Raw genomic sequence first — 57671 nt, 5'->3', positions numbered from 1 at the left:
GATAAATCACCTTGGATACGAGTCATATTTTCTTTATGATTACGGATTTCTTGCTTAAGCTGAGCAACGGTTACACGCCATTCAGTTACTTGTTCATTCGCTTCCGCTTTGGCATCTACTTCTTGTTTACGAAGCTCTTCTAACTCTTTTCGCTTCTCACTGAGAGACTTCTTTTTCTCTTCTAGTACAACTAATTCTTGCTCAATCTCTTCTGTGCGCTCCTCCAGCTCCATCGTTTTCTCATCCACGATGTGCTGTTGTTGCTCGCCTTGCTCAATCGTTTTCTCTAAGTTTCTCAGCTGTGTTTGGCTTTCACGAAGAGTGCTCTCCATTTGCTGTTCTTGCAAACGAAGTTGCTCGCCTTCTGTACGGAGCTCTTCCCAGTCTTTCTCTAACTGGGTTCGTTGTTCGGTTGTCGTCTGTAAGTCAGCTTGAACTGAGTCCCACTCTTGCTTCTGTTCGTGAAGTTCCCCTTCTAGCTCTTCCAGCTGGCGGGTCCGTCCAAGTAGATTGCTTTTATTATTTTGACGACTGCCCCCTGTCATGCCTCCACCTGGATTTACGACATCTCCATCCAATGTAACGATTCGATATCGATACTGAAGTGTCCGTGCTAGCTGGTTGGCATCCTCCAGACTTTGTGCGACGACTACCAGCCCAAGCAGATTCTCCACAAGCCCTTGATATTCAGGCTCGCAGGAAACCAAGTCTTTGGCAATCCCTATAAAACCATTCAACTTTTGTATTCGTTCCACATCACGGCTCGGTAAGACTCGTGGTTGAATCACATCAAGCGGTAGAAATGTAGCTCGTCCCAAACGGCGATCCTTTAAAAATTGAATCGCATGTCTCCCTGTTTGCTCATCTTGCACCACCACATTTTGCAAGGCCCCACCTAATGCCGTTTCCATCGCAACCTCGTATTTCTCAGAGACGTGAACCAATTGAGCAACCGCACCTCGAACACCTGACAAGGTTTCATGTCCTCGATCGGAGGCGAGCAAGATCTCTTTTACGCCTTGGAAAAAGCCCGCATGCTCTGCTTCCATATCCTTCAACACATCATACTGAGAACGGGTCCGATGATACTTTTGCTCTAACACTCGATTTTGGTGACTAAGACTCTTTTCTTCTTCTTGAAGAGTGTTGCGTTTCTCCACCACTTTCCCCACTTCTTCTCGTTTTTGCTCTAAAGTGGATTTTACTTCTTGCAATTGTTTGTGTGAGCTTTCTTCCTTCTCCTCAATATCCTCACGTTGTTCATAGCTCTCGGATAGATGATCCATCAACGAAGATAAACGCTCCGCTAATTCAATCCGTTGTTGTTCCACAAACTGCCGTTCACTTTTTAATGTGATCACTTCATTGTTACATTCCTGAATTTGTTGCACGACTTCTTGAAGAGGGGTAGACGCTTCCTGCACTGTTAACTTCATCTGTTCTAGAATTGCCTGTAACTCTGCCTCGGCTGCTTGCGATTCGGCTTCTTTCACAGAGAGTCTTTCTTGAAGCTCCGACATTTCCTGCTTTAGGCGAGCTTCTTCTTCTTGTAGCGCAGCCTGACGCTCCTGTAATTGTTGCTTTGTTACCTCTCTGTTACGGCCACGCTCTAACCATACTTCCCGTTGCCCTTCTGCTTTCTCAAGATCCTCACTCGCTTTGAGAAGTTCGCCTTGTACCTGCTCTAAACGAACCTCACACTCATCCACTTGCATTTTTATCTCTTGCAGATAGACTTCTCGTTTGTTTAGTTCAGCTGACAAAATCGCTTGCTCTTCTTTTCGCCGTTTTACCTCTTGAGCAGATGACTGCCACTTACCATGAATATCTTCAATTTTATGTACATACAAGCCAATTTCAACTTGTTCCAATTCCGATTTTAACTCTTTATAAGTGATCGCTTTTTCCGATTGCTCAGCGAGTGGGCCTACTTGACCATCTAATTCATGAATCAAATCATGAATGCGCGCTAAATTTTGCTCCGTCGTCTCTAGCTTCTTCTCTGCTTCCTTTTTCCGAGACTTATACTTTACAATCCCTGCCGCTTCTTCAAAGATAGCCCTTCGGTCCTCGGACTTGCTACTCATAATCTCTTCGATTTTTCCTTGTCCGATCATGGAGTATGCTTCTTTTCCAATTCCCGTATCCATAAATAGTTCATTAATATCTTTCAACCTACAAGTTTGCTTATTTAACAAATATTCGCTTTCACCCGAACGGTATACCCGTCTGGCCACCGTTACCTCTGTATAATCAAGAGGCAGTTTCCGCTCTGTATTATCAAATGTAATCGCTACTTCACAAAAGCCTACTGGTTTACGGGTATCGCTCCCAGCAAAGATGACATCTTCCATCTTACTACCGCGTAATGACTTTGCACTTTGTTCGCCAAGCACCCAACGAATTCCATCGGTAACATTACTTTTCCCGCTACCATTGGGACCCACCACAGCCGTAATACCGGGAACAAACTCAAGCTCTGTCCGGTTTGCAAATGATTTAAATCCGGACATCTCTAATCTCTTTAAATACATAGCCATCCTCCCCTCTCTCGCGGGCGTAATCCATTTATTTTATCATAGCCAAACTATGTATGAAAATTCCGCCTATCACTTTTGTTTTCTTCTTTCTACACGATCGTTCTGATTCCTTTTTGGCACTTGTGAAAACTGAAACAAAATGTTCACAAACTCATGGTCGTCCATGTATTTACTACCCTCATGCAATCCTTTATGATGAATTACATTATGGAAAATGAACATTAAAATATAGGGACACATGTGGAAACGAAATAGGAGGTGAAGCAGATGCTTTGGGACATATTAAACATTATTGGCATTCCAGCATTCGCCATTAGTGGAGCGATTGTAGCGCTCGAGGAAAAATACGACTTATTTGGCTTATATGTACTCGGATTCGTCACTGCCTTTGGTGGAGGAGTCATTCGAAATGTACTGATTGGGATACCCGTAACAGATCTATGGAAACAAGGAAATTTAATGTTGGCTGCGCTTATCGCTATGTCCATCGTTGCTCTATTCCCATACGTGTGGGGAAATCGCTGGCGCAAATGGATTCTGTTCTTTGACGCAGTTGGTTTATCTTCTTTTGCGATTCAAGGAGCACTCTTTGCTCACAAGATCGGGCACCCTCTATACGTCGTAATCGTTGCTACTGTGTTAACTGGAATCGGAGGTGGAGTAATCCGTGACCTCCTAGCAGGTAGAAAACCAGCCATTTTGCGAGAAGAGATCTACGCTATTTGGTGCATTATGATTGGTGTATGCGTGGGCTCTGGCTGGATTGCATCTGAAATTGGCCTTTATACATTACTTGTTACTATCGTTATTCTTCGGATGCTGTCTGTCCACTATCATTGGAATCTATCCATTTATCGCAAATATCCATCCGTATAATCATAAATAACAAACAAACCCCCAACTCTGATGAATTGGGGGTTTTCGTACCTATTTGTAGGAAACCTTTTGAACCAAACGAGCCGTTTCTTTTTCATCAATTTCTCTTAATTTCGCATCTAAGATTTCTAAAAACTCAGCCGCATCTTCTTCACGCGTAATATCGATGCGATCGGCATCAATAATGAGTACATCACTTTCTTTATAGTGATTAAATACCCAGTCATCATAACGCGAATGAAGGCGACGGAAGTAGTTAACATGACTTGGATCTTGCTCATAGTCACGCCCTCGCTTCTCAATCCGTTCCATAATCGTTTCAAAAGAAGCACGTAGATAGATAAATAAATCAGGTCGCTTCTTCGGCCCTGTTGGACAAGTGCAGTGATCTAGTTCTTGAATTTCCTCTAACATATTATGTAAAAGGTCCAAATAACAATCAAACTCTGCTTCTTTCATCATGCCATCTTCAAAGTTAATTTTGGCAAACAAAGCATCTTCGTAAATGGAACGATCCAACACATTATTTTTATGACGCATTGCTTTTTTGATTGAACGGAACCGTGTATTTAAAAAATAAATTTGCAACGGGAAGGCAAAACGCTCCCGATCGTTGTAAAATAAATCGAGTAGTCGATTATCATCAACAGACTCATAAAATGCTTCACTATTTAAATGCTGTGCAATCAATGTTGTATAGGAAGTCTTTCCGACTCCGATCATACCGCCAAGACAAATCACATAACCCATCTCCCTCAAAAGCCTCCTGGACACATTCCCATTATGGTATGGACAAGCATAGGTCCGGAACCCGCGACATATCAAGCTCGAACCATATATGTAAGTCAATAGTGTAACATTAAACAGATTGGAGTGGTATTCTTGATTTTTACTAAAAAACAAATTTTAGGATCTGCACAAGACTTTGCTTATCAAGTTCATCACAATGATACAAGTGGTCATGATTTCCTACATATTGAACGAGTCGTAAATAATGCAAAGACGATTGCCAAGCACGCTGGTGCGGACTCATTTATCTGCCAAATGGCGGCTTATTTGCACGATATAGCGGATGAGAAAATTAGCTCGGATCCTGAGAAGAGTACACAGCAAATTATTCAGTTTCTCATCGAACAGGGCTTATCTACAGAAGACCGAGAACATATTATGGAAATCATTACTACTATGTCATTCCGTGGAGGGGCAAATAAACAACCACCTCGTACGTTAGAAGGAAAGGTTGTTCAAGATGCTGACCGTCTAGATGCACTAGGTGCTATTGGCATTGCCCGAGTGATGGCGTATTCAGGTCACACTGCTCGTCCTATTCATGACCCTTCTATCCTAGTACGTGATCAGATGACAGTAGCAGAATATCGTAGTAATCGCGGGACAGCTGTGACTCATTTCTACGAGAAACTACTGAAGCTAAAGGATTTGATGAATACGGACTATGGAAGACATATGGCCGAAGGAAGACATAGGGTAATGGAAGAGTATTTAGAACAGTTTTATGCTGAGTGGGATGGGGAGCGGTAAGACTATTAGCTTAGGAATACTGGATTTTTTCTAGACTCAAGGTCCCGGGGCATGTATCTGACCATAGCTCAAATAGTGAGCCTACAAGGATGTGGAAAAGCAAGTCCGCTCCTTCCTTCTTAGCTTCGGGCAAGTGGGAAAACTCGCAAAAAGCGCTCAGACATTGCCACAAAACGCCCTAGCTTCGAAGGACTTCGCTAAGTAGGCTCACAAACATCGCTGTAGTCAGATACATTACCCCTATTCCCATTTAATCTGCTAGATATCAGCAAACTTGTTCAAAATTCCTAAATTCAAATGCCTACATCCCTAACTCACGATAGGTCAGAACATGCCCCTACGTCTAACGCTAGCCAGCTATAACTAAGCTAATGGTTGCTTTAGCTATAGGCCAATCATCCTTATCATTTCCCTTTTCTCTGTCTAGCACCCACAATCAACGTCATCGTAATGAGTAGCAATGCCGTTCCCACCACTAGCCATGCAGAAGTCCCTCTTTCTTTTTGATCTGCTGTTTCTTTCGAATCGGGAGTACTATTCGTAGGCGTGTCTGATGGTTGATTGTTTTCAGCACCATCCATCATCCACATGCGTTTATTAAGTACATCCAAATCTGCCTGAGCCTCGGATAATAGCTTGGTACGGCTACAAATCGTCGTGGTAAGATGGCCATTTTCCTTAGTGGCGTAGACTAGATACTCTTTCTCCATTTCAAAGTCAAACCCACACGCTGCTCCGGATAGAGCTGTATACACTGTCAATTCGGGGTCAAGGTCCCCCTTCCAGCGTTTGGATACATGTAGGGTGGCGATTTGTTGATTCGCATCCCCTTCTAATTTGACAACTTTACCCACAAAGACCGCACTACTTTTATCCGCTTCTTTAATTGGATCCCCTGATGGAACACAAGAACATGCCTGTACATCTAACCTCCACCACCCACTCACGGCCAATATGAAGCCCATGATAACTCCTAGCATGATACAAGCTCGTTTCATACGTAGAAAGCCTCCTTATGAGAATGGTTGGTTAATTCAGATAATTATAACCCTATCATAGCATGTTAAGAGCTTTTCCTCTATCTAAAACTCTCTCTCCATATGAATTAATTCCTGCATTCCCTGACAAGTCTTTACATATTCAGAGGAGATGGTTTGAAACCCTTGTTGCTTCCAAAACTTCATCGCAGGTGTATTTATGGCCAGTACATGGATACCGACTCGTTTCCATTCCATATAGTTAATAAATAGATACAAAATTTTTTGACCATAACCATGCCCATGATACCTTGCATGAATGGTTAAAAGAGAAATATGAGGAACACCGTACTTAGGATGGTTAGGAATCGTATCGATCATTCCGATTCGGAATCCATCTGACTTTCGCGTTACCCCTATCATCACCGATCTATACTCTCGCCACGTTCGCAAGAAACGATGTGTATTAAATTGCGCGTCATCATTAAAAAATGACCAATAATAATGGTTGCTCCGTTGCACCTCGATAAAATGGACCCATGTCTGCTCATTTAATTGGTCAAATATGAAATTAGGCGATTCAAACAGTCTCTCCATCCTGTCTCCCCCAAAAGTTCGGTTTCATGTGCATTACCCCGAACATATAGGAAAACAAATAATAATACAATAATTTATTTGTTATTCGCATAGAAAACCACCTAGCATAAAATCTAGGTGGCTCCTTCTGTTCGTCTCGCTTGCCAAAGTTTTAAAGCCTTGGTGGCAGCTTGTTGCTCGGCTTCTTTTTTAGAGCGACCAGAGCCCCTGCCTAGACATTGGTTCTCCAGATATACTTCAGATACGAAGTATCGATCATGAGCAGGACCTTGTGTATCGATAATTCGATAGTCTAAGGGGCCCACTCGTTCTTGTTGCACTAATTCTTGAAGCTGACTCTTTGCGTCTGTCATCCGTGCTAGCCACTCATCATTGATCTTTGGAAACACCACACGTTGTAAAAAAATCCGTGCTGGTTCTAATCCTTGATCGAGGTACACGGCTCCTATGAATGCTTCAAACACATCAGCCAACAGAGAAGGCCTAGTCCTTCCTCCTGTCAATTCCTCTCCTTTACCAAGTCGTACAAAGCTACCAAAATTTAATTCCTTGGCAAACGAAGCCAGCGAAGGTTCACAAACAATTCGAGCACGACGACGAGTTAGTTCTCCTTCACTCATCTTCTGATCATAATGAAAAAGAAACTCGGATACGGCTAGCTCCAAGACCGCATCCCCTAGATATTCTAGTCGTTCGTTATCTGGAATGTGCCCTGAATTTTTCCGCTCGTGTGCATACGAGGTATGGGTGAATGCTTGTTGGAACAATTCTCTGTTACGAAAGCGAATTCCAGTCGCTTGTTCCAAGCTTGTAAAATTCATGTTAATATCACCACCCTAAGAATTACACATCCTCATATACTTTAAACGCGATGGTTGCATTGTGCCCACCAAAGCCAAATGAATTGGAAATCGCAGTACGAAGCGATGCTTTTCGCATTTCATTTGGTACATAATCCAAATCGCATTCTGGATCAGGATGTTCTAAATTGGTTGTTGGTGGGAGAGTTTGGTGATATAAAGCTAAGACTGAAGTAATCGCTTCAATTCCACCTGCCGCACCCAGCAAATGACCAACCATGGATTTAATAGAACTTACGGCTAATTTATAAGCATGATCACCAAAAGCACGTTTAATTGCAATGGTCTCATATAAGTCATTTAGCGGTGTAGAAGTACCATGAGCATTGATATAATCAACTTCCGTCAGCTCTAGACCCGCATTGCTGACAGCCGCTAACATACTTCTCGCTGCTCCATTTCCATCTGGAGCAGGGCTGGTAAGATGAAATGCATCTGCACTCATCCCGTAACCAATCATCTCCGCATAGATCCTAGCACCTCTTGCCTCCGCACGCTCTAGGGATTCAAGAACGATAACTCCAGATCCCTCTCCCATGACAAAGCCATCTCGTTCCTTATCAAAAGGCCTACTCGCACGTTCTGGATCATCATTATTCCGGGAAAGTGCTCCCATCGAGGAGAATCCCGCAAACGCCATTGGAGTAATAGTGGATTCAGTTCCTCCGCAAAGCATTACATCGGCATCTCCATGTTGAATTAAACGGAATGCCTCCCCAATACTGTTTGTTCCGCTCGCACAAGCGGTTACAGAAGAACTATTGGGTCCTTTTGCACCTGTATGTATCGATACTAAGCCAGACGCCATATTTCCAATCATCATCGGAATGAAGAAGGGGCTTACGCGTTTAGGGCCTTTTTCCATTAAAACAGAGTGTTGACTTTCTAGCGTTGGTAGCCCGCCGATACCTGATCCAATGTAGACCCCAATGCGTTCTGCATTTTGATCATCGATCTGAATGTCTGCATCTTGTAGCGCCATCTTAGCCGCCGCAATCGCATACTGTACAAACAAGTCTGTTCGTCTTACTTCTTTCTTATCTATATATTGAAGCGAGTCAAAATCCTTGACTTCCGCAGCAATTCTCGTAGGATAATCAGTAGCATCAAAACGAGTTATATATCCTAATCCAGATTTACCAGCAATCAAATTGTTCCAGAAGGTAACGACTTCATTTCCGATGGGCGTGAGCGCTCCTAATCCTGTGACAACAACCCGACGTTTCATCTGGTGCACCGCCTTTCTGAATGCTGTACGAATGAATGATTCATTTAGGAGAGAGCCCTGTAGTCAGACAGGACTCTCTCCAGTTAGGTATAAATGCATATTCAACCTTAAGTATTAAGCTTTTTGTCCATCTACAAAGGTTACGATATCTTTTACAATCGTAATTTTCTCAGCAGCTTCTTCGCTGATTGAAAGACCAAACTCATCTTCCAAGTCCATGATCAAATCCACTACATCAAGGGAATCTGCATCAAGGTCTTCACGAATGGAAGCTTCTAGTGTCACTTCTTCAATTGCTACATCCAATTTCTCAGAAATAATTTTTTGTACACGCTCTAGTGTAGTTGCCATCCTTATCACCTCCTTACGTATTATACGAAAACAACATTTGACAAGCAATGAAGCATTTTCCTATGAGGTAACCATTCCGCCATCTACATGGATCGTTTGACCTGTAATGTAGCTTGCAGCAGGGCTGGCTAGGAATTTCACTAACTCTGCTACATCGGCAGCCGCTCCAAATCGTCCGAGTGGAATAGATCCAAGCATCGATTTTTGCGTCTGCTCGTCTAGTTTAGCAGTCATATCGGTCTCAATAAAGCCGGGTGCAATTGCATTCACGGTAATATTCCGGCTGGCGATTTCTTTTGCCGTTGACTTCGTTAATCCAATTACGCCAGCTTTTGCCGCCACGTAGTTAGCTTGTCCCGGATTCCCTATTACACCCACTACGGAACTGATATTAATAATTCTGCCAGAGCGTTGCTTCATCATCGGACGAATGACTGCTTTGGTACAGAAAAATACACCTTTTAAGTTGGTATCAAGCACTTGATCCCAATCATCTTCTTTTATGCGCATAATTAAATTATCTCGAGTAATTCCCGCATTATTCACTAGGACATCAATTCTACCAAATCGTTCTAAAACCTGCTTACATGCCGCATCCACCTGCTCTTGATTTGACACATCTACTTGAAGAGCCAAACCTTGTCTTCCTGTAGCTTGAATAGCAGCAAGTGTTTCTTCAGCCGCCACTTGGTTCCCGGCATAGAAGATCACTACATCTGCTCCTGCTTCTGCCAAAGTACAAGCAATCGAACGACCGATTCCTCTAGAACCACCTGTTACGATGGCTACTTGGTTTGTTAGCATCATTTCCTCTCCTTTTCTGGATAGTCTTTAACGAAGTTGTTCAAGAGCTTTTTCAAGCGTTGCTGGATCTTGGATCGAAAGCATCGTAATCCGGCGATTTACTTTCTTTACAAGCGCTGATAAAACATTTCCTGAGCCGATCTCAATAAACGTATCAACTCCTTGATCTAATAAAGTACGAACCGTGTCCTCCCATAAAACGGGCGAAGCTACCTGCTGAATCAACGCTTCACGAATTTCAGATGGTTGTGTCACAGGTAATGCGCTGACATTCGCGATAACAGGCACTTCCGCTTCTCGGAACAGGGCCGTTTGCAAAGTGTCAGCAAGCTGCTTTGATGCTGGAGCCATTAAAGAAGAATGAAACGGGCCACTCACGGTCAACGGAACAACTTTTCTTGCCCCTGCTTCGAGTGCCTTCTCGCCTGCTACTCTGACAGCGTCAGCGTGTCCTGAAATCACAATCTGCCCTGGACAATTATAATTGGCTGGCTCGACGATATTTCCCTCCACACTTACCGAACGGCATATCTCATCCAACACATCTCGTTCACAGCCAAGTACAGCAGACATAGCTCCCACGCCAGCAGGAACCGCTTCTTCCATAAACGTTCCCCGTTTGTGAACCGTTGCAACCGCATCACGAAGAGAAAGAACACCTGCTACAACCAAGGCCGAGTACTCACCTAAACTATGTCCGGCTACGAAATCAGGCCGAATTCCCGACTGACGGAACACTTCATACAATGCCAAGCTAGTGGTTAATAAAGCCGGCTGTGTATGTTCTGTTAAGCGCAACGTATCCTCTGGCCCCTCAAAACAAAGCTCTGATAAGGAATATCCTAAAACCTCGTCCGCTTCACGATACACTTCTTTCGCTTCCGCAAATGACTCTGCAATCTCTTTTCCCATACCCACTTTTTGTGATCCTTGCCCCGGGAAAAGGCATGCTATTTTCCCCATGTCGTGGCCTCCTATTCTGGTTTGTCTTGTGACCAACGTAAAACAGTAGCTCCCCACGTTAATCCACCACCAAAGCCACAAAGAACAATTGTATCTCCTTCATGAATTCGACCTTGCTCCCATGCTTCATTTAACGCGACTGGTATAGAGGCGGAAGACATATTTCCGCAGCGGTCCAAATTCACAATAACCTTTTCCTCATCCAGTCCCAGACGCTCTACTGCAGCATCGATAATGCGCATATTCGCTTGATGTGGAACCAACAAACTGATGTCTTCTTTGGTTAATCCTGCCTTTTTAAGCGCCTCATCCGCCGCACTAATCAACACACGAACCGCAAACTTGAAGACTTCACGACCATTCATATATAGATAATGACCGCCTTCTTTGATCGTCTGTTCGCTAGCAGGAAATCTAGAGCCACCTGCTTTTAAATTTAAATGAGTAGCTCCTGTGCCGTCGCCTCCTAGTTCAAACGACTGAAAGCCATAACCTTCTTTTGCAGGACCTAGAACTGCTGCACCCGCACCATCTCCGAACAAAACACACGTATTACGATCAGACCAGTCTACAATTCGGGAGAGAACTTCTACACCCACGACCAACACATACCGATAAACGCCCGTTGCGATAAATTGAGCACCTGTCGTGATCCCGTAGATAAATCCTGTACATGCCGCTGACAAATCAAACGTCGCCGCATTTTTGGCACCTAATTGCTCTTGTACGAGACAAGCAGTTGCTGGAAATGACATATCAGGTGTAACGGTCGCCACAATGATGAGATCAAGCTGATCTGCCGTGATATTTGCACGCTCAAGCGCTTGTCTGGCAGCCCTCACAGCTAGATCGGAAGCAGCTTGATCTGGAGCAGCTATATGACGTTCACGGATCCCTGTACGAGAGACAATCCATTCATCATTCGTATCTACCATCTTCTCCAGATCGGCATTGGTAAGTACTTTTTCTGGCAAGTAGGCACCTGTTCCTAAGATTCCTGCTGATCGCACCTCTCCTCATCTCCCTCTGTTTTCACTAACCCCTGTTGAATCTGTTCGATCACATTTTGCTCCACGATCTTCTTCGCTTGCATCGCCGCTTGATAAAAAGCACGAGCATCTGAAGAACCGTGTGCTTTAATAATGGGACCTGCCAGTCCTAAAAGAGGAGCCCCGCCATGTTCTTTATAATCCATGCTCTCTTTAAATCGTTTAAGGCCAGGAGCAAGGATGCCCGCCGCCACCTTCGTTCGAATGCTTCTAGTAAATTCCTCTTTTAACTTACTAAAAATGGCTTTGGCCACACCTTCCGTATTTTTTAGAAGAATGTTCCCTGAGAATCCATCGGTAACCAGTACATCACATGTACCGTCTAACACGTCTCGCGCCTCCACGTTTCCAATAAAGTGGATCGAAGACTCGTTCGAGAGTAAATCAAATGTATCTTTCGTGAGAGACGTTCCCTTGCCATCTTCAGTACCGATATTAAGCAAACCAATTCGTGGTCGCTCGATCCCCATTGCATGTTGAGCATAAATACTTCCCATCACTGCATACTGGCGCAAATGTTCTGGTTTCGCCTCCGGGTTCGCTCCTACATCCAGCACGAGCGTTCCGCCACCCCTCAGGCTCGGAAAAATCGGCGCAAGGGCAGGACGATCCATCCCTTTCAGACGACCTGTGACAAATAATCCAGCCGCCACTAAAGCACCTGTATTACCTGCACATACAAACGCATCAACGGCTTTTTCTTTCACCAAACGACAGCCAACAACTAGGGATGAATCTTTTTTCCTTCGAATCGCTTTTACTGGTTCATCTTCTGCTGTGATGGTTTCCGTTACCTTGATCATTTCAATATTAGACAGTACAGATGACACCAGAGTTTTCTCCGTACCAATCAATACAAATGTTATCTCAGGGTAATCTTTTGCTGCCTGTAGGACACCTTCGATCACCGCATTGGGTGCATAGTCTCCTCCATGGACATCAAATGCAATTCTCATGGATCATTTCCTCCTAGTTGCCTTTATCGTCACCGACACGATACACTTCAAAATCACCTTGAAACACAATTTCTTCTTGAACCTTTGTCTGCACTCCAACATGCAAACGACTATCATGAGCTTCTGCGACATTGGCAAAAGCAATACATTTCTCTCCTAACCGAACCGGGCGAACAAAGCGAATGGATGCGTTCCCCGTTAAAGCCACCTTCCAATCCGCTAAGGCAATCGCTAGAGAGTTCGCCTGAGCAAACAAAATGTGCCCGCGAGCAATTTGGTTTCGCTCAAAGACATGCTCTGTACTGATTTCGAGTAAGGAGATTCCACTTTTATGTAATTGTAGATCAATCACATCACCAATCACTTCATTTGGAGATAATGACTGTACATGATCAAACTTCTTCTCTGCCATGTGCTTCATTCTCTCACGCAATTCGGGTATCCCTAGTTCTAATCGATCCAATCGAATTGTCTGGATACTAACATGAAACTTTTTCGCCACTTCTTCATCTGTAAGAAATGGGTTTTGTTCAAATGCTTGGGATAAATAAGATTGACGTTCTTTCTTTGTTAAGCGCAAAGCGGAGATCACCACCTTGAATTATGACCTCATTTTAATACCTAGTCCTAAATGCTAGTATAGAAAAAAAGAATGAGTTTGACAACACCTAATCTTTTTCCGTAATAACTCTTTGTTAGTTTGCACAACACTACCGATATACATGTTTACAAAAAATACATCCGGGAAATCAGTCAACATACGAATTAAAAATCATCAGCAGGAGGTTTTGATCCATGGACTCACAGTCATCTGGATTAAAAATATTGGTTCACGCTAGTACTTGGTTTGCACCTGTACTGCTCCCCCTTATCGTCTATTTTCTTTCGTCTAATTCGGATGTGAAACGCATTTCTCTTCAAGCGCTCATATTCCATTTTCTAATGGGCATCCTCATCGGAATCTCTGTTTTCTTTTCCTTTATCCTCGTTGGACTTCCGTTTTTAATTGTATTTGGTGTGATCTATCTAGTAGCGCCGATCATAGGAATTATCCGCGCAACACAAAATCGCCACTTCCAATACCCATTCTTAGGTTTCATCAAATAGTAGAAATCTATTTATATAACAAGATCAAACACAAAAAAACGAGCTACCCTCTTGATCTCTCAAGTTGGTAGCTCGTTTTTGTTTCTAGTACTAGAAACTAGCTAGTCATATCAATTACTCGTTTACTACGCCTTCTACTTTTTCACCTTTATAATAACCACACGATTTACATACACGGTGGGACATCTTAGGTGCACTGCATTGTGGGCAGCTTACAACGCCAGGAGCGCTCAATTTGAAATGAGTGCGACGCATGCGTTTGCGAGTTTTAGAAGTACGACGAAATGGTACTGCCATGTCATTCACCCCCTGTGCCGTTCTTAAAACACAACTTCGTTGATTATACTACAGTTCCCTTCGATTGAGAAGGTTTTCATTCCTTAAATAAGTCCTGAAGTGCCGCTAGACGTGGATCAATCCGTTCGACTACACAACTACACTCTCGGACATTTTTATTCGCTCCACACACTGGACATAATCCTTTGCAATCCTCCTTACAGAGGGGTACAAAGGGAATAGTGAGTACGAGCGACTCGCGTATATAAGGATCAAGATCTATCGTCTGTGCCTCGACGAGATGAACAATCTCTTCTTCTGAATCAATTGCTCGGCTCTCTTCATCCGTAAATCTCTCAGACCATTCTGCCTGTAAGGGCATGGTATACCCAGCTAGACAACGCGAACATGTCAATACCGCTTGAGTGGATTCCATCACTTCCCCATGGTACAAACGAGAACCCACGTTCTGAAAAACCGCTTCTACCTGTACGGGTTCGATCTGTTCCAGACCTAGAACTTCATCTACCAACCCATCCAACTGAACGCTTTCCTTCACAATCAGCCGTTGATTTGGTTGTTGATTGATCTTTTGTAGAGAGATCTGCATTCATTCCACTCCTCGCGTGAAAACAGGCTTATTATATGACATCCGTATAATTGTGTCAATGTTAGCTCGCCTTTTGTGATGATTTTTCTTGGCTTTGTAAATACTGAAGCGCTTCTTGAAAGGTAGCTACTGGTACAATTTTCATCTTCGTTTTAATTTCTTTGGCTGCTTGAAGGGCTATTTTTTCATTTTCATCCGTGGGCTGTGTATCTTTAGGAGCAAAGAAAATCTCAGCCCCTTTCTTATCCGCAGCCCTCACCTTATACTGAATACCACCAATTTGACCTACTTTTCCTTCACTATTCATCGTGCCTGTCCCGGCAATTTTCATACTATGCGTCAGATCACCTTCTGTCAGCTGATCATATACCGTAAGTGTAAACATCAATCCAGCAGATGGCCCCCCGATCTCGCCAGCTTCTATCTTAATCGAAGGGGTAGTACTCACTTTTTCCCTTGTCAATGGGTAGATGCCTAGTCCCGCCCGCTTCTGTCCTTCTTGCGGCTCAGCCACATCCGCTAACACAATTTCTTTTTCGATCGGATCTTTTGTATTCGTTCGTTGGAACTTCACTTTTACTCGATCCCCGATCTTCTTCTTCTCGAGATAAGCAAACAAATCTTCTTTACGCAAAATTGGCTGTCCATCGATTGCCGTAATGAGATCCCCTACCTGAAACCCATTTTCCTTGCGAACAGAAAACACTTCCACACCCAAATACTCAACTTTCATCGGCTTTTTTGCCTCTTTAAAAGCAGCAATTAAGGCAGCATTTTGTGATTCCAACATATTTTCTTTTTGTTGACGTTGATACTCTTCATCATTTTTAACATTGATCAACATCTCTTTCTCCGGAATTAACTCTAGTTCATGTGAATACTGGGCCCAAACCCAATCTAATACCGTTGCTTTCCCTACTCCAACCGTTGTTAGATAAAAAGTTCCCTCTCCGTGCTTAGCAGGTTTCTCATCCACCTTTACAAAGGGTGCAACGTCTTCTGCGGAACCTGGCTCCATCACATAATAGGGAAGCGAGGCAATCGGAGTACCCAAAATCCCGATCAAGATCAGAAATGCTAAAATACCAAAAAAGATACGACCTTTATAGTTTCGTTTAAACATCTTTCTTGTCTCCTCGCCATTCTGCAATCAATTTTTTTACCAACGGAATCTGCTCTCGGGCAGCTTCCTCCCCATAACGAATGCACTCTTCTACTTTTGTAAATGCAGTCGAACTGATATCTTGCACCTTAGGCCGAATCGTAACGTCAGCCTGATATGTATACCTTCGCAACAATTCTCTCTCCATAATATCAAGAGTTTGTGCGATCACATCAATAATATTTCTTATTTTCACCTGTTCAACCTTCGCAAACACATCTACCGCAATTACCAGATCGGCTCCCATCTCTTGTACCACACTAACAGGCACCCGATCTACCACTCCTCCATCTACTAAAAGGCGATTTTCTATATTTACAGGATCAAAAACACCCGGGATTGAAATGCTTGCTCGAATCGCATCAGCGGCAGGGCCCTCACGAAACACAACCTTTTCTCCTGAAGCCAAATCCGTTGCGACGACAGCTAGTGGAATCGGAAATTCTTCAATCCGCTTCCGATGAGTTAGCAAGCGAATCACTTCATGCGCCCGTCGACCACTTATAAAACCCATGCCAGGAATCTTATAATCCAGCCAAATCTTACGTTTAAAGTGAACTGCTAACCCTTCCATCAACGATAATCTGCATCCATTTGCATAACAAGCCCCTACAAAGCTGCCCATGCTACTTCCTGCGATCAAATCGATTGGAATTCTCTCTTCCTCTAACACTTTCAGCACACCAATATGTGCAAATCCCCTTGCTCCACCAGCACCTAACGCCAAGCCTATAACGGGGCGTCCAGACATATTGGATCGCTCCTTCCACTCTATGATAAAAGGAAAATTTGCATTCTTACTCGGACAAACCGGTCTAAACAAAGGAAGACATCCATACATATTTAGGGACCGAAGTGTCGATGAGGAGAGAATGACCAATGATTCGAACCCTTCTCCCCCGGAAGCAACTACAATCTATCCTTCTTGCTTCTGGTGTGTGTATCTTTGCGATTGTCTTGATGAAATACCCTGATGAGTCCTTTCAGGCGTCTCTCCGCGGACTGAAAATATGGTGGGAAGTCGTATTTCCTGCTTTATTACCTTTTTTTATCACAGCCGAGATTTTAATGGGATTCGGTGTCGTTCATCTGCTTGGCGTACTACTCGAACCCCTTATGAGACCTTTGTTTCGAGTACCAGGAGCGGGAGCTTTTGTCATGGCAGTAGGTCTCATCTCTGGAAACCCGATGGGAGCCAAGCTAACCACTCGCTTACGTGAAGATAAACTGATCAGCAAAGCAGAAGCAGAAAGACTCGTTTCCTTTACCACCACAGCAGGACCTCTTTTTATCTTTGGCGCAGTCTCTGTAGGGTTCTTTGAAAATAGCTCGCTCGGTGTCCTACTCGCCATCGCTCACTATGGATCTGCTATCATCGTAGGAATCTGTATGCGTTTCTATCAGAAAAATGCACCTATGACCCCACGACTAGATAGACGTCGTGCTAATATCCTCATCCGAGCTCTTAGAGCCATGCATCATGCCAGGCTAAACGATGGAAGGCCTATTGGTCAGCTATTAGGAGAAGCGGTCACCAGCGCCGTCCAAACCCTCCTAATGATCGGTGGATTTATTATCATTTTTTCGGTATTGGTACACCTACTCACCTTTATTGGGATTACCACTTTCTTAACACATCTCCTAGGTTTCCTGTTTTCCCTATTTCAACTTCCAGACTCTCTTCATCATCCGTTTATCGCCGGAATCTTCGAGATGACCATCGGATCTCAGGTCATAAGCGAAACTTCCATACCTATTCCGCTATTAATCAAACTATCTGTGGTCAGCTTTTTTATCGGATGGAACGGATTATCCATTCATGCACAAGTTGCGAGCCTGCTAAGTCGTACTGATATTAGTTATAAACCATATTTCTTTGCAAAAATACTTCATGGTACCTTAGCTTGTGCCGCAACATGGCTTCTATACATTCCCATGCAACCATGGTTACAAGATCAACCAACCGTAGCACCTGCCTTTGCTTGGGTACAACATCTTCCTATGCAGGAAAACTCTTGGACCTTCTGGCACTATTTTTGCTTGTTTTTCATCATCTTTTGGGTATATAAACTATACAAGAAAACCCGCCGGTTATAGAACTAGCGGGTTTTCGTATGACCAAACTTTTCTCGTAACATCTGTGCTACAAAGTCAGGGACCAGCTCTTTGGTCTCTGCACCATAGCGAGCAATTTCTTTAACCATAGAAGAACTAATAAATGAATGCTTATTATTCGACATAAAAAATAAGGTTTCCACTTCGTCGCTGATAATTCGATTGACCGATGCAATCTGTAATTCGTACTCAAAATCAGAGATCGCCCGCAACCCACGTAAAATCACATTTGCTTGCCGTTTCTTCACATAATCCACTAATAAACCATCAAAGTGATCGACCTCGATCTCACAATCTTGAATCCCACTTACCGCTTTCCGAACCATACTAGTACGCTCATCAGTCGAAAACAAGGGATTCTTTGCCGAGTTCACAAGTGTAGCTACAATAATCTTATCAAACACTTTTGCGCCCCGTTGGATAATATCAAGATGTCCGTATGTAATGGGGTCAAAGCTTCCTGGATATACGGCAACTTTCATAGCTTGTCCTCCATCAAGTCTGGCTGTATTCGTACAATGTGATCGCTGTATCTCCATAAGATAACTGACGATAGACAGACAAGCCTGCTATCTTTCCTGGCATCTCAAGCTTAGAAGGATGCTCCACCACAAGCGTTCCCTCATCGGTAAGCAATTCCTTCTCGCCAATACACGTCAGTATCGTCTCATAAAAACCCTCATGATAAGGCGGGTCTAAGAAAATAACAGTATATTTCTCTTGATCTGCAAGCGTTTTCACATATGTCCGTGCATCACGCTTGATTAGCGTAGCGCGATCAGTCATTTTCGTCAACCTAACGTTTTCCTTTACGGTATCCACACTAGCACGGGCATCATCCACAAATGTTACATGATCCAAGCCGCGACTTAACGCCTCTAGACCGAGAGCGCCCGTTCCCGCAAACAGATCAAGCCCTTTTCCTCCATCGAAAAAAGGACCTATCACCGAAAACAATGACTCTTTGACTCGGTCTGCAGTAGGTCGAACATGCTTTCCAGGAACCATCTTTAACCTCCCACCACGAGCGTCACCCGCAATAATCCTCATCACACTCACCTCATTTCTTGATCGTAAAATAACATTTTTATCCTACCAAGATAATAATAGCGAGTCCAGCAACTCTCTTCTTGCTCTTTACTAATTAATAATTCCCTTGTGAATGGTTTCCACTTCTACTCGTGGCTCTATTTGTACCGTTTTATAAAGATCACCCCAGTCTTTCTCTACTTTCTTCCAATATGAAAAGTGGTGTGCTATTAATTGCCTCCCTATCCCGAAACCATCAAAACCACTCTTTTGCATCTTTGCAATCACTTGCTTAGACATCCGTGTAAGGTCCTCACTAAGTGCTTTTTCCAATTTTTTCATAGAAGCATAGTCGCTTCCTATTTCCGTTTGTAATTCCGTTATCGCTATTTTAATTTTTACTTGTAGATCAACTTTTATTTTTCCATCCTCCGTTACTCCTACGTCAAAGTTACGGTGTTCATCTCTTATATCAAACATCAAACTTACTTTCTTATCATCCATAGATATTTCTCTAAATAGGGCGCCTTTATCCCCTAGCTTGTTCTTTAGAACTAAAAATAAAGTAGCTTCCTCTACTGATAGATGTGTATTTGTATAAGAATTGTTATGAAACATCGCAATTCCAGAGAGGGATATTGCCCCGTCCTTGTTCGTAATATAAGGCAAACCAAAATCTTCCCCTGGATCTAACATAGTCGAGCAGACTGACTGAACAGTAGTCCTAGGAATTAAGGTAGTCTTCTCACCACCTAAAAGGAGTTCTTCAAAAAATCGACCAATTAACGTTCCTTTTAGCTCTTTTAAATTTACTAGCTCTCCTGCCTCCCCTTCCACAACCGCCATCCTAGCATCAAGTGCTGCTTTGGGATCACGGTAGATGGAATCGAGTAAAGGATAGAGATCTTCCTGTGCTTCCTTACCGCTGAATAACAAAACCCTTGTTTTATAGGTACGAAAATTGCCTGAAGTTTGCCGGTCTAATGCATTACGCAGACTCCTCGTAGAATCTCCTTCTGCCGTATAAGTTTGACAAATCGGCTTATCACCTTGACCCGCAGGAATATCATGAATGCCAATCGTCATTTTTAATCGACCTTCAGGAGTTTGGTCAAACGCTGTGATATAAACCAGATCTGCCGTCTTTAATAAATCTTGATCCCAACAACCCGGTAATATAAACAGAGAAAGAATACAAAAACAGACTGACAAGGCCTTTTTTACAGTTAAAGAATTCACTAAGTCAACTCTCCCTTCCCCTAAATAATGAGATAATGAGCAGAAGAATAGGTATCGCAAATACAAAGCCGTAACTTAATATTTTAATAAAATCATCCAACATCTCACCTCGATGAGGAGTAAGCGTAAAAGTAGTACCAATACAGCAGACAGCCGCTATCCAATATACAAATTTCTTATGATTCTTTGCTTTGCATAATTGCGCTACTCCAATGGATGAAAGATAGACAAAGCTACAAACAGATGTAGTGACACTAACCATCCAAATAGATAAAAATAACAAATCAATCCGTTCAACCACATGAAGGGAGTACGATTTCAACACATATAGCACGGGCTCTGGAACCAAAGGCAACTCGTTTGGGGCAAATGAAATGAGGCACACATAAGTAGTAAACGTATACACCAGCGTCACGAAAAGATTCCCTAAAGAAGCCGCCTTCAGTTTGTCTTTATCCGATCCTTCCACTGCAAAATAAGTTAGCAACATAGCTTCATAACCCAAAAAATAAAAGAAAGACAAGTTAGCACCTTTAAAAATACCTAACCATCCCTCTTCAAGAAAAGGCATGGGATAAGTAAAATGAACATTTTTAAATCCAAAGATAGTAAAAATAACAAGCGGAAAAATGAGGAAGCTTACAAATAAATACATACGAGAAATAACTCTCAGCGATTCTTTTGCCAGATACACCGCAGCAGTTGCGACAATCAGGATGTTAATCCAAACAGGGGTTTCAGGGAACACCCATTTCGTCATGATTCTTATATACTCTGACAATTCAAGAACCGTTACGAGCGCATAGAAGCAACTATAACCAATCACTAAACCTTTTGCTGTAATTTTCCCTACTAGCTTTTCCATAGCTTGCAAAAAGTTTGAAGCTTTATTTCTCTTAAGAAGAACCCAAAAAATGACAATCATAATTTGAGAAATAAGCCCACCAATGAGGACCGAAATCCAAGCTCCGCCTTTTGCATCTTTATGGATTTGGTGAGCTAAGGACAAGATACCTACACCCAACTGGGTCTGTAGAATAAAAAATAGAAATTGGTTTGGCGTAATTTTATCTTTTACAGAATAATTCATTTCCTCCCCTCCCCAAGGATTGCTTTTTCTGAATTGCGCTCGTCCGGAGTAGAGTCTTTGGTACTTTTATTCAAATGCCAGAGAGGGAATCGGATAAAGGTATCTTTAAAGCCTTTTAGTTTAAAGGGCATAAACGGTGAAAAGTATGGATTCCCGAACGTTTCTAGCTTAGCTAAGTGAGTAAAGATCAGAAAAAGTCCTGCTGCCATCCCGATAAATCCGAACATCGCGGCCGCGATCATAAGAGGAAACCGCAGAAGCCTTACGGTTGAGCTTAGTTCATGCGATGGAACAACAAAAGCAGATATTGCTGTTAACGCTACTACAATAATCATCGGCAAGGATACTAACCCCGTTTGCACAACGGAGTCTCCAATTACAAGTCCACCTACAATCCCAATAGTCTGGCTCACCCTAGTGGGCAACCGAATCCCTGCCTCTCGGATCAGCTCTAGAGTTAATTCCATAAAGAACGCCTCAATCAAAGAGGGATACGGAACTCTTTCGATAGAGCTTTTAACAGAGTAAATAAGTTCAATTGGAAGGACCTCCGGATGAAACGTAACGACTGAAATATATAATCCTGGTAAAATAAAAGCGATCAAAAAGCTCGCAAATCGAATGGTGCGAATCAATGAGCCAAACATCCATCTGGAATGGTAGTCATCGGGTGATTGATAAAAAGAAAACAGGGTAACAGGTGCAATAATGGCAGTCGGATTCCCTTCTGACAAAATAGCAAACCGACCCTCCATTATGTACGCAATGGTCCGGTCTGGTCTTTCTGTATACAATAATTGTGGGAACGGAGAGTATGTATCATCCTCAATGTATTCTCCAATAAAGCCGGGTGAGAGAATAAAATCAGTAGGAATTAAGTTGAGTCGCCGTGCTACTTCGTCAATCAGCTCCTCCTTTGCTAAGTTCTTCATGTATACTAAGGCGACTTTGGTATCACTTTTTTTTCCTAGAGTAAAATATTGAACCACTAAATTAGGATTCTCAATCCGATTACGAATCATATGTAAATTTGTGATTAAATTTTCAATAAATCCATCATGTGATCCCCGTACAATCCCCTCATTATCAGGTTCTCTAACATCTCTCTTGATTACTAAGCCAGTCTCGCATACATACATTTCCGGAATTCCTTCTAAAAACAATAAGCTTTTTCCTGATATAATCCAAGAAATCGCTTTATCTAGACTCTCTCCTACCTCAAAACCCGAGGATGTGATCACATGTTCAACCACTCCAACCTTCGCTCGCTCAAGAGGTTTGATGATCGATTCCATGATTAAATGTTTGTCCGATAATGTTTCTAAAAAAATCAACTTTCCCTGACGATCATCGAAATAAATGTCACGCTCTAAAATATCGTCTGTATTAAACAATTGCTCTTTTATGTAATCTATATTCTCTTTTACCGAAGGAGACACATCTTTTGCTTCTGGACTAAAAGATAAGCTCTTTTCAAAATGAGGGATTCTTGCTTTTCTCCTGATCCTTTTCAAGTTACGTCCTCCTAACGAGTAAATTTTTTCGGTATTACTTTAACCTGAAAGATGGGACAATATACCATCTATCTACAGGCCTGCTAAATAATAAGCTGATAGGGATTGGGAAAAGTCTGTTTCATCAAAAAAGAACATGATCCCTTGATACAAATGGGGTTCCGTTTTTACTTTCTCGTGATATTGGAAAAAATATTGTGTATAAAACGAACACTACTGGTAACAATAGCTAGGGACAGCATTCATTTTGTGGACGCTGTCTAACCGCGGAGAAGACTTACATTTCCCCATAAGTTCTTCCTCCGGTTTCTCCTCTCCCATAAAGTATCTTCGTCATGGAAGATACGATTGGCTCGCGAACTGTCAACGCGAGCTCTTTTTTTGTGCTCAAAAAACCCGTAGGATGGATATACTACGGGTTTTAGTATGTGGATATATAGTTTCGGAAGGCTCTAAAAACATAGTGTTTTCAAGGCTTCTTTCAGCTGTATCATCCACTAAGCTACAGATTTTTTGTTATGAAGTGTAACTACACAGCACGTCTTAGCATCATCGCCTCGAACTGCGAAATGACACCCTCTCTTACAAATAAATCGATAACACGATGAGAAAACTCTCTGTATTTCGGTGACCGTCTTAACATTTCAATCTCATTGGTGGAGAGAAACTGGTAAGGGAGTCGTTGGGCATAATTCATGAGTCCCATGGTTCCCTGCGTTCTCCGCACATATTTTGCCTCCATCACCAACTTTTGCAGACGACTTGCACTAACCGCTTTTCTTCCCGTCGTAGAATTGACGAGATGCGAAACCTCTTTGTACAACGGATCCTGATATGCTCCTACGTGCATAAACCATCCTCCTTGTGTAAATCTTCTAGTGTCGTATCTATCCTATTCAAAAACAGCTCTAGCGTAACAACACTAGCCCCAGTTCTAGATACGATCTAAAAAACAGGCACATTAAGATGGATGAGTATGGATCATGAGATATCAGAAGATCAGTCTACAAATGAAACATGTATGGCGTGTTATGATAAGAGATATCTAAATACTGCAAAGGAGTCAAACTCATGTTTCAAGTAAAAATAGAAAACACCTACCTGACTATAGTAAAAGGAGACATTATCGAAGAGCGTGTAGATGTTATCGTAAATGCTGCTAACACTAGTTTACTAGGTGGGAGCGGGGTAGATGGAGTCATCCATCGCATAGGTGGATCCGAGCTAAAAGAGGATTGCCAGAAAATACGGGCACGACAGGGCGGTTGTAAAGTGGGCGAGGCAGTGATTACGAGAGCTGGTAACCTACCAGCGAATTATGTCATTCATGCCGTAGGTCCTGTATGGAATGGAGGGCAAAAAAAGGAAGAGGAACTTCTTTCGCATACATATCGAAATAGCTTACTTCTAGCAACCGAACATCAAGCGAAAACAATCTCTTTTACAGCAATCAGTACGGGCATTTATCGTTTCCCGAAAAATCTAGCCTCGGAAATTGCACTAACAACCACATTGGACTTTATTCGAGAGCACGAGGGGGCATTGGAAGAAGTTCGTTTTATTCTATTTGATGATGAATCTTACCAAATTTACCACCAAAACATAGAAATATTGAAATTAAATATGTAATTTTTTATTATAAACACTCAGCCTTCTATGCTAGTTATGTCTAGCCGTAGAAGGCGCTTTTATTACCAAAAAACCATCAAAATATACAAAAAACCATACATTACAAAATATTTATTCTTACAAAATAGTGTATACTACTGAAAATCACTACTTTAATAAGGAGACCTCATATAGTGACAATGGTACAACGCTACATAGGGCACCTCCCTTTTCTGATCCTTTTCTTCGGAATATGGGGGATTAACCAATTTACGTTTCTGTACGGGGACGACCTACGTTATGCGACATATCTGGGATTAGAGCCCCATATCTATGATAACCCTGTAACGTTATCTCAAATAATCCAAACTCAACTTCACGATTATTTTAACTTCAACGGGAGATTCATCGTAAACATTTTAACCATCCTTACTGTACTGGACGGGATCGAGCTTTGGAGATGGATGAATCCGATACTCGTAACGACTCTTGCTTATGCGATATTTTATCTCGTATTTGTTCGATTTCCACAAAGAAAAGACCTTGTACTTACTACTCTTACGACATCTCTATTCTTCTTTATACATATCGTTATTTTCAAACAAACTCTTGCATATGCAACGGGGGCATTTAACTATGTATATCCCATGATTTTTTTATTCATTACCCTGATCTACTTTCGAAAACAAGACTTCGGAGAACCGATTACAGCCCAGTGGAAATATGGGCTCGTGTTACTTAGTTCATTTCTAGCGGGTTGGTCACAAGAGCAGATTTCTGCCATTGGACTTCTGCTAGTCAGCATATGGCTTGCAAAACAAAAAAGGCTTAAAAACAAAATTCGGGTATGGGACTGGTTGCTTCTTGCCTCCTATTTCATCGGGACTCTCTTCTTATTTTTAGCACCAGGTCCAAGGTTACGAGCCCAGATGCCCGGCTTAGAAGCGTACAATCAACTTTCTTTTTTTGCCAAAATAAAAAAGACATTACCTGAGGTATTACACTTTTTTCTCTATCAACAATCGATTTTCATGATCTTCGTAGTCATTATGTCAGCTATCCTATGTTACCAGATTTCAAAAAAAGCCTATTTCGGTTTATTTATCTGCGTCCCACTCATCCCGTTTATTCTTTCTATCCCATTTTTTAATACCCAGGAAATCGCATTATTCCTCTCAGGGAACCACCTTGTAACCATTGGTATCGGACTGTTTACCGCCATCTCTATTATTGGGCTACATGCTTATATCAGTTGGAAAGAAAAAAATCATTTCTATCTTGTGCTGGCTCTTGGGTTTATGCTGATGAATCTGATTATGATCTTCACTCCCTCTACCTTTGGAGGACGTATTGCCTTTCCGGCCATTCCATTTGCAATCTGTTTAATCATCTTGTTGTGGTCTAGAATTCATTTTCGAGTTTTTCATGTCCCTGTTGTCTGGATATTGGTAATCTGTGCGCTAATCAATATCACGTTTACCTTACGAGAATATCAGCTAAACGCAAAGATTCATCTAGAACGAGAGAGAATCATGGCACAGTACAAAGGACAAAAAAACACTACCATAACCCTACCGCTCCTACAAAACAAACAATACGCTGGCTATGAGGTTAAGGATTACTCTTGGGCTCTGCAAGCGTATCGGGATTATTATCGAATCGATAAATCAGTGGAGATACTCTTTCAAACGAAATAGTGTACGATTTGTGTAAAGTAGTAGTGGATCAACAAATACGCTTTAGAAATGATATACTTCTTATCATATCGTAATAGCAAATCTCATATTTATCTATTACAAAAGGAGGCATTTATAGTGCCAAACCAGATAAAGAGTGAATCAGAACAATTATTTGATCAGATAATGAGCCAAATGGAACATAATAGACAAAATCTAAGTGTGGATATGCTTACACAAATTAGTGGCTTACTATATAAGGAACAACAGGAGCTAGGCCAACAAGAAAACCCTCACACCTTAAATATTCGTGTCCATGGTGGGAAACCACTTTCAGGTGAAATTGAAGTAAAAACCAGTAAAAATGCAGCCGTTGGACTACTCTGCGCTTCATTGCTAAACAAGGGTACCACGACCCTGCGAAACTTAGCACGTATAGAAGAGGTTAATCGGATTATTGAAGTTCTTACGAGCTTGGGGGTTCAGATAAAGTGGCTTAATAACCTAAATGACTTAGAGATCAAGCCTCCTGAGCGATTACTCATTGAAAATATAAATATGGAAGCAGCTCGAAAAACAAGGTCTATTATTATGTTTCTAGGACCACTTCTACATGTATTCACTAACTTCGAACTCCCTTATGCCGGTGGATGTAATTTAGGAAAGCGTACCGTTAAGCCGCATCTTGACGGATTAAAACACTTTGGATTAGAAGTAGATGCTTCGCAAAACGGTCTATATAAAGCACATGTGAAGCCTCGCCAGCCGAAAAAGCCGATTGTCATGATCGAGCGTGGAGACACCGTAACAGAAAATATCCTCATGGCGGCTGCCCTTTCTACAGGGACCACCATCATCCGTAACGCGAGTCCTAACTACATGGTTCAAGACCTATGCCTATTCTTACAACAATTCGGCGTCAAGATCGAGGGAATCGGAACCACGACGCTCAAAGTAACCGGAGTAGAAAGCATCAATCAAAACGTAGAATACTATCCTAGTGAAGACCCGATCGAGGCTATGAGTTTACTAGCTGCGGGCATCGTTACCAAATCGCAGATCACAATACGCCGAGTCCCAATCGAATTCCTAGAGATCGAGCTACTCCTACTTGAAGAAATGGGACTCCAGTATGAGCTGAGTGAAGAATACGTTGCCCATAATGGCTACACACGACTTGTAGATCTGGAGATCAAGCCATCCGAGCTAACTGCGCCGAAGGACAAAGTTCATCCTCTGCCATTCCCAGGAATCAATATCGATAACTTGCCGTTCTTTGCTTGTATTGCCGCGACCGCTCATGGACGCACGTTGGTACACGATTGGGTATACGAAAACCGTGCTATTTACTTAACCGAGCTAACCAAGCTAAATGCAAAGGTTGAATTGCTTGATCCACATCGAGTCTATATTGAAGGACCAACAAGATGGAAGAGCGCTGAAGTGATCTGTCCGCCCGCACTTCGGCCTTCTGTTGTGATTCTGCTAGGGATGCTTGCAGCAAAGGGTACCTCAACCCTGCGCAACACCTACTCTATCGCCCGTGGTTACGAAGACTTGGTAAGTCGTTTAAACTTACTTGGTGCTGAGATTGAGATATTTGGTGGGAATTAATTGAAAAAAGGAGGATTCAGAGCTACAAAACCTTGAATCCTCCTTTTTTATATCCAGTTATGCGAATGTCTTATGACTTTGATCTTGTGAATCATTGCATACTGAGCTACAACGTTTATTCAAACTGCATGTCGCACACTTTCCTTGCTTTGACTTTCGTACAAAACGCATGATAGTCCATCCCGCATATCCGAAAATGAGAATGCCAATCAGTAGATTTGCAATCATTTTATCCCTCTATTCTCACACATAATTTCTAATGGAATCCCAGGAGACGTCCTCCTTGATAGATCACGAGAGAGATCCCATATGCAACAATGAGAGCATACACAATGGAAAACCAGGTCCATTTTTTTGACATCGTCTCTTTTTGAATAACTGCGACCGTCGCAAGGCAAGGAACGTAAAGAAGAATAAAAGCCATAAAGCTATATGCCTGTAAAGGTGTAAAAAATTGACCTAATACTCCTTGAAGAGCTGCATCGTCAGGCGTCATTAATATTCATCGTAGAAACCACTACTTCTTTAGCTAGAAAGCCCGTGAGAAGTGAAGCTCCTGCTTGCCAATTCCCAAAGCCAATTGGATCAAAAAGCGGTGCAATCGCATTGCCAATGATCGCAAGAAAACTTTGGTTCATCTCTACATCAAAGCCACTTGGGCCCGAGTAGCTCAGTAACCAGATCACGACAGAACCTCCAAAAATAAAGGTTCCTGCCTTTCGAACAAACCCCTTTCCCTTTTCCCACGTACTTCTTAGCAAAATGCGCCATTGTGGAACCCGATAAGGAGGTAATTCAATCACAAAAGCAGACTGATCCTCATGTTTTAAGAATGTAGACGAAAATAATTTCGCTAATAATAAAGCAGTAACGATACTGAGCACATAAAGAGATAACACAATTAATGATTGGTGGCTACTAAAGAAAGCAGCAGCAAAAAGGGCATACACAGTCAATCTCGCCGAACATGACATTAAGGGCGATAGAAGGATAGTCAACAATCTCTCCTTTGGATGCTCAATAGTTCGAGCCGCCATAATTCCCGGCACATTGCACCCGAATCCAATAATCATCGGAATAAATGCCTTACCATTTAGACCCACAGAGCTCATCAATCGATCCATCAGTAATGCAATCCGCGCCATATAGCCTGAATCCTCAAGCCAAGATATAAAGAAAAACAAAATAAAAATCTGGGGTACGAAAACTAAAACTCCCCCCACACCTGATACGATTCCCTCCAGTACAACTGATTTTATAAACGATGATGCCCCACATGTTGTTAATAGCCAAGTTAATCCATCTGAAACGGGTCCTGATAAAAAGCCATCCAGTTGATCCGATATTTGACTGCCCAGCCAGTCAAAAGTGAACTGAAAAACAAGATACATGACTGCCAAAAACAACGGAATTCCAAGAAATCGATTTAATAGAATTCGGTCGATTTTCTCCGTCCAATTCGTCGTAGAATTTTGTTCTACATGAACCGAGTCCCCTATAATTGCTTTAATTCGCTCATTTCGTGCTTTGTAGATATAAGAAGGAAGTGAATGCGACTCTCCTGTATCTTTGATCCTCTTCTCTGTTTGATCATATAACTGATTCAAATCTTCCTCTGGAATCCAAGCTGATAACTTGTCTTTTACCACTTGATTTCCTTCGAGAAATTGAATCGCTAACCACCTGTGATGATATGGAGGGTCGGCTTCTAACCTAGCATCTATCACTGAAATCGCTTGCTCGATGATTTCTCCATAATCAATCTGAAATGTAGAAGGAGATACAGATTGATCCAGTTTATCTAAAACTTCATCACAACCGCTTCCCGTTCTAGCAATAATCGGAACCACAGGGACCCCTAGCAATTTTGCTAACTTCTTCTGATCGATCCGAATTCCCCGACTTTTAGCTATATCTACCATGTTTAAACCAATCAAAAGTGGCTGTCCATACTCCAACAGTTGAACTGTTAAGTTAAGATTTCGTTCCAAAAGGGAACCGTCCACAATATTGATAATCGTAGATGGCATTTCATTCATCAGATAATGGATGGAAACCCCTTCATCTTTAGACAATGGATTTAACGAATAAATCCCCGGAAGATCCACTAACTCTGCATCCCCGCTTTTTAACTTACCTACTTTCTTTTCTACCGTAACTCCAGTCCAGTTCCCAACATATTCATAGGACTTCGTTAGCATGTTAAAAAGGGAAGTCTTACCTGTGTTCGGATTCCCTGCTAATGCAATCGATTTCATACGACTTCAACCTCAATCCTCTTCGCCTCAGCATAGCGAAGGCCAAACTCTTGATGATTTACCTCTAGCGCAAATGCGCCTCTTAACGGAAGTCTATGAATCAAGCGAATCATACTTCCTTCTAGAATGCCTAAATCAAGTAATCTACGTCTAACTAATGGATTTATACCCGATAAATCAATGATACGAGCCTGTAGCCCTTCTTCTAACTCAGATAGTGTCATCTTGCACACTCCCATCCAATAATGAGATTCATTATCAATCATTATCTAATAGATCAGATAAAAAGAAAAGTTTTTTTCAGATCGTTTTTTCTCTACTTTCATCTAAAAAATAAACTTTTAAAAGTGTGGATATATTTTATTTATAAATATTTATCATTTTTTTAAATTAATTATTAGACCAAAAATACACTATAAACACAAAAGCGAGGAGTCTACTAGCGTAGGCTCCTCGCTTTTTTCCTATTATGCATTCCTTAAAACAAAGTGAGCTGATTACTCTGCGGAAGCCCCTCCATGCACCCCATTGTCCTAAGCAAGTCAATCGTGGTCGAACTCGCCTTGGTACGCTGTTGGAAGTCGTCGATCGAGAGGAAGTCCCCGTTTTTACGGGCTTCCATGATTTTATAAGCAACGCTCTCTCCTAAACCTTCGAGTGATTTAAATGGTGGAATGAGGGTTTGGTCGCCCTCCATGACAAATTGAGTCGCATGGGAGCGATAGATGTCAATTGGTTTAAATGTAAATCCTCTTGCAAAGTACTCTTGCACCAGCTCGAGCGTGGTGTATAAGCCTTTCTCCTTAGCTGAAGCGGAGAATCCTTTTTCTTTAATTTCTTTCATCGTTTGCTCGACGTGAGTGGGTCCTTTTAAGATCACTTCACAGTCAAATCCATCGATCATGCGATAGAAAAAGGCGGCATAGTAGTGAATGGGTTGATACACTTTGTACCATGCAATCCGCACGGCCATGGTTACATAGGCAACGGCATGGGCACGAGGGAACATATACTTGATTTTTTTACATGAATCAATATACCACTCAGGCACTTTATTGTTGCGCATCTCCTCTTCAAATGCAGGAGAGAGGCCCTTTCCTTTCCGCACTTTCTCCATAATATCGAAGGAAAGCTTCGGCGGTAGGCCTTGATACATCAAATAGCTCATGATCTCGTCACGGGTACAAATGGTTTCAGAGAGCTTGTGACCCTTTTTGACCAATTCTTGCGCATTTCCGAGCCATACGTCTGTACCGTGTGATAAGCCCGAAATTCTTACTAACTCCGAAAACGTAGTCGGCCTCGTCTCCTCTAGCATCTGTCTTACAAAACCTGTCCCAAACTCAGGGATTCCGGTTGTCCCGACCTTGATTCCATTTACATTTTCAGGTTTAATTCCGAGTGCATTTAATGAGTTAAAGATGCTAAGCACCTTAGAGTCATCAAGCGGTAAATGAAGCGGATCAATCCCAGACGTATCTTGTAACATCCGTAAGGTGGTAGGGTCTTGGTGGGCTAGCAAGTCCAGTTTCAAGAGTCGCCCTTCAATCGCTTTATAGTTAAAATGAGTGGTCTCTGTTTTCGCATTCATATCGTCAGCAGGATATTGAACGGGAGTAAACTTTAAGACATCGCTTCCTTGTGGCACAACCATCAGTCCACCGGGATGCTGACCTGTCGTCCGTTTGACGTCGACGCATCCCTCTGCTAGACGCTGGATCTCAGCGAAACGGAAGTTTTTTCCTTGTTGTTCTGCATATTTCTTCACATATCCAATCGCTGTTTTTTCTTTTACGGTCGCGATGGTTCCTGCACGGAAGATCGACTGCTTTCCTAGCCATTCCTCGGTGTATTCGTGAATCCGACCTTGATACTCACCTGAGAAATTTAAATCGATATCGGGTGTTTTATCTCCTTCAAAGCCGAGGAACGTTTCAAACGGAATATCTTGTCCATCTTTATCTAGCTTCTTACCACATTTAGGACAATTTTTCTCTGGTAAATCAAAGCCAGAGTCTACACTACCATCTAAGATAAACTCGCTATACTGACAAGATGAGCATACATAGTGTGGTTGGAGAGGATTTACCTCGGTAATGTTACTCATCGTCGCCACAAAGGAGGATCCAACGGAACCACGTGAACCTACTAAGTACCCATCTTCATTCGACTTCATAACGAGCCGACGAGAGATGATGTAAATAACCGCAAATCCGTTTCCAATAATACTTTTTAGCTCTTTTTCCAGCCTTGCCTCTACGATCTCAGGTAAAGGACTTCCATACTTCGCCTCGGCATTTTCGTAGCAAGAGCTTCGCAATTCTTCCTCTGCTCCTTCTAGCTTCGGTGCATGAAGGTCGTCCGGGAATGGCTTTAGCTCTTCCATCATATCCGCAACGAGATGCGTATTGGTAATTACCACTTCTCTTGCTTTCTTCTCACCTAGATATGAAAACTCTTGCAACATCTCGTTTGTCGTCCGTAGATGAGCTGGCGAAAGATCGTCTGTAAATCGTCCTCCACTCAGGTTCCGATACAGAATCGTGCGGTGAATCGCCTCTTCAGGGTTCAAATAATGGGCATTGGAAGTCGCTACTACTGGCTTCCCTAACTTCTCTCCCATTTGAACAATAAGCCGATTAGCCGCTCTCAGTTGCTCAGGGCTAGCAACGAAGCCCTTTTCGACCAAATGCATATTTACATCAATCGGTTGGATCTCTAGATAATCATAGAAACCCGCCAGCTTTTCAACATCTTCAGGGCTCTTATTGAGAGCCGCATCATATAATTCGCCTTTCTCACAACCAGAACCGATCACTAAGCCTTCCCTGAATTCTTCTAATTTACTGCGTGGAATTCGAGGGACTCGATAGAAATACTCTGTGTGAGCAATCGAAACCAATTTATATAAATGATAAAGCCCGGGTTCGTTCTTAGCAAAAAGGATTACATGGTACGGTCTAGAACGTTTCACATCAATGAAATCTACGTTTTGATTCAAGTCTTCCAGTGTAAATAGTTTTCTCTTCTCTGCTTCCTGCGCCATTTTCCAAAACACATACCCAGTCGCTTCCGCATCGTAAATCGCACGGTGATGCTGTTCAAGATGGACGTCCAGGTGCTTGGATAAGTTATTTAGACGGTGATTTTTTAGTGATGGGTACAAAAAACGTCCCAACTCCAAGGTATCGATGACCGGGTTCATCACTTGTGGGCCATTAATTCGATTGGCGGCTTGTTGTAAAAAGCCCATATCAAACCGAGCATTATGAGCCACGAGCACACAATCGCCAATAAAATCAAGAAATCTGGCTACTACCTCGTCTACTTCAGGTGCATCAACCAGCATACTATCCGTAATATGAGTTAGTTCAATGATTTTCGGAGCTAGTGGACGATGTGGATTGGCAAACTCAGAAAATTTATCGATCACTTTTCCGTTATGAATTTTGACCGCTGCCAGCTCGATAATCACATCGTGTACCGCCGAAAGCCCTGTCGTCTCCACGTCAAATACCACATACGTCTCATCTACTAGATTCGTAGGGCGTGGATTCATCGTTACAGGCACTGCATCATCCACGATGTTGGCTTCCATTCCAAATAACAGCTTGATACCCGCATCGTTAGCCGCTTCGTAAGCCTTCGGGAAAGCTTGAACACCGCCATGATCGGTAATCGCTACCGCTTTGTGCCCCCACTTTGCTACCTTTTTTACAAAATCACTCGGGGCGAGTAACCCATCCATAGGAGACATGGATGTATGTAAATGAAGCTCAATTCGTTTCTCCTCTGCATCATCTTTTCGTACAGGAGACGAAACTTCTTGGAGGTCGTTTATCATGAAACAGAGCTCCCGGGAAAACGTATCAAATTGTACATCACCGCGGATTTTAACCCAGTCGCCATTTTGAATCTGTTGGAAGACTTGTGCTTGCTCCTTATCGCGAGCAAAACACTTACAAGAAATCGAATCCGTGTAATCCGTGATGTTGAAAGTTAGAAGCTTGCGCCCGCTTTTTAAATCACGAATCTCCGCTTTAAAAATCTTTCCTTGTACCGTTACCCGTCGATCTTCTTCCTGAATAGTTTGAATCGGAACGGACTCATTTCCGATGTGTACTCCTAGCTTTTTAGCAACTTCTATAGAAGGCTCTGCTATATCCGCCATCGTCGCGGCCCGTTCTCGTTCCGCTTCCATCACTTGTTCGATGAGCACTTGCTCTTCCTCAGCCCTCTTTTGCAAAAGCTCCGTCCGGTAATCCGCTTGATTTTGCTCGCTAACCAATCGAACTCTCATCTGGCACCCTGTATACTCCAGGTAGTAACGGGCCACATGATCGGCGATTTGCAACTTCTCCGCCATTGCTTGAACAGCTGGATTCGGAAGTTGGATGCAAATCTCATTTTCCTGAAGCACCCACTCCGCTTTCCCTAACCAAGCCGCCGCAGAACGTGTATGATTTTCATTAATTTGTTTTTGAATAAAGGTTTTCGCTTGCTGCAACGCAACTTGATGGTCGATTGATTGATATCGATAATGAACTTGAACTGTCCATTCTTTATAATGATTCATCAGCGCCTGAGCAAACTGATGGGTAAGTTCAAGTGGGACCAGTTTAGGAAACTCCATAAACAAATCCCATGTATTTTGTCGTTCACTTACTTCTACTCGTAATATGTGTCCGTTTTTATAGTAGTTGGTATACCATTCTCTTGGTAAATTTGCTTCCTTAAAAAGGTTGATCATCGGATCATACATGACTTTTGACCTACTCCCTATTTCTGTAATCAACCGTTATACAATGTCTTTCATTCTATCAAATAATGCTAGATTCAGCTATAAATACGGTGGAAAATAAAAAACTCCTGCTAGGGAGGAGTTCAGTAGTGGGTTATAGGGTTATAGACAGGTATTAGATGATTAGAAAGAAGAGAAGAGATAAGTGAGTGATTGACTAGCCAGATATGGAGCTGGCCCGGGGCAATGTGTCTGTTCTCAGCTCCAATAGTGAGCCCACAAGGATGTGAAAAAGCAAGTCCGCTCCGTCCTTCTTCGCTCGGGCAAGTGGCAAAAACTCGCAAAAACCGCTCAAACATTTGCCACAAAACACCCTCGCTACAAAGGACTACGCTAAGCAGGCTCACTAACATCGCTAAGAACAAACACATATGCCCCTCTTCCACTCCATTACTGGTTCATCAATCATCAATAGAGGTTAAAAATAAAAAACAGTATTTTCTTTCCAGATAACTACTTCTATCTTTAATTTAGCCCCTTACAGAAGAATGTCGGTATCATGTCATCGAGAAAAACCCGCTTACAACAAAGCCCTACCAAAGATTGATGAATCGTTTCTGATATGAGGGGAGGGAGTGTCTATTCGATTGCGGCGATGTTAGCGATCCTACTTAGCGTAGCTTTCCATAGCATGGGGCGCTTTTGGTGCAACTTGTTTGAGCGTTCTTTGCGAGTTTTGCACCTGCCCCAGCGGAGGATAGCGGAGCGGACAGTTCTACTTCTCCGCTGGATCGGTATTTGAGTCGTGATCGAATAGACACTCCTGCCCTCGATCACGCAACCTTAGCATCAACAAACTCCACCCTACCAATCCACCTACTAGAACAAAACCCTTACTATCCACTATCCCTATGGAACAAATCCCTACTAACTAAAAGCCAACATTCCCAGCCCGCTTCACGAATGCGAACTCACCGTCACCTGCAAACCCTCAATATTACTATTCTGCTTCACTAAATCCATAACCTTCACCACTTGACTCGGAGTAAGCTTCGCTGATTTTACAATCACGTCGACATGATCCTCATTCGTTACAACCACCGCATCTGTAAACTTCAACTCCTTACAGATGAGATCTTCCAGCACACTCTCTTGCTTCTCCGTCTTGTTTAATTGCTCAACCTTTTTACTAGCAGACTCTAGTTGATTTTTAGTAGCTTTGGGGTCCATCATCATTTTGTAATTTTCCTCTAGCAATTGCTGACGGAGATACTCCCGGTTTAACTGGTGTCCGACAAAGTAATTGGATCCTTTTTGTTGCGCGGCATCTTTGGTGTCTGTTTTCGCAGTAGCCGATGCTGGCTTAGTTGCTGCCTTAATATCTACCGCAACGTCACCTTTATTTAAAATCTCTTGCGCTTTTTTCGCCATTTGACCTGCCGGCTCCACCGGACCCGAAACGATATAATAAGCGGATAAAACTACCATAAGCGATAACATCGTCACTAACCAAATTGTCTGTTTGTTCATGTTCATACCAAATTCCTCCTTTTATCCTTTGGACAGTACTTCAATTCGATGAATCGGAAGATCTAACACTCGTTGAATGGCCTGCAAAACCATCGCTTTTACTTGTAGATCTTCTACTCCACGTGCTACGACTAAAACACCCCGAACTCTTGGCTTCAGCATTTTGACGACAAGTGGCTTTTCTCCACTCCCATCGCGGTACATCGCGGTTTTGCTGTTTGTGTTATTTTGTTGAGTCGATCTCGTTCCACCCTTAGGGTCCGTTTCCGTAGTGGTCTGTACGTTTTGTTGTGTTTCGCTTTGAATCACTTCTTCTTCTGTGGAATCAAGATTGACAACGACGTCCACATCACTAACGCCTACCACTTTGCTGAGAATCGAAGCCAGTTCTTGTTCATACTCAGCCTCGTATTTCTGCATGGCCGTACCTTCAGACACTTTTGCTCCAGCAGGTTGAGGAGCATTTTTAGATGAAAGAAGACCCTTTTCATTTTGAGGCGGCATCGCATCTTCCTCTGGTTGAAAGAACGAGGAGACCAGCATGGCTCCAATTCCAAAGAAGACGAGGAGGAGAAAGAGAAAGAATCGTTTTCGCTTCTGATTGTTTCCTCCACCCACTTTATCGCCCATCTTTTCAAATAACTTATCAAACATTGATTTCCCCTCCTCCTACTCCAATTGGACCTCCACTTGTTCAGCAGTAAGGTTCCACGTTTGCTGGATAAAGCTTTGAATCTTTTGCCCCGTCTCATTAGAAGTAGACTCCGTATGAGTAGTAGGATCATTTGATGGAAGAATGGATACTTCTTGAACCGGATTGATCTGTTGTTTCGCAGAGGCACCTGTCGCTTTCTCTCTCACAACTAGGTGGATTTTCTCAATATGGGGATTTTCTGATGTGAATTGAGCTATTACATCAGCCGACACCACCTCCATGGCAAAACGATCCGGTATATTCTTCTTCATCCACGTTTCCATAGACTCTTCCGTTTTCTGCTGGATCACTTGATCTTGCTTCTTTTTTAACTGACTTGTTTGCTCGTTTATGTCAGCAAGCGACTTCATCTCAGGCATCGCCACGACTGCCTTGCTTCCATCTAAGAAAGCTAGCTCGGTTAAGTTCAGGTTTTCGCTGAGTAATTTAAAGATCGGAGATAAGATCGCCATCAAGATGAGGAGGCCCATTACCAATTTGACGTACTTCTCCATCGCATTACTAGGTAACAACATGTCTAAAAACGTAGCTATTAGGACCAACAAGATAATTTGCTTGAGCCAATCACCCATCCACTCGATGTGTCTCACCTCATCTCATCATCAGTGATATATTCCCCGACGTAATCACAATCGTGATCGCAAGGAAAAACATAAGACCTACAGCAGCCAATGCAGCAAAGACGAAAATCAAGGTTTTTCCGATCGCGGACAAGCTTTCAATCACCGGGCTATTTCCCAAAGGTTGCATAATCGCCGCCGAAAAATTATAGATAAAAGCCAGTGTAAGAATTTTCAGTGCAGGGAAGGCACAGATCATGAGTAAAATCACTACTCCGGCTAAACCAATCGTGTTCTTCATCAATAGAGAAGCTCCAGCGACTGTGTCCGCCGCCTCTGAAATCGTTCTGCCTACAACAGGGACGAAATTACCTGTTATATACTTGGCTGTACGGATCGTCACCCCATCTGCTACGGATGTGGTAGCCCCTTGAATCGAGATGACACCTAGGAAAATCGTTAACAATCCCCCTAGGACTGTAATCGCAACTTTTCTCAGTAAGCCTGCTAAGTGATTTACTTTATACTTGCTTGAAATCGTGCTGACCACTGCTAAAATCGTTGAGAAAAAGAGGAGCGGAAAAACAAATGTATAAATAATCGTGCCAATTACATGGATCATAAAAATGATTAAGGGATGAAACAAGGTAACCGACGTCAAATTTCCCATCGATCCAAGCAGTGTTAAAAGGAGCGGGACAAGCGCAAACATAAAATGAATCATTTTCTCAATGGCACTCTTAGCGGCTTCGATTGCTACCGAGAAGCTATCGACAGCTAGAACGATGATGACCAAGAAAACAATGGCATACGCTATTTTGCTCACCTGATTATTTTCAAAAGCGTTTTGCATCGTTTGAAGCAACATGCTAAAAACGGTCAAAACCACGATTGCACCAAGCAATTTGCCGTTGTACATTACTTCATGGAAGAAAAACTTAGCAAAAGCCGAGAAGAATGCTTTAAAGCTGATCTCATTCTCTTGGAATAAGAGATCGAAAAAGCCTGGTACCTTCCCCTCAAAATACCTTCCATACTCCGTTTGAAGTTGATTCCAAAATGATTCTACTTCTTGCGTCTGGAGTTGATCCAATTGGGAGCGAACCACTTCTTTTGTTATGTTAGCAGGAGAGGGAGCGGGTTCTTCTCCATTCGCTAATGCAGAACTTGGATTCAAACTGACGATAAGAAGAAAGAGAGTGAGAATCATCCATCCAACTCTCTGCATAAGCGATCCTCCTTTATGCGGGTAAAATCGAAACAATGGTCTCAATAATGACGGTAATAATCGGAATTGCCATCACCATAATTAATACCTTTCCAGCCAGCTCAATCTTAGAAGCAATAGAACCTTGTCCAGCATCTCTCGTAACTTGAGCCCCAAACTCAGCAATGTACGCAATCCCAATAATCTTCAATATCGTTTCCAAGAATAGATTGTTCACATGAGCTTGAGTGGCTAAATTCTCTAAAATGCGGATTACATCGGCAATCTTCCCAGCTAGAGCAAGAAAAATCGTAATTCCTACAAACGTAGCTAACAAGAAAGCAAAGATTGGCTTCTGTTCTTTGACGACTAAGATGAGGATCGTAGTGATTAAACCTAATCCCACCACTTGCAATATTTCCAAGTGGATCGCCTCCGTTCTACATTCGGAACAAGAACACGTTCTTAATCGTGGTAAATAAGTCTTGTATCAACATCGCAACCATAAATAAGACCACTCCGAAACCGAAAAGCGTTACCCAATGAGCAAAGTCTTCCTTTCCCATCTGCTTTAAAATCGTATGAATCATGGCGACAATGATTCCAATCCCAGCAATCTGGAACACAGCATCAATGTTGTATGGCATTATGTACCTCCTAATACATCAAGATGATCAGTAGTGCTCCGGCAAGGATTCCTAGCGTTTTGAACATTTTCTCGTACTGTGTCTGCTCTTCCAAGGCCCTACGCTCCTCGATCTCCAAATTGCTTTTGGTTACTGCTAGGTTTTGTAATTGATCCTGCCGATCAGAAATCCCAAGCGTCTTACAAAAATCTAAGATAACTTGCTTTTCTGGTTGCTTCATACAAGTGGCTCCCCAGTTACTCTCAATCGCCTTCTGAAAACACTCATACGTAGAAGCACCGTCTAATTGGAGTAAATTTTGATGAGCTTGATGGAAAATTGCTTGTACAAAACCATCCATTCTGGCTGCAATCGATTGACAGGCATCGATCAGAGTTCGAGTTCCGTAACCAATTTCCGTTTCTAGTAATTGAAGAGCGGATCGAACCTGACGGATCTGTTTGGGTCTCTCAGCAAACGTCCGAGCATGCTGAAATCCAGCCCAGGTTGTTCCGATCAAGATGATGCATGCTCCGAGTAGCTTAAGCATAAGTAGCCCACTCAGATGGATAGGTCATGCGTTTACCCGATCCATTATAAATTGCCTCAATGGTTCCAGGGCCTCGTCTACGTGATAGTAGGATGACTCGATCAAAAATTCCTTGCTTCAGAAGGTCTCCGAGCTCTGCCCGGCGGGATACTTCTTCCCATGTATGACCATGTGCAGTCGAGATTACCTTTACTCCAGCGTGAATCGCTTCATGCATAGCATACAGATCTTCTAGCCTCCCAATCTCATCCACAATCATGACATCTGGAGACATCGAACGAATCATCATCATCATCCCTTCTGCTTTGGGACAACCGTCTAAAATATCCGTTCGCGGACCTACATCGTGTTGAGGAACACCGCCTACACAACCAGCAATTTCAGAACGCTCATCTACAATCCCGATTTTCTTGGATGGATATTTCTTCTCATCACCTAAGCTAATCAGGCGTGCCAAATCGCGAAGCAACGTCGTTTTTCCGCATTGAGGCGGCGATACGATCAAAACATTATGCAAATTTTGATTATGTCCAAACAAAATGGGGAGCAATTCTTCTCCTACCCCTTTTACTTCTCGTGCAATACGAATATTAAATCCAGTTACATCTCGCAAATGCTTCACTCTACCCTGCTCCATCACCACTTTTCCTGCTAGTCCCACTCGATGTCCGCCTTCAATGGTGATGTACCCCCTTCTAAGCTCCTCTTCCATCGCGTACAAACTGTGATTGCTGAGGAGATTTAGTAACTTGGCGCATTCTTCACGACTGGGTAAAACAGAATCTTTTGGCGTTGTATTAAGCTGGCGATTGCAACTAACAAACCACGATTGTTCAGATGTAATCACTTCTAAAGGGCGATTTTGTCTAATGCGTATTTCTTCTAGGCTTCCTAGAATCGTACGCGGAAGTGATTGAATGATTTCGCGAATAGACAGTGGAAGAATCTGATAAATCGGTTTCAGCATCCCAAAACACCCCCTGTCCAATATTCTCTTTATTTCTCAATGTATGGCTTGTATCGGTTGTTTATGACAAGCTCTCTTTTGAACAAAAAAAAGAACCAGCTCGTGAAAGCTAGTTCGAATGGAAAATTCAATCCACATTATCTTTTTTTATTTGAAAACATCGAATCAACAGCAAGGAATCTACTTCCATTCAAGACAAGATAAATCGCGATTGCCAGCAATGCAAGGTCAAATTCATACCCAGCCGATTGTCCATTTCCCATAAAGCCTGCTGATAATTTCACAGAGAAAATCGCGCCGATCATCACGAAAGCGTTTAAGAGCGCAATCAATCTTGTACCCAATCCAATAATGAGAAGGATTCCTCCCACTAGCTCAATCATTGCTACAATATATGCCAAAAATCCTGGTAATCCAATACTTGCGAACCAACCAGAGACTCCATCAATTCCACCCGAAAATTTAGACCAACCATGTATAAAAAACGTAAGTCCGAAAATAACACGGAGAACAAAAGCTCCCCACTCAACGTGTCTATTTTCAGTCATCATCTATGCACCCCTTTATTTTTTATAACCAAGTAAACTCATAAACAATATAGTGGTTACGATTTGTAAGCCATTATATTTAAAGTAAGTAACTTATGTCAAATACCGATATTTTCCATGTACTGGATATAAAAAAGCAGGGCCTAGTGCCCCACTTTTTCTCTCAACTCTTGCTCAAACGCAAATTTCTCGATCAAGCTATCCATAAACTTCTGATCATCCTCCATGGTTCTATATGTCTCTGCTAACCGTTCCAACACAGTCAATCGAATCTGAGCGCTTCCCTTTTTGGCAATTTCTTTTGCTTGCAGGTACTGATTTAACCCATTTTCCAGCTGGTTTAATTCTACTTGTAAATCTCCGAGATACACATATGCTTTTGCTAAACTAGTAAAGTCATTCCACCTCTTACTGAGGAATACGACTTGTTCAATTTTTTCCTTGGCTGCTTCATATTGTTGCTCTTTTAAATAGAACATACCGTACTCAAGATACGTCTGTACCACAAGAGAACGCTCTTTGATCCGGTCTTCTAAAGCGAGAGCTGTTCGATAGGCAACATCAGCAAACTCAATTAACCCCTGTTCATGATACACATTTGCCAACATTAACCAACATTCACAAACCAATGAATGCTCTCCATTTTCTCCACACCAACGTATCGCTTCTTCTAGTAATTGAATCGCTTCTTTATTAAGACCGAGCGCCCGAGACAATCTCACCTTACCCATATATAGCTGGATAATCAGATAAGAGGAGCGAATCAATGGCACATCACTCCAAAAGGAGGAGTAGAAATAATACGCTTCGTTCATTCTCTCTAGCTGAATTAAGCATAGAACACGAAGTCCTGCCAATGTAAGCTCGGCATCTTTATTCTTCTTTCGTTTCTCTCCTTCTTCGATCCATTCCATTCCACGATCTGCTACTTCAAGAGATTGCTCGTAACTGCCTAGTAGATACAAAGAGTGACAAATCTCTCGATAACACTCTAGCTCAAGTGGATGATGGACATGGGCCACCTTCGTAATGCGTAGAACCGTCTGATACTCCGTAATCGCTTTTTCGTAGTCTTCTTGAGAGAAATAATATTTCCCTTTCGAAAAATGATAAAAATGAGCAAGAGCATGTGTTTCAGATAAACGATTCTTTTTTAGCCACTCCCAAGCTCGCTTGCTATTTCCAGAGGAAATCCATGTTTCAACTGCCTTTAACTCTAATAAATACAAGTCATCCTTCTGTTTTTGCTTCGTCTCCAAAGCATTCAGTTGATGGAAGTCGATCCCCAGCTTTTCTAACAGATACCTAACCTTTTCCTCTTTTACATGAGAGTATCCACGCTCAATGTTACTAATCGTGGAAACGGAAATCTGATCATCTGCTAAATCCTCTAAGCGAAGACCCCGCTCTTTTCGATAAGAACGAATCGTTTCTCCTAGTTCCATAGTAGATAATTGCATTCCACTCTTCCCTTCTTTTTATAATTGCAAAATAAAATATGTATTTTTTTGAAAAAACACCTTGTTTCATACCTTCTGAATACTTATTCCAAATTTATAAAAATAGTTTGAATATGTGGTATATTTATTATGTAAACTCTTGCCAAAAGTTATCAGCTTGAGTATAATCAAAGGCGATCCACCATATTCCCATTATTCAGATTAGAGGTGTTTTCTCTTGTTAAAACTACTTGTGCAAGGCTCTCAAGACGAGCTTTCTCGATTTTTTCTCCAATTCCAGGTTCATTCAGAGTTCAGCGTACATCCCGAGACCGTTCAATGGCAAGATGAAGATCAGGAAAACGTCCAATTGTATGCCTCTTTTGACTTTTGTCCAGAGTCCCGAGAAAATCTTACCATACAAATGATGACAGAAAAAGGGACAATTGTAAAATTAGATCTACTAGATGGAATTGTCACCCGCTTTGATGACGGTAAGACCTACATAAGGGGTAAGCTGTATGATATTTTCGGATAAAAAAACTCATTGAGATAACCCAATGAGAAAAAGTAGTACAAACCTAACTTCGATTTTATCATAAAATTCTGCCATAATAAAGAGATGAGTAGAATTTTCCTATCCTTCCCTTACATATAAGGGAGTGCGAAAGGCTTGATGCCCCTCACACTCCCTTATTTTCTTCTTTATAAATCGTATTCCTGTTTGAGCGTTTGTAGCATGATATGATTTTCCATATTTCTTTGTCTGCCTTCCCTTTTGAACATATAGTCATAGTAATAAAGAATCTTAGGTATTTTTTTTTGCTTTCGAACTTGATCACGAACCTGAACTGCCCAGTCTGTATCTTCTCCAAAGCTAATATCTAAATATAGATATTGGCTGGCTAATTTCTTTGAAAAACACATAATGTGATTGGGATTCCGATAATAATATTGTTCATCTTCTAATTTGTGTTTGTTGTCATACACTACATCATACTTGCAAATTTTCTTTACGATTCCACCTAGGCTTACCTGCACATCAAACGTAATACAGTCTACATCTGGAGTCTGGCGGATAGCGGACATTAATGAATCGACATAATCAGTAGCAACTCGATCATCATCATCCACAAACACTACAAAATCGCCTTTTGCTTGCTGAATCAAATCATTTCTCTTAGCTCCAATTGATCTCTTCTTATTATCAACTAAAGCAAGTATCTCCACAGGAAATCGCTCGGACTGTCTCTGTAATTCATTTACTACCCGAGATAAACAACTTGCTCTTTCAGGAATCGATGGAATCAAGATAGACAGTTCTATATCCACGTGATCCCTCCTCCTTAACTCTTAACCATTTCACCATTTTTACTATAAAACAGCGGCTGATAATAACTAGCCAGAATCGGAATATTCTTACTCGAAAATGGTTGTTCATAGTGATTGACTTCAGAGTGAAATAGACAACAGAATTTACTCTGATGATGGCTTAGTAGCCACATCTCTGGTGCTAAATAATCTGAGCCTATCTCCTTATCTAACTTCTTTATGTACTCACTATTCGCCCACCAAAAATTCCCTGAAAAATGAGGCTTAGGTGATGGTAAATAGTTAACACCGCAGGCATCTACACTTCCAAGATGCTTTAAACACATTTCATGATGATCGACTAACACCGATTCCATCAAATGAACCCAATCTCGTACAAATGGTTCAACAAACGTTCCAAATCGAGCTACGCCTTTTGTGTGCATATATAAAATCTGTACATTGTGCGGGCTTTCATTACAATACTGATGCAACCACTTTAAAGTAGAGCGTTCAAAATCGTATGTTTGAGGAACCACTCTTATTTTCATAGTATCATCTGATTTTGCTAGTAACCCTATCTCATTTACAATACTCTCAATGTGTTCTTCATCATCTGCACGTTCAGTGACAAACGAGATATAAATAGAGTCCAATTTCTCATACAAACCTGATAAACGTAGCCTTCCAATCTGCCGTTTTACAATTTCCATCCAATTATTAATCTCAAACACATGCATAAAGCAAGCCATCTTATCCACTTTTTTCACTAGGGCTTGCTGCATCTCGACTTGAACTTCTACACATTGAATCGCTTTTTCTACCCAGTCTCGGCCTTCTTTCTCAGCAGACTGAAGCAAAACTCTTTTTGCATAGCACATCAGATGCTTTGGCTTACTACTGAAACCAAATCCTACGCTAGAGTTCCAGTTATGAGCTACGTTAAAGGCAATGGCATCCACATTTGGATGTTGCATAATCGCATCGAGCAAAGAAGCAATATAATCTTCTGATAATGAATAATGATGATCCATAAAAGCAATAAATTCTCCTTGAGCCAGTTGAATTAAAGATGTCTTCTGTTCGTCTATCGAACGTACAAGATTATCCATTAGCATGAGCACTTCTACTGGACGATCATAAGCTTGCTTCTCCAACTGTCTCATCATTTCCATAGAAGCTGTAAGTCGTTCTGGTGTAGAACACACTAGAATTGATAGCTTAATATCCAACTCGATCTCCCCCGATCTGTTATCTCTTTTATAGTTATATGATTGCATTTAAAGGTTAATTCTTAATCTTCCCTAAATCACTCTCGATTTTGTCATACAACAAATAGGAGCTTAAGATTTGTCCCCTAAGCTCCTTGTACTAATATTTAACCTGATTAATCGAGACGCTCTTCATCCACTCCACTATTATCTGGTTCGAGATCAGAAGCATCTTCTACAATTAAAACCGTGTGACACTCTGGGCATAGTAACTCTATTTCCGAATCTGCCACATCTTCATAATCTACATGCACATCTTCACCGCATTCTGGACAGACGATACATAGATCATCTTCATCGTCGTCATCTTCATCGTCATACACTAGTAACTCCATATCATTTAGATCTTCATCGATTGATTCCACATATTCCTCTAATTCCAAGAATCGATGTTCTAGCTGTTCATTTGCCTCTAACAACTCATCCACAATATCTAGAAGCCTTTGAATCGCTTTCCCCTCTGGATGACTGCTTTCTTGATTAGCACCTTCCATCAGACCTTGCACATATGAAACCTCTCTGCGTAGACGATCGTACATCACAACTCCACCCCTCATACAAAGTATCGGTAACTCTATTTTCACCTTTCGATTCAAAAGAAATACATTTTAGTTGAAATGGGCTATTTTTTCTTCTATTGGATACACTAAGAAATCAAATGAATTTATAAACGAGGTTTGTTACATATGGAGCAAAAAACAAAAACATCATCTAAGCCACCATCAAAATGGATTCTTGCCATCCTATCCTCTATCCCAATCATCATGGTTTTAGGGAACTCCATGTTAATTCCTGTACTACCAACTGTTGAAAACGTATATGATGTCTCAAGTGTACAAACAAGCTTATTAATTACTTTATTCTCTATCCCAGCTGGAATCGTGATTCCCTTCGCAGGTATCTTAGCGGATCATGTGGGAAGAAAGAAAGTCATTTTCTATAGTTTGCTTCTATATGGTGTAGGAGGACTATTAGCAGGATTATCGGCCGTTTGGTTTCCAGAATCCTTTGGATTTCTGCTGGGGAGTAGGGTGATTCAAGGAATTGGAGCGGCTGGAACAGCACCGATTGCGATGGTATTAGCAAGTGATCTATTTGAAAAGAGTGACAGGGCATCTGCCCTTGGAATCATTGAAGCTTCTAATGCGATGGGAAAAGTACTAAGTCCCATCTTGGGTTCCCTACTAGCACTCTTCACTTGGTATACGATGTTTTTCGTATTTCCTATTTTATGTATTCCGATTGCCTATTTCTTTATAAAGGTAATTCAAGAACCAACTAGTTCCCATGAAAAAACACCCCTCAAACAATACATGAAACACGTAAAATCAGTATTTCAACGGGAGGGACGCTGGTTATTCCTTGCTTTTGCTATTGGATCTATGACACTATTCACACTCTTTGGTGGGTTATTTAGACTATCGGATTCAATTGATGCAAATACCAATCTGAGTGGCGTCCTAAAAGGATTCGTTTTAGCCATTCCCCTTCTTGCTCTTTGTATTACGGCGTATACAGTAGGAAAGACCATAAAAACCAAAATTGGTTTAATGAAGGTACTCATCTTGATTGGTTTGGGATTATTAACTACGACGATCATTTTATTGATATGGATGAAGTCCATCGTTTGGATGATCACGATCTTATCCATTAGTGCCATCGCCTGCGGACTTATTCTTCCATGCCTAAATACATTTATCACTTCCTCTACTGGTACATCCGAAAGAGGAATTATTACTTCTTTATATGGAAGTATTCGTTTCTTTGGAGTCGCACTCGGACCTACTGTGTATGGAGCTCTGCAAAATCGTCCTTTTCTCCTATTTGTTGGAAGCGGAGCTGTATTTGCGCTATTATTACTATTATCAGCTTGGCTCATCCATCGTCCCCAACGAATCAATGGAAATCGGGAGGGACATTCACGGATTTTGATTCGATCCAAGCGCATTCATCCCATTACATAGAGAGGAGTTTTATAATGGAGAGAAATATATGGGGGAACTGGTTACAAGTCCATACGAAGCATCGACAATTCGAAAAGCCCCGGTCTACAGGGCTAACTATGGTGATGGATAAGGGACTCGGGATGCGTGCTTTTGATGACCTAATCGAAATCGCTCATCCCTATATCGATTTCTATAAACTAGGATTCGGAACCGCCGCGGTCACGCCTTTACGCTTACTAAGGGAAAAAATTGAACGGACTGAAAGAGAGCATATTCACATCTACCCAGGTGGAACTTTTTTTGAAATTGCTCACCATCATCGATGTGCAGACCAGTATTTCCAAGCCTTGCGAGATCAAGGGATTCAGTGGATTGAAATATCAGAAGGCACTATCTCCATATCTCCTAGAGAAAAAAGAGATCTGATCCGCAAAGCCCATAAATTAGGATTTTCTGTTATTACCGAGATCGGAAAAAAGGAATCAGGCACTTTTTTAACAATGGAAGAGATCCATTCTCAAGCTACATCTGATCTCGAAGAAGGCGTACAATTTGTCATTATTGAGGGTCGCGAATCAGGAATCGATGTGGGAATCTACGATGAAAATGGAAAATTTGATTCTTCTCTGATTCGTGATTTAGCAAATAGCCTACCACTTAATCGAATCATGTTTGAAGCCCCTCTAAAAAAACAGCAAATTCAATATATTCAATTGATTGGGAATGAAGTAAACCTAGGGAACATTGCTCCTACAGAAGTAATCGCATTAGAAGCCCTGAGACAACATTTACGCTCAGATACGTTCAATCCAAATATGGAGGTGTACCGATAAACATGAACATTCAAACGATCCCTTATGTCCAAGCGTTCAAACCAAGCGATTATGTAGGCCAAACAATCATTGTTATAGACACATTTCGAGCTACTTCCACCATAGTAGCTGCCCTTTCATCTGGAGTAAAGTGTGTCATTCCCGTCAAAGAAATTGAAGATGCCAAGAAGTTATGGAAACCAGGGCGTATATTAGCTGGTGAGCGATTTGGAGCGCAGATTGAGGAGTTTTCTCTGGGGAATTCGCCTGTCCATTTTATCCAAACTTCTTCCTGCAGGGGAAAGGAACTGATCCTTACTACTACCAATGGGACTCGGGCGTTGAGTAGAGTCGCTCAAGCGAAACAGGTCTGGATCGGTAGCTTGTTAAATGCGAGGTCCATTGCTCAGAGATTACACGTGGAAAACACCTCTAATGTCCTATTTTACTGTGCAGGGACAAGAGGCACGATGTCATTTGAAGATTGTGTAACCGTTGGTGCGATTCTAGAAGAATGGCGCCAACTTGATCCACAAATCACTCAATCTCATACATCTTTTGACGATCTTTCACTCCTTTGTATGAGTAGCTTTCAATTCCTCCACTCTCAAGATCAACTTCACCTATTACGGGAGAGTCGGGCAGGAAAGAGAAATCACTCTCTTGGCAACGAGGAAGATCTAGATCTAAGCCTGAAGATGAATGAGTTTAATGTTGTCCCTACTTATACAAATGGAGTGATCACGGCTTCTATCTCTTGATTTTCATTCTATCCTTGCTTACTCATGCATAGTTTAGTGGTAAAGTCATTTTGGACAAGGGGAGCGCGACATGAAAGCAGATCTTATTATTGTAATCCTAATCGTGATCGGTTTATTCGGTCGTTCCCCCATTATTGCTACTGCGGCCAGCTTTCTTCTTATTTTAAAATTACTTCATCTCGAACGTTTTTTTGATGGAATCGAGCGCCGTGGACTGGAACTGGGATTATTATTCCTTACCATTGCTGTATTAGTTCCGTTTGTATCTGGAAAAATAACGTGGCAACAAATTGTGGATGTATTCACTTCTCCCGCTGGGATTCTTGCTTGCATTGGCGGGGCACTTGCTACTTATATGAATGGAAAAGGACTAGACTTATTACGAGTAGATCCTCAATTAGTAGTAGGACTCGTAATTGGATCTATCTTTGGGATTATTTTCTTGCGGGGAATTCCCGTTGGACCTCTTATGGCAGCTGGTATTACGGCATTTTTCATGGGTGTTCTCAAAATATGGTGGCATTAATCCCTCCTACTTCTAAAGACATATAAAGTCATACACATTTTTCTTGAGTCCCTAGGAGAACTCACGTATACTTAGGGCAGTCAAGGGGGTTTTTCTATTGTCCAAAATTGCCATTATCACTGACAGTTCGTGTGACCTACCGAAAGATCTAGTTGCAAAGCTAGGTATTTCTGTTGTACCACTTCGTGTTATTTATAAATCTGGAGAATTTCGAGATGGAATTGATATTGAACCAACCTATATTTATGAGCGACTTGAAATAGAAGTTCCAACCACCTCCATGCCTTCACCAGAAGATATTTATGCTACATTTGAAAAAGTTCGTTCCGAAGGGTTTACCCATTGTCTTGTAATCAGTGTATCCTCTGGATTAAGCGGAACTTATAATACATTTAAACTAATAGCAAGCGAATTTGAGGATCTTCATATACACGTTATTGATTCTAAGTACCTTTCTTGGGCTTTAGGTTATCAAGTGATAGAAGCAGCCAAACTAGTTCGGGAAAAGCTCGATTTCGGCGATATCGTCCAAAAAATCGAAGCGATGAAGAAACAAATCTCTGCTTACTTTGTGGTGGATACATTAGACTATCTAAAAGCAGGCGGACGAATTGGACGAGTTTCAGCTCTTTTCGGTTCTATGCTAAATGTAAAACCCATTATCTCAGTAGATGACGACGGTAAATATTTCCCCCTTACCGTTGCTCGTGGAAAAAAGCAAGCGATGAAGAAGCTTTGTCAGCTAGTGCAAGATCATGTTGAATCCGCCAAAGCGAGTATTGCCATTGTACAAGGGCGCGCTGAGAAAGAAGCAGAAGCATTTGCAGACCGAATTCGTCAATTAGGTGATAATATCACGGATATTTATGTAGGTAATGTGAGTCCCGCACTCGTCGTTCATGCAGGTCCTGGATTAGTAGGTCTTATTATAAAAAGTGAAAAATAGGAATATCGGAATCATCACTTACTCCATAATATCCCCCTAACGATTAGGTATAAAGGAACCTAATTTGTTAGGGGGATTTTTATGAAATCGAATTATAAATGGATACACATATAGTCTCAAAAGCATATATTGGGAAGGAGCACGTAGATATTATCATACTGAAACTAGCTTTTACTTTCGATGTTGAAAGGGGATATGTACTTGGAGAAATTAGTAACAATCCTATCTAAGGATCCTTCTGTAGTGGTGCATGAAGGGGTTCTTTCGCAAGAAGAATGTCAACATATTATCAACATAGGCCAAGGAGTATTATTTCCAGCACAAACACAAGGTGGAATGTCAGAAGTTCGTATATCGGATACCGCATGGCTAGAACATCATACGGATCCCTTGATACTCACCTTATCTGAGCGAATTGCCACTCTTGTGGGACGCCCATTAAGTCACGCGGAACCACTTCAAGTGGCAAGATATCGCGTTGGAGGAAAGTTTGAGCCACATATTGATTGTTATGACACCCGTTCAGAGGGAGGAAATTACTTCTTTTCGATTGCGGGTCAACGAGTCCACACAGCTATCTTATACCTGAATGACACACTTAAAGGCGGAGAAACCTACTTCCCTGATCTTGGGTTCGACATCACACCCAAAACAGGAAACGTACTTATTTTTGATAATTGTTACAATGGCACAATTGATGCCCATCCTCTTTCCATCCATGGCTCTCGTGTGCTAGAAGAAGGAGAAAAATGGATCACAACTCTGTGGTTTACCGAAAGGCCACACTACTAATTAATACATGTAGAGATAATCAATCAAATATAAAATAGCCTCCACTCGGTTCAATCGAGTGGAGGCTATTTTTTTACTCTGTATTATGCACGTGAAACATATTGACCGTTACGAGTATCAATTACGAGACGGTCGCCTCTATTAATAAATAGAGGAACCGTAACCACAAATCCAGTCGATAACGTAGCTGGTTTATTACCACCTGTCGCTGTATCACCACGGATACCAGGATCGGTTTCAGCTACTTCCAACTCAACTGTGTTCGGTAGTTGAATTCCAATCGTTTCATGTTCGTATGTAACGATTTGAACGTCCATGTTTTCTTGTAAGAAGTTTAATTCATACTCTAAGCGCTCTGCTGGCAACGTGATTTGATCATAGGTTTCATTATCCATGAACGTGTAATCACCGGCAGATTCATACAAATAGCTCATCCGGCGAGTTTCAATCAACGCCTTAGATACTTTCTCTCCTCCACGAAACGTTTTCTCTGTAATATTTCCATTACGAAGGTTACGTAACTTAGAGCGAACAAACGCAGCACCTTTTCCTGGTTTTACGTGTTGGAATTCAAGAACCGAATAAATATCACCGTCGATTTCAATCGTTAAACCTGTACGAAAATCGTTTACACTAATCATCAATCGTTCCTCCTGATGAAACAAAGATCTAGAGAATAATAAGTTCCTTAGTACAATGCGTTAATACTTCGTGGCCTGACTCCGTAATAAGGACATCATCCTCAATACGGACTCCACCGAAATCAGAAAGATAAATTCCTGGTTCCACCGTTACGACGTTTCCAGGCTTTAAGACATTGGAGCCTGCTTGAGAAAGTCTAGGACCTTCATGAACCTCTAGTCCAATTCCATGCCCAGTACCATGTCCAAAGTACGCACCATAGCCACGTTGTGTAATCAAATCACGAGCTACTGCATCAGCCTCCATACCCGTCATTCCTGGACGAAGAGCATCTACAGCCTTTCGTTCTGCCTCTAATACAATATCATAAATTTCTTTTTGTTTCTCGTTTGGTTTTCCAACCATAACGGTACGAGTAAGATCAGAGACATATCCTTGATATGCAGCTCCAAAGTCTAGTGTAACGAGATCACCCTTTTCAATCACTTTATCACTGGCCACTCCGTGTGGTAATGCTCCTCGCCAGCCAGATGCCACGATGATGTCAAACGATGGACCCGTGGCTCCCATCTCCATCATGAGTACCTTAAGTCGGAGTTGGACTTCCGATTCTTTCAAGCCCGGTTGGATATACTGGATGATCTGTTCAAAAGTACGGTCTGCGATTGTAGCAGCCTGACGAATGATGCTTAGCTCATCCTCACTTTTTATCATTCGTAATTCTTCTATGATTTGTGGAGCAGGTATGTATTCAATCGAAGAATCGCCTTGGGATAAAGCTTGGAATTGAGCAAACGTCATATGAGTTGCTTCGAAGCTTACCTTTTTGAGGCCTAGCTTTTTGATACTTTCACGAACCGTGTGCCAAATATCAAGTGATGATTGGAGTTCCAGACGAAAATGTGGACACTCTGCTTTTACTTGGTCGATGTAACGGAAGTCGGTGACGAATACAGCCTCTTTTTCCGTCACAATCGCAACACCACTAGAACCCGTAAAACCCGTGATATACCTACGATTATAAGGATTCGTGATCAAATAGACCTCTATCCCTTGACTCATCATTTCTCTTCGCAAGTTCGCTAGCCGTTTTTCCATGAGTCTCACTCCTAGTATGTTCGGTTATGCTAGATCAATTCCCGAATCGCTCGCAACGCTAGATCATAGCTATACGATCCAAATCCACTAATTTGCCCTACACAGACTGGTGCGGTTACAGATTGCTTCCGAAATTCTTCTCTAGCATGAATATTAGATAAATGCACTTCAATAACAGGAACTTCTACCGATGCAATCGCATCTCGAATGGCATAACTCGTATGAGTATAAGCCCCTGGGTTACAAACTATGTAATCAAAATTTCCTTCTGCTTCATGAATCTCCGTGATCAGTTCACCCTCAAAATTAGATTGCTTCGTAACAACTGAAAACGTCAACTGATCGCCTATTTTTTTCAGCCGTTGGTTTATCTCATCCAATGTTTCCGAGCCATAAATCGCTGGCTCTCGCTTCCCCAAACGGTTTAGATTAGGGCCATGAAGGATCAGTACTCTTGTCATCTGCGAACACCCCTATAAGGGTATATTTTCTCACGAACTTAGCGATTTGTCCAACCTCCATACCGAATACAACCTTTATATGATAAAATGGAGATACTTACAAAACTCACAATTTAAGACACATGACACAAAGGTGGTGCCAGATTTCGTGGCTGAACAACCCATAGCATATGGCGGTCAGGCAGTGGTAGAAGGCGTTATGTTTCAAGGACAGTATAGCCTCGTCACAGCCGTTAGACGAAAAAGCGGAGAAATTGAAACATTTGAGGTACAAAAAAAGGCACAGCCCATCCTCTCAAAAGTGAAAAAAATCCCTTTTATTAGAGGATTGATCGGGCTCATTGAAGCAAGTGCATCTGGTGCAAAACACCTTCAATTTGCTACTGAACAGTATGATTTAGATGAAAACCCTGACCAAGTCCGTGATACCAAAGAGACCTTCACTTCCAAGCTATCGATGTGGTTAGGAGTAGCAGTGATTGGGATTCTATCCTTCGTTATGGGAAAAGTAATCTTTACACTTGTTCCTGCGATGCTAGCCAGCTTTTTATTTGATGGACTGGTAACAAATCTGATCCTTCAAAACCTAATTGAAGGGGCCATCAAGACGATCTTACTCTTCTCATATCTATGGATGATATCGCAAACTCCCATCATCAAACGGGTCTTTCAATATCATGGGGCTGAGCATAAAGTGATTACCACTTATGAACATGGGGAAGAATTGACAGTAGAAAATGTTCAAAAACATTCCAGACTTCACTATCGATGCGGCAGTAGCTTTATGATTCTAACCATATTGGTGGGCGTAGTCGTATACTCCTTTTTCCAATATGATAATATGTGGGATCGCATGATCATACGCTTAGAACTACTTCCACTTGTGATTATGCTATCTTATGAAGTTTTACGCTTTACTAATGCGCTTCGTGATATCCCTGTGCTCAAATATTTAGGCTATCCTGGATTATGGCTTCAACTACTTACTACAAAGGAACCAAATGATGAGCAGGTAGAAGTAGCCATCACCTCATTTAAGCGCATGCTCGATTTAGATAGCGAAGTAAAAGCCAAACAGGTTCCTTCGAATCATGCTTCTTCCATTGGAATGTAACTTTGACCTTTACGAAAGTGGTGGTAGCGTGAATATCTCCAAAAGACTTTCAGTTGGAACGATCATCATATTAGGGTTAGTAGCCATTGGAATCATGTCAGCACTGCGTGAATCTTTTTGGAACGTAGTAGGATTGATCGGATTCATTGGGATCATCTGTTATTTATATAAGAAGCCTCCCATCTGGTTACAAAGAATAAGTGGGCATATTCCCGCAACATCAACCAAACGGAAGAAAAGATCGCATCGATTTAGAGTAATAGATGGATCGAAAAAAGATCGCAAATTCTAACGAAAACCCCTAGTCCTCACTTAGACTGGGGGTTTTTCGTTTGAGCATGACTGAGACCTTCCACATTAATAGGCACATCGCTTTTCGTCAAGATAAAGGGATACACAATCATCTGCGGATAAAACGTCCCAGGGGTTGGCTCTTGTTCGGCCACTTCCACCTTTACCTGATTATCTTGTTGCACAATATTGGTTACCTGCAATTGATATCCAGGATTAGGCCTCATTCCAAGTGAGATGAGCGTGTATTCTTCATCCTCCATCTGAATTTTATGAAGCCCAGAATGTACTTTTTGATTCCCCACCCATTCTCGAATCGATACAGGTAGTGTATTTATTTGCTCACTCGTGATCAACTTAATTCCTTTTCCCAGACCTTTTTCATCATTCTGATTTTGACTCATATTAACTTCCTTTCTGAAGTGGTGGCTCATCATTTTTCCCAAAGTTGATTTGGGTAGAGCGGCTTTTGCCACGTGCTTGTAAATAAGAATCAAATGTCCAACCCTCGAAGAACGCTTCTCCTGCTTTCATCCCAGATTGATACAGGGTATCTTTCTTTTCCTTACTTAGTGAAAAATCAGTTATTTTAACTCCGAGAGTAGGGACAGAGATCGTACGAATCTGGTCCTTCGACCGAATATAACGGTTATCATAAGCGTCCATCATCGTATAAAACAACGATAAAAACATGTTTAATGGTCCAGGTACTTCTGCCACTGATCCCTTCTTCTCTTTGGTTGGATTGTTTAAATCAAAGCCAAAAGTAGGCCAACGAGGGCAATCTGAATCAAAAATCCAAATGGGAAAATTACTTAATACCCCTCCATCTACAATACAACTATATTTCCCAGAAGGCGAATGATATAACATCACCGGATCAAAAAAGAAAGGAATACTACAACTCATTCGAACCGCTTTTGCAACCGAAAACGTTGCTGGATCATGGCCATAGCTCGCTAGATCATCTGGCAGAATCATGAGCATTTTTTGTGTGATATCCGAAGCAATGATTTTCAGGCCAACATCCTGCAAATCACCAAAGGTCCGAACCCCTTTCTCAGCCAAACGACATTCTAGCCAATGTTCCAGTGCATCACCCGAGTAAATCCCTTTTTTAATCCACATACGTAGTGCCGGACCGACATAAGGGATGCGATGGTATATCGTCTTCGGTAAAAACGATGTAAAATCCAGATCGAGGAGAAGCCCGTAAAGCTCCTCTGCTGTGTAGCCCGCCGCAGTAAGAGCCGCAATCATCGACCCCGCCGAGGTCCCTGCTACGTTTTTCCATTTGTATCCCTCTTTCTCAGCCACCGTTAATGCCCCGACCAGTCCAATCCCTTTTACACCGCCACCCTCAAATACTGCATCTGCCCACACATGACCCACCTCTTCGAAAAAAGAATGTATTTATCCATGTGTATGAAAAAAACCCTAGGAACAGGACTTCCAAGGGTTAATTTATTCATCTTGCTCCGTAGTCTCTTCAGCAGCTTTGGTAGAGATGAGGTGTTGAACCACTTCTGGATTGTTTTCTAGATAGGAAACTAAATTCTCCACACAGGTGATAGAATCCCAACTCAGATGGTGTTCAATTCCTTCCACATCCTCATAAACAAATTCCTCACGCACCCCAATCAAGCGGAGAAATTTCTCTAATAGCTGGTGCCTGTCTACAAGGCGCTTTCCTACTTTTTTACCCTTAGCCGTTAGAACCAAACCACGGTATTTTTCATAAACCAAATATTTATTTTGATCGAGTTTTTGAACCATCTTCGTAACTGACGAGGGGTGAACGGATAACGCCTCTGCTATGTCTGACACACGTGCATATCCTTTTTGATCAATTAATTGATAAATGTTCTCTAGATAATCTTCCATACTTGGTGTTGCCAAATAAACCACCCCTTTAAATCAATATAACCAGAGTCATTTTATCAGATGTTACGTATTAGCTCAATGAAAGTGTTACAAAAACATCCTCAAAAAGATCCTATTTCCGTTATAATGAAGATCAAAGGAGGATTCGCTTTTTATGAGAATCACCCCATCTGATATTCCAAGTAAGAAATTTAATAAGTCTTTCTGGGGCTATATCCCAGGTGAAGTAGATCAGTGGTTAAACGAAATCGTCATTTGTTACGAGGAAGATGTAAGCGAACTAAAAGAACTACGACAAGAAATTACACGATTACGAAACGAAAACAAACAATTACGCGACATAGTAAAAGAGATTGATTTAGTAGATGAAAGCCGAGTGTCTAGCTAATGCTAGTACATCTCGGCTTTTTCTATTCATCATTCCAAATGGGAACAGGACCAAATTGAATCGCATCACAAGCAACCAGACGAAGTTCAATCCCTTCTACATTTCCTTGAATAGCATCTTCATGTGCATCCTTCCCATGAAGGTGTCCATACACACATACGGAAACCTCATATTCCTTCAGGAGATCGAAAAACTTGGATTCTTTCCCTGTATGGGTTAAAGGTGGGTAATGAAGCATCACTATGATAGGCAGATCGGGATGTTCTTTACGCCCCGCCTCTAATGCCATTTTTAGCCTTCCAGCTTGTCTCTCGTAAATCTTGCGATCTTCTGATTCTTGGTAACCATAATCCCCTGGAAGCATCCAGCCTCGAGTCGCAGCTACTACCTTATTTTCTACAACAGTAAAATCGGCATCTAGCCATGTCATACGCTCAGGCAAAGCTTCACGAATCTTCTTCTTACTATGAACATAATACTCATGGTTACCTGGAGAAAAAACCTTGT

62 protein-coding genes and 1 pseudogene (2 of these 63 cut by a window edge) are annotated in these 57671 nt (G+C 41.9%); 17 read left to right on the top strand and 46 right to left on the bottom strand.

What is annotated here, in order from left to right; translation table 11 throughout:
• On the bottom strand, positions 1 to 2534 hold the 5' portion of the coding sequence (gene smc / locus EDD57_RS00555) for a chromosome segregation protein SMC (RefSeq protein WP_131847401.1). Its footprint begins 1060 nt before the window's first position; only the first 2534 of its 3594 coding nucleotides appear in the window; it begins with the start codon at positions 2532 to 2534; its stop codon lies off the left edge, out of view.
• Positions 2535 to 2807: 273 nt separating this feature from the next.
• On the opposite strand from smc, the gene EDD57_RS00550 reads away from it, so the two are divergent.
• Entirely contained in the window at positions 2808 to 3416 is a 609-nt protein-coding gene (locus EDD57_RS00550) for a trimeric intracellular cation channel family protein (protein WP_131847277.1), read from the top strand.
• 51 nt (positions 3417 to 3467) lie between these two features.
• Here EDD57_RS00550 and EDD57_RS00545 read toward each other — a convergent pair whose 3' ends face one another.
• Complete coding sequence (locus tag EDD57_RS00545) at positions 3468 to 4166, bottom strand: deoxynucleoside kinase (protein WP_131847275.1); 699 nt, start codon at positions 4164 to 4166, stop codon at positions 3468 to 3470.
• Between the two features lie 132 nt (positions 4167 to 4298).
• Between EDD57_RS00545 and EDD57_RS00540 the strand changes: the two genes are divergently transcribed.
• The gene (locus tag EDD57_RS00540; RefSeq protein ID WP_243649382.1) at positions 4299 to 4955 is read left to right on the top strand and encodes an HD domain-containing protein; all 657 of its coding nucleotides are present in this window, start codon (positions 4299 to 4301) and stop codon (positions 4953 to 4955) included.
• A 404-nt stretch (positions 4956 to 5359) separates the two neighbouring features.
• On the opposite strand, the gene EDD57_RS00535 is transcribed toward EDD57_RS00540, so the two are convergent.
• The 10 genes from EDD57_RS00535 to fapR all read right to left on the bottom strand — a co-directional run bounded on the left by EDD57_RS00535 (position 5360) and on the right by fapR (position 13329).
• On the bottom strand, positions 5360 to 5953 hold the full coding sequence (locus tag EDD57_RS00535) for a hypothetical protein (protein WP_131847273.1): 594 nt from the start codon (positions 5951 to 5953) through the stop codon (positions 5360 to 5362).
• A gap of 84 nt (positions 5954 to 6037) precedes the next feature.
• Positions 6038 to 6529 carry a GNAT family N-acetyltransferase gene (locus EDD57_RS00530; protein WP_131847271.1) on the bottom strand — a complete coding sequence of 164 codons (492 nt, stop codon included), beginning with the start codon at positions 6527 to 6529 and terminating at the stop codon, positions 6038 to 6040.
• Positions 6530 to 6642: 113 nt separating this feature from the next.
• Positions 6643 to 7350: a ribonuclease III gene (gene rnc, locus EDD57_RS00525; RefSeq protein WP_131847269.1), complete on the bottom strand. Its 708-nt coding sequence runs from the start codon at positions 7348 to 7350 to the stop codon at positions 6643 to 6645.
• 22 nt (positions 7351 to 7372) lie between these two features.
• Positions 7373 to 8617 carry a beta-ketoacyl-ACP synthase II gene (gene fabF / locus EDD57_RS00520; RefSeq protein ID WP_131847267.1) on the bottom strand — a complete coding sequence of 415 codons (1245 nt, stop codon included), beginning with the start codon at positions 8615 to 8617 and terminating at the stop codon, positions 7373 to 7375.
• 114 nt (positions 8618 to 8731) lie between these two features.
• Positions 8732 to 8968, bottom strand: a complete 237-nt coding sequence (acpP, locus tag EDD57_RS00515) for an acyl carrier protein (protein WP_131847265.1) — start codon at positions 8966 to 8968, stop codon at positions 8732 to 8734.
• Between the two features lie 60 nt (positions 8969 to 9028).
• Positions 9029 to 9772, bottom strand: a complete 744-nt coding sequence (gene fabG, locus EDD57_RS00510) for a 3-oxoacyl-[acyl-carrier-protein] reductase (RefSeq protein WP_131847263.1) — start codon at positions 9770 to 9772, stop codon at positions 9029 to 9031.
• A gap of 27 nt (positions 9773 to 9799) precedes the next feature.
• On the bottom strand, positions 9800 to 10735 hold the full coding sequence (gene fabD, locus EDD57_RS00505) for an ACP S-malonyltransferase (protein WP_131847261.1): 936 nt from the start codon (positions 10733 to 10735) through the stop codon (positions 9800 to 9802).
• Positions 10736 to 10746: 11 nt separating this feature from the next.
• Entirely contained in the window at positions 10747 to 11745 is a 999-nt protein-coding gene (locus EDD57_RS00500; protein ID WP_131847259.1) for a beta-ketoacyl-ACP synthase III, read from the bottom strand.
• Positions 11724 to 12740: a phosphate acyltransferase PlsX gene (plsX, locus tag EDD57_RS00495; RefSeq protein ID WP_131847257.1), complete on the bottom strand. Its 1017-nt coding sequence runs from the start codon at positions 12738 to 12740 to the stop codon at positions 11724 to 11726. The genes EDD57_RS00500 and plsX overlap by 22 nt, the downstream gene beginning before the upstream one ends.
• A gap of 13 nt (positions 12741 to 12753) precedes the next feature.
• Positions 12754 to 13329, bottom strand: coding sequence for a transcription factor FapR (fapR, locus tag EDD57_RS00490; RefSeq protein WP_243649390.1), 576 nt, complete (start codon positions 13327 to 13329; stop codon positions 12754 to 12756).
• 206 nt (positions 13330 to 13535) lie between these two features.
• Between fapR and EDD57_RS00485 the strand changes: the two genes are divergently transcribed.
• Positions 13536 to 13847 (top strand): DUF4870 domain-containing protein, encoded by a 312-nt coding sequence (locus tag EDD57_RS00485; protein WP_131847255.1) that lies wholly within the window; start codon positions 13536 to 13538, stop codon positions 13845 to 13847.
• Between the two features lie 114 nt (positions 13848 to 13961).
• On the opposite strand, the gene rpmF is transcribed toward EDD57_RS00485, so the two are convergent.
• The 4 genes from rpmF to EDD57_RS00465 form a co-directional block, all read right to left on the bottom strand.
• Complete coding sequence (gene rpmF / locus EDD57_RS00480) at positions 13962 to 14144, bottom strand: 50S ribosomal protein L32 (RefSeq protein ID WP_072330272.1); 183 nt, start codon at positions 14142 to 14144, stop codon at positions 13962 to 13964.
• Positions 14145 to 14220: 76 nt separating this feature from the next.
• Positions 14221 to 14733, bottom strand: a complete 513-nt coding sequence (locus EDD57_RS00475) for a YceD family protein (protein WP_131847253.1) — start codon at positions 14731 to 14733, stop codon at positions 14221 to 14223.
• Positions 14734 to 14794: 61 nt separating this feature from the next.
• Positions 14795 to 15856, bottom strand: coding sequence for a SepM family pheromone-processing serine protease (locus EDD57_RS00470; protein WP_131847251.1), 1062 nt, complete (start codon positions 15854 to 15856; stop codon positions 14795 to 14797).
• Positions 15849 to 16646, bottom strand: a complete 798-nt coding sequence (locus tag EDD57_RS00465; RefSeq protein ID WP_131847249.1) for a patatin-like phospholipase family protein — start codon at positions 16644 to 16646, stop codon at positions 15849 to 15851. Before EDD57_RS00465 ends, EDD57_RS00470 begins: the two co-directional genes overlap by 8 nt.
• A 128-nt stretch (positions 16647 to 16774) precedes the next feature.
• Here EDD57_RS00465 and ylbJ point away from each other — a divergent pair, with 128 nt between their 5' ends.
• A complete protein-coding gene (gene ylbJ / locus EDD57_RS00460) occupies positions 16775 to 17992 on the top strand; it encodes a sporulation integral membrane protein YlbJ (RefSeq protein WP_131847247.1) in 1218 nt (405 codons plus the stop codon).
• Between the two features lie 2 nt (positions 17993 to 17994).
• Here the strand turns inward: ylbJ and coaD are convergent, their stop codons facing one another.
• The 6 genes from coaD to EDD57_RS00430 form a co-directional block, all read right to left on the bottom strand.
• Positions 17995 to 18492, bottom strand: coding sequence for a pantetheine-phosphate adenylyltransferase (gene coaD, locus EDD57_RS00455; RefSeq protein WP_072330282.1), 498 nt, complete (start codon positions 18490 to 18492; stop codon positions 17995 to 17997).
• A gap of 13 nt (positions 18493 to 18505) precedes the next feature.
• A complete protein-coding gene (gene rsmD, locus EDD57_RS00450) occupies positions 18506 to 19060 on the bottom strand; it encodes a 16S rRNA (guanine(966)-N(2))-methyltransferase RsmD (RefSeq protein WP_131847245.1) in 555 nt (184 codons plus the stop codon).
• Positions 19061 to 19150: 90 nt separating this feature from the next.
• Complete coding sequence (locus EDD57_RS00445) at positions 19151 to 20278, bottom strand: Ger(x)C family spore germination protein (RefSeq protein WP_165873617.1); 1128 nt, start codon at positions 20276 to 20278, stop codon at positions 19151 to 19153.
• Between the two features lie 4 nt (positions 20279 to 20282).
• Positions 20283 to 21368 (bottom strand): GerAB/ArcD/ProY family transporter, encoded by a 1086-nt coding sequence (locus tag EDD57_RS00440; RefSeq protein WP_131847241.1) that lies wholly within the window; start codon positions 21366 to 21368, stop codon positions 20283 to 20285.
• On the bottom strand, positions 21365 to 22882 hold the full coding sequence (locus tag EDD57_RS00435; RefSeq protein WP_165873616.1) for a spore germination protein: 1518 nt from the start codon (positions 22880 to 22882) through the stop codon (positions 21365 to 21367). The genes EDD57_RS00440 and EDD57_RS00435 overlap by 4 nt, the downstream gene beginning before the upstream one ends.
• 529 nt (positions 22883 to 23411) lie before the next feature.
• Positions 23412 to 23732: a hypothetical protein gene (locus tag EDD57_RS00430; protein WP_131847237.1), complete on the bottom strand. Its 321-nt coding sequence runs from the start codon at positions 23730 to 23732 to the stop codon at positions 23412 to 23414.
• A 221-nt stretch (positions 23733 to 23953) separates the two neighbouring features.
• On the opposite strand from EDD57_RS00430, the gene EDD57_RS00425 reads away from it, so the two are divergent.
• The 3 genes from EDD57_RS00425 (at position 23954) to EDD57_RS00415 (ending at position 27780) form a co-directional block, all read left to right on the top strand.
• Positions 23954 to 24511 carry an O-acetyl-ADP-ribose deacetylase gene (locus tag EDD57_RS00425; RefSeq protein WP_131847235.1) on the top strand — a complete coding sequence of 186 codons (558 nt, stop codon included), beginning with the start codon at positions 23954 to 23956 and terminating at the stop codon, positions 24509 to 24511.
• 179 nt (positions 24512 to 24690) lie between these two features.
• Positions 24691 to 26187, top strand: coding sequence for a DUF6056 family protein (locus EDD57_RS00420; RefSeq protein ID WP_243649389.1), 1497 nt, complete (start codon positions 24691 to 24693; stop codon positions 26185 to 26187).
• 117 nt (positions 26188 to 26304) lie between these two features.
• Positions 26305 to 27780 carry a UDP-N-acetylglucosamine 1-carboxyvinyltransferase gene (locus EDD57_RS00415; RefSeq protein WP_207896774.1) on the top strand — a complete coding sequence of 492 codons (1476 nt, stop codon included), beginning with the start codon at positions 26305 to 26307 and terminating at the stop codon, positions 27778 to 27780.
• A gap of 57 nt (positions 27781 to 27837) precedes the next feature.
• Here the strand turns inward: EDD57_RS00415 and EDD57_RS00410 are convergent, their stop codons facing one another.
• The 14 genes and pseudogenes from EDD57_RS00410 to EDD57_RS00345 all read right to left on the bottom strand — a co-directional run bounded on the left by EDD57_RS00410 (position 27838) and on the right by EDD57_RS00345 (position 42942).
• Positions 27838 to 28008, bottom strand: a complete 171-nt coding sequence (locus EDD57_RS00410) for a FeoB-associated Cys-rich membrane protein (RefSeq protein ID WP_131847229.1) — start codon at positions 28006 to 28008, stop codon at positions 27838 to 27840.
• Between the two features lie 28 nt (positions 28009 to 28036).
• Positions 28037 to 30038 (bottom strand): annotated as a pseudogene (gene feoB, locus EDD57_RS00405) (ferrous iron transport protein B).
• Positions 30035 to 30262 (bottom strand): FeoA family protein, encoded by a 228-nt coding sequence (locus EDD57_RS00400; RefSeq protein WP_165873615.1) that lies wholly within the window; start codon positions 30260 to 30262, stop codon positions 30035 to 30037. The pseudogene feoB and the gene EDD57_RS00400 overlap by 4 nt, the downstream one beginning before the upstream one ends.
• Positions 30263 to 30516: 254 nt before the next feature.
• Entirely contained in the window at positions 30517 to 34800 is a 4284-nt protein-coding gene (locus tag EDD57_RS00395; protein WP_131847225.1) for a PolC-type DNA polymerase III, read from the bottom strand.
• Between the two features lie 936 nt (positions 34801 to 35736).
• The gene (locus EDD57_RS00390) at positions 35737 to 36315 is read right to left on the bottom strand and encodes a SpoIIIAH-like family protein (protein ID WP_131847223.1); all 579 of its coding nucleotides are present in this window, start codon (positions 36313 to 36315) and stop codon (positions 35737 to 35739) included.
• A 15-nt stretch (positions 36316 to 36330) separates the two neighbouring features.
• Positions 36331 to 36963 (bottom strand): stage III sporulation protein AG, encoded by a 633-nt coding sequence (spoIIIAG, locus tag EDD57_RS00385; protein ID WP_131847221.1) that lies wholly within the window; start codon positions 36961 to 36963, stop codon positions 36331 to 36333.
• Positions 36964 to 36978: 15 nt separating this feature from the next.
• On the bottom strand, positions 36979 to 37614 hold the full coding sequence (gene spoIIIAF / locus EDD57_RS00380; protein WP_131847219.1) for a stage III sporulation protein AF: 636 nt from the start codon (positions 37612 to 37614) through the stop codon (positions 36979 to 36981).
• Position 37615: 1 nt separating this feature from the next.
• A complete protein-coding gene (spoIIIAE, locus tag EDD57_RS00375; protein WP_131847217.1) occupies positions 37616 to 38812 on the bottom strand; it encodes a stage III sporulation protein AE in 1197 nt (398 codons plus the stop codon).
• Between the two features lie 13 nt (positions 38813 to 38825).
• Positions 38826 to 39215: a stage III sporulation protein AD gene (gene spoIIIAD, locus EDD57_RS00370; RefSeq protein ID WP_072330309.1), complete on the bottom strand. Its 390-nt coding sequence runs from the start codon at positions 39213 to 39215 to the stop codon at positions 38826 to 38828.
• Positions 39216 to 39231: 16 nt separating this feature from the next.
• The gene (gene spoIIIAC, locus EDD57_RS00365) at positions 39232 to 39438 is read right to left on the bottom strand and encodes a stage III sporulation protein AC (protein ID WP_093290363.1); all 207 of its coding nucleotides are present in this window, start codon (positions 39436 to 39438) and stop codon (positions 39232 to 39234) included.
• A gap of 10 nt (positions 39439 to 39448) precedes the next feature.
• Positions 39449 to 39967: a stage III sporulation protein SpoIIIAB gene (gene spoIIIAB / locus EDD57_RS00360; protein ID WP_131847215.1), complete on the bottom strand. Its 519-nt coding sequence runs from the start codon at positions 39965 to 39967 to the stop codon at positions 39449 to 39451.
• Positions 39960 to 40931, bottom strand: coding sequence for a stage III sporulation protein AA (spoIIIAA, locus tag EDD57_RS00355; protein ID WP_424204970.1), 972 nt, complete (start codon positions 40929 to 40931; stop codon positions 39960 to 39962). The genes spoIIIAB and spoIIIAA overlap by 8 nt, the downstream gene beginning before the upstream one ends.
• 140 nt (positions 40932 to 41071) lie before the next feature.
• The gene (locus EDD57_RS00350) at positions 41072 to 41482 is read right to left on the bottom strand and encodes a DoxX family protein (protein WP_131847212.1); all 411 of its coding nucleotides are present in this window, start codon (positions 41480 to 41482) and stop codon (positions 41072 to 41074) included.
• A 143-nt stretch (positions 41483 to 41625) separates the two neighbouring features.
• Complete coding sequence (locus EDD57_RS00345; protein WP_131847210.1) at positions 41626 to 42942, bottom strand: helix-turn-helix domain-containing protein; 1317 nt, start codon at positions 42940 to 42942, stop codon at positions 41626 to 41628.
• Positions 42943 to 43159: 217 nt separating this feature from the next.
• Between EDD57_RS00345 and EDD57_RS00340 the strand changes: the two genes are divergently transcribed.
• Positions 43160 to 43459, top strand: coding sequence for a hypothetical protein (locus EDD57_RS00340; protein WP_131847208.1), 300 nt, complete (start codon positions 43160 to 43162; stop codon positions 43457 to 43459).
• A gap of 167 nt (positions 43460 to 43626) precedes the next feature.
• Here the strand turns inward: EDD57_RS00340 and EDD57_RS00335 are convergent, their stop codons facing one another.
• The 3 genes from EDD57_RS00335 to EDD57_RS00325 all read right to left on the bottom strand — a co-directional run bounded on the left by EDD57_RS00335 (position 43627) and on the right by EDD57_RS00325 (position 46042).
• Positions 43627 to 44253 (bottom strand): glycosyltransferase, encoded by a 627-nt coding sequence (locus EDD57_RS00335; protein ID WP_243649381.1) that lies wholly within the window; start codon positions 44251 to 44253, stop codon positions 43627 to 43629.
• A gap of 14 nt (positions 44254 to 44267) precedes the next feature.
• Entirely contained in the window at positions 44268 to 45464 is a 1197-nt protein-coding gene (locus EDD57_RS00330) for a glycosyltransferase family protein (RefSeq protein ID WP_131847206.1), read from the bottom strand.
• 155 nt (positions 45465 to 45619) lie between these two features.
• The gene (locus tag EDD57_RS00325; protein ID WP_131847204.1) at positions 45620 to 46042 is read right to left on the bottom strand and encodes a CD1247 N-terminal domain-containing protein; all 423 of its coding nucleotides are present in this window, start codon (positions 46040 to 46042) and stop codon (positions 45620 to 45622) included.
• Between the two features lie 147 nt (positions 46043 to 46189).
• Here EDD57_RS00325 and EDD57_RS00320 point away from each other — a divergent pair, with 147 nt between their 5' ends.
• From EDD57_RS00320 to EDD57_RS00295, 6 genes are all read left to right on the top strand, one after another.
• Positions 46190 to 47467 (top strand): MFS transporter, encoded by a 1278-nt coding sequence (locus EDD57_RS00320; protein WP_131847202.1) that lies wholly within the window; start codon positions 46190 to 46192, stop codon positions 47465 to 47467.
• A 14-nt stretch (positions 47468 to 47481) separates the two neighbouring features.
• Entirely contained in the window at positions 47482 to 48282 is an 801-nt protein-coding gene (gene comA, locus EDD57_RS00315; RefSeq protein ID WP_165873614.1) for a phosphosulfolactate synthase, read from the top strand.
• 2 nt (positions 48283 to 48284) lie between these two features.
• Positions 48285 to 49022 (top strand): 2-phosphosulfolactate phosphatase, encoded by a 738-nt coding sequence (locus EDD57_RS00310; protein WP_131847198.1) that lies wholly within the window; start codon positions 48285 to 48287, stop codon positions 49020 to 49022.
• Between the two features lie 70 nt (positions 49023 to 49092).
• Positions 49093 to 49548 carry a DUF441 domain-containing protein gene (locus EDD57_RS00305; RefSeq protein WP_131847196.1) on the top strand — a complete coding sequence of 152 codons (456 nt, stop codon included), beginning with the start codon at positions 49093 to 49095 and terminating at the stop codon, positions 49546 to 49548.
• Between the two features lie 97 nt (positions 49549 to 49645).
• Positions 49646 to 50494 (top strand): DegV family protein, encoded by an 849-nt coding sequence (locus EDD57_RS00300; protein ID WP_131847194.1) that lies wholly within the window; start codon positions 49646 to 49648, stop codon positions 50492 to 50494.
• Positions 50495 to 50695: 201 nt separating this feature from the next.
• Complete coding sequence (locus EDD57_RS00295; protein WP_165873613.1) at positions 50696 to 51286, top strand: 2OG-Fe(II) oxygenase; 591 nt, start codon at positions 50696 to 50698, stop codon at positions 51284 to 51286.
• 83 nt (positions 51287 to 51369) lie between these two features.
• Here EDD57_RS00295 and efp read toward each other — a convergent pair whose 3' ends face one another.
• From efp to aroQ, 3 genes are read right to left on the bottom strand one after another with little or no spacing between them, the layout of a single operon-like run.
• Positions 51370 to 51927 carry an elongation factor P gene (efp, locus tag EDD57_RS00290; RefSeq protein ID WP_131847191.1) on the bottom strand — a complete coding sequence of 186 codons (558 nt, stop codon included), beginning with the start codon at positions 51925 to 51927 and terminating at the stop codon, positions 51370 to 51372.
• 28 nt (positions 51928 to 51955) lie between these two features.
• On the bottom strand, positions 51956 to 53026 hold the full coding sequence (locus EDD57_RS00285; protein ID WP_131847189.1) for a M24 family metallopeptidase: 1071 nt from the start codon (positions 53024 to 53026) through the stop codon (positions 51956 to 51958).
• A 29-nt stretch (positions 53027 to 53055) separates the two neighbouring features.
• Positions 53056 to 53487, bottom strand: a complete 432-nt coding sequence (gene aroQ / locus EDD57_RS00280) for a type II 3-dehydroquinate dehydratase (protein ID WP_131847187.1) — start codon at positions 53485 to 53487, stop codon at positions 53056 to 53058.
• A 199-nt stretch (positions 53488 to 53686) separates the two neighbouring features.
• Between aroQ and EDD57_RS00275 the strand changes: the two genes are divergently transcribed.
• Together EDD57_RS00275 and EDD57_RS00270 are read left to right on the top strand one after the other, a co-directional pair.
• A complete protein-coding gene (locus EDD57_RS00275; RefSeq protein ID WP_131847393.1) occupies positions 53687 to 54601 on the top strand; it encodes a DUF1385 domain-containing protein in 915 nt (304 codons plus the stop codon).
• Between the two features lie 28 nt (positions 54602 to 54629).
• Positions 54630 to 54893 (top strand): hypothetical protein, encoded by a 264-nt coding sequence (locus EDD57_RS00270; RefSeq protein ID WP_131847184.1) that lies wholly within the window; start codon positions 54630 to 54632, stop codon positions 54891 to 54893.
• 16 nt (positions 54894 to 54909) lie between these two features.
• Here EDD57_RS00270 and EDD57_RS00265 read toward each other — a convergent pair whose 3' ends face one another.
• From EDD57_RS00265 to mntR, 3 genes are all read right to left on the bottom strand, one after another.
• Positions 54910 to 55296, bottom strand: a complete 387-nt coding sequence (locus tag EDD57_RS00265; protein WP_165873612.1) for a protease complex subunit PrcB family protein — start codon at positions 55294 to 55296, stop codon at positions 54910 to 54912.
• 1 nt (position 55297) lies between these two features.
• The gene (locus tag EDD57_RS00260; protein WP_131847180.1) at positions 55298 to 56275 is read right to left on the bottom strand and encodes a patatin-like phospholipase family protein; all 978 of its coding nucleotides are present in this window, start codon (positions 56273 to 56275) and stop codon (positions 55298 to 55300) included.
• Between the two features lie 81 nt (positions 56276 to 56356).
• Positions 56357 to 56791: a transcriptional regulator MntR gene (gene mntR, locus EDD57_RS00255; RefSeq protein WP_131847178.1), complete on the bottom strand. Its 435-nt coding sequence runs from the start codon at positions 56789 to 56791 to the stop codon at positions 56357 to 56359.
• Between the two features lie 139 nt (positions 56792 to 56930).
• Between mntR and EDD57_RS00250 the strand changes: the two genes are divergently transcribed.
• Positions 56931 to 57164, top strand: coding sequence for a DivIVA domain-containing protein (locus EDD57_RS00250; protein WP_131847176.1), 234 nt, complete (start codon positions 56931 to 56933; stop codon positions 57162 to 57164).
• A 22-nt stretch (positions 57165 to 57186) separates the two neighbouring features.
• Here EDD57_RS00250 and EDD57_RS00245 read toward each other — a convergent pair whose 3' ends face one another.
• Positions 57187 to 57671 carry the 3' portion of a metallophosphoesterase gene (locus EDD57_RS00245; protein ID WP_131847174.1) on the bottom strand. Its footprint extends 256 nt past the window's final position, so only the last 485 of its 741 coding nucleotides appear in the window; its start codon lies off the right edge, out of view; the stop codon is at positions 57187 to 57189.

The organism is Baia soyae (assembly GCF_004341445.1).
Classification (GTDB): Bacteria; Bacillota; Bacilli; order Thermoactinomycetales; family Thermoactinomycetaceae; genus Baia; species Baia soyae.
Note: the sequence above shows the minus strand (reverse complement) of the source record. Positions and strands in the feature narration are given on the sequence as shown.

Excerpts from the sequence above, each read along its gene's own strand:
- EDD57_RS00320 (WP_131847202.1), top strand. The coding sequence starts at position 46,190 with ATGGAGCAAAAAACAAAAACATCATCTAAGCCACCATCAAAATGGATT.
- EDD57_RS00325 (WP_131847204.1), bottom strand. The coding sequence starts at position 46,042 with ATGTACGATCGTCTACGCAGAGAGGTTTCATATGTGCAAGGTCTGATG.
- rnc (WP_131847269.1), bottom strand. The coding sequence starts at position 7,350 with ATGAATTTTACAAGCTTGGAACAAGCGACTGGAATTCGCTTTCGTAAC.
- EDD57_RS00420 (WP_243649389.1), top strand. The coding sequence starts at position 24,691 with ATGGTACAACGCTACATAGGGCACCTCCCTTTTCTGATCCTTTTCTTC.
- EDD57_RS00305 (WP_131847196.1), top strand. The coding sequence starts at position 49,093 with ATGAAAGCAGATCTTATTATTGTAATCCTAATCGTGATCGGTTTATTC.
- efp (WP_131847191.1), bottom strand. The coding sequence starts at position 51,927 with ATGATTAGTGTAAACGATTTTCGTACAGGTTTAACGATTGAAATCGAC.
- fabG (WP_131847263.1), bottom strand. The coding sequence starts at position 9,772 with ATGCTAACAAACCAAGTAGCCATCGTAACAGGTGGTTCTAGAGGAATC.
- EDD57_RS00440 (WP_131847241.1), bottom strand. The coding sequence starts at position 21,368 with ATGAATTATTCTGTAAAAGATAAAATTACGCCAAACCAATTTCTATTT.
- fabF (WP_131847267.1), bottom strand. The coding sequence starts at position 8,617 with ATGAAACGTCGGGTTGTTGTCACAGGATTAGGAGCGCTCACGCCCATC.
- EDD57_RS00485 (WP_131847255.1), top strand. The coding sequence starts at position 13,536 with ATGGACTCACAGTCATCTGGATTAAAAATATTGGTTCACGCTAGTACT.
- EDD57_RS00470 (WP_131847251.1), bottom strand. The coding sequence starts at position 15,856 with ATGTTTAAACGAAACTATAAAGGTCGTATCTTTTTTGGTATTTTAGCA.
- EDD57_RS00390 (WP_131847223.1), bottom strand. The coding sequence starts at position 36,315 with ATGAACATGAACAAACAGACAATTTGGTTAGTGACGATGTTATCGCTT.
- EDD57_RS00395 (WP_131847225.1), bottom strand. The coding sequence starts at position 34,800 with ATGTATGATCCGATGATCAACCTTTTTAAGGAAGCAAATTTACCAAGA.
- spoIIIAG (WP_131847221.1), bottom strand. The coding sequence starts at position 36,963 with ATGTTTGATAAGTTATTTGAAAAGATGGGCGATAAAGTGGGTGGAGGA.
- rsmD (WP_131847245.1), bottom strand. The coding sequence starts at position 19,060 with ATGAGGATTATTGCGGGTGACGCTCGTGGTGGGAGGTTAAAGATGGTT.
- spoIIIAB (WP_131847215.1), bottom strand. The coding sequence starts at position 39,967 with ATGCTTAAGCTACTCGGAGCATGCATCATCTTGATCGGAACAACCTGG.
- EDD57_RS00250 (WP_131847176.1), top strand. The coding sequence starts at position 56,931 with ATGAGAATCACCCCATCTGATATTCCAAGTAAGAAATTTAATAAGTCT.
- EDD57_RS00425 (WP_131847235.1), top strand. The coding sequence starts at position 23,954 with ATGTTTCAAGTAAAAATAGAAAACACCTACCTGACTATAGTAAAAGGA.
- EDD57_RS00310 (WP_131847198.1), top strand. The coding sequence starts at position 48,285 with ATGAACATTCAAACGATCCCTTATGTCCAAGCGTTCAAACCAAGCGAT.
- fabD (WP_131847261.1), bottom strand. The coding sequence starts at position 10,735 with ATGGGGAAAATAGCATGCCTTTTCCCGGGGCAAGGATCACAAAAAGTG.
- rpmF (WP_072330272.1), bottom strand. The coding sequence starts at position 14,144 with ATGGCAGTACCATTTCGTCGTACTTCTAAAACTCGCAAACGCATGCGT.
- EDD57_RS00550 (WP_131847277.1), top strand. The coding sequence starts at position 2,808 with ATGCTTTGGGACATATTAAACATTATTGGCATTCCAGCATTCGCCATT.
- EDD57_RS00475 (WP_131847253.1), bottom strand. The coding sequence starts at position 14,733 with ATGCAGATCTCTCTACAAAAGATCAATCAACAACCAAATCAACGGCTG.
- EDD57_RS00285 (WP_131847189.1), bottom strand. The coding sequence starts at position 53,026 with ATGGAAAAACGGCTAGCGAACTTGCGAAGAGAAATGATGAGTCAAGGG.
- EDD57_RS00400 (WP_165873615.1), bottom strand. The coding sequence starts at position 30,262 with ATGACACTATCTGAGTTAGAAGAAGGGCTACAGGCTCGTATCATTGAT.
- spoIIIAC (WP_093290363.1), bottom strand. The coding sequence starts at position 39,438 with ATGCCATACAACATTGATGCTGTGTTCCAGATTGCTGGGATTGGAATC.
- EDD57_RS00410 (WP_131847229.1), bottom strand. The coding sequence starts at position 28,008 with ATGATTGCAAATCTACTGATTGGCATTCTCATTTTCGGATATGCGGGA.
- EDD57_RS00535 (WP_131847273.1), bottom strand. The coding sequence starts at position 5,953 with ATGAAACGAGCTTGTATCATGCTAGGAGTTATCATGGGCTTCATATTG.
- EDD57_RS00350 (WP_131847212.1), bottom strand. The coding sequence starts at position 41,482 with ATGACTGAAAATAGACACGTTGAGTGGGGAGCTTTTGTTCTCCGTGTT.
- EDD57_RS00465 (WP_131847249.1), bottom strand. The coding sequence starts at position 16,646 with ATGTCTGGACGCCCCGTTATAGGCTTGGCGTTAGGTGCTGGTGGAGCA.
- EDD57_RS00345 (WP_131847210.1), bottom strand. The coding sequence starts at position 42,942 with ATGCAATTATCTACTATGGAACTAGGAGAAACGATTCGTTCTTATCGA.
- EDD57_RS00275 (WP_131847393.1), top strand. The coding sequence starts at position 53,687 with ATGTTTCAAGGACAGTATAGCCTCGTCACAGCCGTTAGACGAAAAAGC.
- EDD57_RS00265 (WP_165873612.1), bottom strand. The coding sequence starts at position 55,296 with ATGAGTCAAAATCAGAATGATGAAAAAGGTCTGGGAAAAGGAATTAAG.
- spoIIIAE (WP_131847217.1), bottom strand. The coding sequence starts at position 38,812 with ATGCAGAGAGTTGGATGGATGATTCTCACTCTCTTTCTTCTTATCGTC.
- coaD (WP_072330282.1), bottom strand. The coding sequence starts at position 18,492 with ATGAAAGTTGCCGTATATCCAGGAAGCTTTGACCCCATTACATACGGA.
- aroQ (WP_131847187.1), bottom strand. The coding sequence starts at position 53,487 with ATGACAAGAGTACTGATCCTTCATGGCCCTAATCTAAACCGTTTGGGG.
- EDD57_RS00545 (WP_131847275.1), bottom strand. The coding sequence starts at position 4,166 with ATGGGTTATGTGATTTGTCTTGGCGGTATGATCGGAGTCGGAAAGACT.
- comA (WP_165873614.1), top strand. The coding sequence starts at position 47,482 with ATGGAGAGAAATATATGGGGGAACTGGTTACAAGTCCATACGAAGCAT.
- EDD57_RS00530 (WP_131847271.1), bottom strand. The coding sequence starts at position 6,529 with ATGGAGAGACTGTTTGAATCGCCTAATTTCATATTTGACCAATTAAAT.
- ylbJ (WP_131847247.1), top strand. The coding sequence starts at position 16,775 with ATGATTCGAACCCTTCTCCCCCGGAAGCAACTACAATCTATCCTTCTT.
- EDD57_RS00430 (WP_131847237.1), bottom strand. The coding sequence starts at position 23,732 with ATGCACGTAGGAGCATATCAGGATCCGTTGTACAAAGAGGTTTCGCAT.
- plsX (WP_131847257.1), bottom strand. The coding sequence starts at position 12,740 with ATGAGAATTGCATTTGATGTCCATGGAGGAGACTATGCACCCAATGCG.
- acpP (WP_131847265.1), bottom strand. The coding sequence starts at position 8,968 with ATGGCAACTACACTAGAGCGTGTACAAAAAATTATTTCTGAGAAATTG.